Consider the following 57,671-nt stretch of genomic DNA (forward strand, 5'->3'; position numbering starts at 1 on the left):
TGAGACTCCGCTCGACTTGCATGTATTAGGCATGCCGCCAGCGTTCGTCCTGAGCCAGGATCAAACTCTCCAATAAAGTATTGAAAAGAGCGATTAGCTCATTTTGAATCTGACGAGATTATAAATCTCATTGTTGTTCCAGTTTTCATACAGCCAGATGGCTTGCACCAAAACCTTCACGTTCATTCTGCAAGCAGAATGATTACTCACTCGTTGTTCAGTTTTCAAAGATCAAACTTTTCTCTGTTACCAAAACCAGTTCGTTTCAGCAACTTTTATATCTTATCATGTCCGAACCAACTTTGCAAGCTCTTTTTTCAAGCTTCTTTGGAAGCTCTTTTGTAAGTTGCTTGCCGCACCGTGTAAACCGTGTTTTCTTGGCCGGAATTAGAATATATCACAAATCACTCCCACTTGTAAAGCACTAAATATTAAAAAGAATTATATATAATATAGGTTTTATATTGCAGGCATACAAGACACGTCCCAATACCAGATACTTTATCAGTTGCTAACCAAAATTAAAATTAAACATCTCATTATATATTTACCTCTTTATATAGAAGTAACCTGCCTAAAGTTTATCATCTTTTACATAAACAAAAAAACAACAGTTTTCACAGATGTGCTTACCATCTCCAAAAACTGCTGCTTCTCTAACAAAATCCAACTCTGCTTCTCCATTGCCTGTTTACTTCGACTTATCAGCAGCAGATTCAGAACTTTCCTTGTTTTTAGTGCCTTTGCTTTTATAAGGCTTTGGGGCACTCTTGGCTCGATTGGCGCTGGCTTGCCAGCGGTTCCAGCCCTTTTTGCCTGTACCACGACCCGTGCCGCCCTTGCCTTTTGCTTTACTCATTTTATCACTCCAATAGTTCTGTCTATGTCTAAAAATGATCTTCCTTGGTCCTGTCCACCGTAAACCGACTCATATGACTCACTTCCAGCAACTCTTATTATACCAGAATTGAAGTATCCACGTTTTCCCCTACAGATTGATATTGATATGATCCAGCTACTAAACTTGAGCCTTTGGCTCTTGTACTGTCTCGACCCTTCTTAGCACACGTAAAGATAAGAGGAAACAAATTCCGAGCACCACGGCAGCTGAAACATATGGGTAGTTAATGTTAACATCAAATAATGCACCTGCTACGATCGGTCCGGCAATATTGCCCAGACTGGTGTAAGCCGAATTCAAGCCGGCAACGAAGCCTTGCTGCTCCTCGGCAAGTTTGGACATCTGTGTACTAATGGCAGGACGCAAAATATCCATTCCCAAAAACACGGTAAACGTTACAACAACGATAAGCCAGTACGTATGCACAAACAGAGTCAGCAGTACAAATACAGAAACAAACAGCAAGCATACCGAAATGACCTTTTTCTCACCGAATGTATTCAGCAGCCAGCCGATCAGAGATACCTGTACTACGGCTCCGGCAATTGAACCAAATGTAATAATAAATGCAATATCCTTCGTCGTGAAACCGAACTTATGATCCACAAACAGTGAGAATACCGTTTCATAGTTAGCCAAGCCAAAAGCCATAACAAATACGATGATCAAGCTGAAAAAGTAAGGCTCCCGATAAGAGTTTAACAATTGAGCGACCATACCTGGTGCTTTTTCCTTCACTCCAACGGTTTCAACTGACGACTGCTCACTCGCACTCCGTTCGGGTTCCGGCAAAATAATCAATGTGATAATCGCAGCCAGCAAACCTGCAAACCCCGCAGCATAAAAAGGAACCCTAATGCCGAACTCCGCAATGTAACCGCCAATGCCCGGCCCGATAATAAAGCCTGTCGTAATGGCCGCATTAATTAATCCCATGCCTTTACCGCGCTCTTCCTCCGTCGTAATATCCGCAGTGTACGCCATAACAGCCGGGAAAATCATCGCTGCACCAACCCCGCCCAGCATCCGGGCTGCGAAGAGCAGATAAGGTGCATTTACGGCGCCAAACATAAATTCAGATACGGCAAAGATCAGCATGCCGATGACAATAATCTTTTTACGTCCCCATTGATCTGACCATCGTCCTGCGGCCGGAGAAAACAGAAATTGAGTAAACGAGAAGGCTGCAAACAGCAGGCCCATCGTAAAGCCTGTAATGTGGAGCAAATTCATATATGCAGGCATGATTGGAACAACCAGACCTATGCCCATAAATACCAGGAAAATATTAAACATTAACAGCAGCAGCGCGCCCCTGTTGCGTGTCAGCAAAGCCATGATTCCACCCTCCAGTGTTGTTGTCTAATTATGCTGTTTATCCTTCGCAATCCCGTAAAGAAATACACTGGCAGCCTGACGATACAGTGCAAGAGCCTCGTCGGGCTCCAGCTTTCTTGACATTTGACTGAGACCAATAATGGTGCTTTCCAGAATAAGTGCAAGATGCTCCACATTGTTCGGGTTGAACTCACCGTTATTTATTCCTTCCTGAATTAGCTGTTTGTTGAATTCAATGTGACGCTCGAACATGACAGCGATCCGTTCCTGGATATCATTCTCTTTTTTCTCTCCTGTGAAAAATTCATCAGCTGCCTTCGTTAAAGGATGATTCAAATCATCCATAATTAGCTGTTCTGCCAGTCCGTAGATTTTCTCGGTGGAAGTGCGATATAGATGTTCTTTCGCGTTCCAGCTCGCTTCCCACTCCCGATCCCATTCATCAATGAGATAGAGAAAGAGCCCTTCTTTGCTTTTAAAATGATAATAGATATTCCCTTTACTGCTGCCTGTAGCGGCAACAATATCCTCAATCGAAGTTGCTTTATACCCTTTTTGTACAAAAAGGGCTTTGGAAGCATCAGCGAGTTTCTTCTTTGTCTGCTCGGACTGGAGCTGCTTTTTATTCATACTCACTCACTTCACTCCATTCACATATACATACTGAACGTTCGTTCTGTATTTTATCAAAACTGCATTTAATTCGCAATACAAAAGAAAGAACCCGCAGATAACTGCGCGCTCTCACCTATGGTTATAAATTTGCCTGTATAGGTTCTATTAAATGACTTCATCCATATAAACTGCTGATCCATATCATGCTATTTTATCTTTTGACCTTATCATGTTACTTTATCTTCTTGCCTTGACCGTGCAAAATCTTCATCTGGCCATTCTCGTATCCAACCTGATAAGTGACATTATATCGTGATGTGATGTATTCCCCATCCTTGCGTTCTTCTGCAGCAATTATACCGCTTACTTCCAGCTCATCCTCAGCGGTACGCATGGAAGATATCTTCTCCAGGGTCACATCACTTGTATACGTATAGCCTTCACGAAATTTGGCGTAACTTGTACTGCTCTGCCAGTCACTTCCGAGCAGCGCATAAGCAGATACATAATCACTCATGCTCAGATAACTGTAAAAGTCAGCAACCACGCCCTCCGCTTCCGATAAGTCCGCTGAGGATGTTTGTGAAGAGTTGTCCCGAGCCGTCTGAACGGACTTGGCATTAGAGGAACGCTCGGACCACTGCTGCACCTGTTTCAGCACACTGGTGATCGGAATGCTGAATCCGATACCACCTTCCTGTTTCACCACCGTTGAGTTGATGCCCAGCACTTCTCCTGTCTCGGCATTAATTAGCGGGCCTCCGCTGTTACCGTTAGTAATCGGAGCAGAGATCTGATACAAGTTGGTATAGATATACGGTTCAATCTCAAAACTGCGGTCAAGTCCGCTAATAATGCCAGTGGTGACGGTATTTTCAAAGCCCAGCGGGCTGCCCAATGCAAGAATCTCATCGCCCACCTCTGCTTTGGTAGAAGAGATGGGCAGCGGTTCTATTTTCACAAGATCCGGGACTCTGACGACAGCTATATCTGTTTCTTCCCCGATGCCGATGACTATCCCCTGATACTCCTGATGATCCAGAGTACGAACGGTCACTTCTTTGGAGCCTTCTACCACATGTGCATTGGTGATTACATCACCCTTATTATTGTATAAAAAGCCGGAGCCCAGACCTTCGCCGCTCTCGATCGTGACCACTTTCTTCTGACTATCCTCAATAATCTGCTTGCGTGTTTTTTTAATTGAAGCGTTAGAAGTCGTACTGGCTTCAGGCTTTTCCGTTCCTTTAGAAGAGGCAACTGCCAGTTTGGGTGCAATCGCCAGCTCGTCGGCTACCTGCTCGTGAATCCAGAATACGCCTCCAGCCCCGGCTCCAATGATTATTGCACTGGAAACTATCGTGCCCCATATCCGTTTGCTCATTTGATCCCCTCCTACTCCACATACCATGATGCATTCGTAACCGTCACATTGGTTGCTTCATATACCCCGTAATAGTAGGTTTCAAAATAACCCTCTTCTCCTACATCTAAAATCGTCGGGTATACGTATGCATCCGTTTCACCGATATAATCACCATTTGAAGCATTGATATTGACGATAAGAGCCACCGACGAAATTGGACGTGTGCCCTGATTAACGATTGATCCGCTGATATACAAATCTCCGTACTCATCCAGTTCAGCAGACAAATCTGTAACATATACAGCCCCTGTGCGATTTCGAAGCTCCTCCTCAGCCGCCTGCTGCTCGGCAAGTCGAATACGTTCTTCCTCCGCTTTCTCAAACGCCTTTTTCTCACGCAGCACTTCATCCCGATATTTGGTCAGCTTTTGATCATCTGGTGCATAGGATAAGCCGTTGTCCACGGTCTGCAGCGCTGCTGTAAAATTACGTTTCTTCACCTGCTGCTCCGCTTGTTTATAACTGATGCCCGCCAGCTTGTCGATGATCTGCTTTCGTACCGCTTCCGCTTCCTTGCCGCTCAAGCCGGATATCGTTTTGAGTTTCCCCGCCAGTGCTTCTACGGTGGTTAACTGATCAATTTCTTTTTTGACCTTCAGAACAGCCAGCGTTACTTTTCGATTGTTCAGGGCTGCCCTTGCTTTGGCAAATACAGGCTCCTGCCGCTCGTTTAACGTTTTCGCTGCCGTTTGAATGATTTTGTCCGCTTCGGACAGCTTGCCTGTTTTGAGTAAATCCGCAGCTTCATCCATCTGATTGAATAGATTGTAGGCTTTTGCCGTAATCTGCCGATCCTGAACCAGCGCTTCTACATTCGGTCTATAGCCAAGTGCTTTATCCAGCAGCTTGATGGCCTCTGCATATTTCCCATTCAGTGCGGCTTGCTCTGCCTCATGATGCAGTGTCTTCACTTGAGCATTAACAGCGCTCTCCTGATTATAATAATACGTCAGCAGCGCACCCATAAATGCTGCAAGCAGCAGCGGAATAATCCATAGAAAAGGGCTATTTTTACGCTTGCTTACCTCTCCGGCAGCAGCGACATTGCGGGGAGAAAGTCCTTCCTGTTCCTTCCAGATCTGATCCTCCGTAGAGCTGACTTGTTTGAGCACAGTTCCACACTTCTGACACTGTGCCTGACCCGAGCTGTTTTTTGTCCCGCATACGTGACAGTACAACCTGATCCCTCCATCTAAAAAATATGTATGTTTCCATTGCTTATCTGTTTATTAAGCTGTTCTTCTACCCGTTATCAGAATATGTGTATCTGAATCTCGGGGTGAATCGACATATATCATATAGCAAAAAGGTAAAATGCACCATATCTTACTTCGATAAAATGCATTATTCACTATTGGCTGGGTGATGTCAGGCATTGTGATGATCCACCTTTTCCATAAAGAGAACCATCACAGGCAAGGAGACATCACAATTGTGGTTGGTTCAACAAAAAAAGCCCTCCTGTGATCAGGAAGGCTTGGTATATTGCTATGCATTGTATCTCTTATATGCTTTCTGAGCTTAGCACGAAGAGCCACCATCGATCACCTCGGATTGCTAGAATAGAATCCACTCCAAAATATCACCTCGCGTATGCGCCGTCAATTGCGTATAATGATGCTATTCCAACATGTGAGGTGAAAGGGATGTTGTTCCCGATCGTTCGAAGTAATTAGGTATCGGGCTGGATCAAAACGCGTACCAGCTGCCAAGGGGCAGGTCTGTCCATTTGAGCCTGTTCGATGCTTGACACTCGAATGATTGCATAGGCATACACATCCATAATTATAACATCACATATTGGAGGAAGATTAAAGTATGACAAAAAAATGGGATTACGAAGCATTCTATGAACGTGTCGGTCGGCAAAACGGTTGGGATTTCAGCACAATGAAGGTTGTATCTGATACCCCTGCTTGGGATTTCTACCAAGAGGTTATTCGCTGCACGCAAACATCAGACTTGCTGCTCGATATAGGCACTGGCGGAGGAGAAGCCGTGTTGTCCATTGCAGAACATGCTCATTTGCTTGTGGGCATTGATCTGGCTCAAGGCATGATTGATACTGCCCGGCGAAACCTGAAGAAAGCGGCAAGCAGCTCCGCCAACGGTTCCAAGGTCCGCTTCGTTCAGATGGATGCAGACCATCTTCAGTTCCCGAATGAGTTCTTCAACACCGCATCCTGCAGGCATTCTGTATTCTCTGCATCGGAGGTATACCGGGTGCTCGCGGAGGACGGCATATTTCTGACCCAGCAAGTCAGCGAGCATGACAAATTAAATATCGCGCAGGCCTTCGGGCGCGGGCAGCATTCCGGCATTAAACCTGGCGCGCTGCTGGAACGCTGCAGACAGGAGCTTGCACACGCCGGTTTCCGGCAGATCGAGGCTTGTGAATATAATGTAATGGAGTATTATGCTGCACCAGAGGATCTTCTGTTTTTGCTCATGCATACGCCGATTGTGCCTCATTTTGGAGAACATACTTCCGATCTGGAGACTTTCAAACAGTTTGTGCAGGACCACTGGCACGAGAAGGGGATTCGCACCAACTCGGCCCGTTTTATGATTACAGCAAGAAAATAATGTGAAATATATTTAAAAACGCGCTTTGGCGAATCCGGTTGGATTCAGCCAAAGCGCGTTTTGTTCATTATCCATGCCGCTCGCTGTTTATGAAAAAAATATTACGGAGTCAAATTACTGATCAAGCTGCAGTTTCTCCAGGAACGGCTTTAACCGATCCACTACATAGTGGCTGCCCCCACGCCCGTTAACTTCTTCGATCACAGCAGCCAGAAGGAACGATGGCGATTCCGTGTCAAACGTAACGAAAAAGCCATTTTCCTGACCCTGCTCGCCCTTCTTCGCTTTCAGCTCTGCCGTACCGGTCTTGCCTGCGAGACCACCAGCAATCGAACTGAGGGCATGTGCTGTTCCTCCTTGACGAGAAACAACCTCTTTCAAAGCATTTTTGACGGTGTTGGCCACATCGGGTGTAATAATTGCAACAGGGTCAGAGGTTTCTTTGCCAACAATGAGCACAGGCTTTACAAGCTTGCCTTCATTCACAAACGGCGTAAAAGCAGAAGCAAGATGAATCGGCGACATTAACATCTCCCCCTGTCCGTACGACGTGTCGGCAAGCAGCACTTCGGAGGATAAGTCCTTATGTGCTTCATTGGCATACTGACTCGGCTTCAGGTACAGCTCATCCATTCCGAAGTTATCGCCAAACCCGAACTTCTGGATGCCTTCGATGAACTTGGCACTGCCCATTTCGGTCGCTTCCATCGCAAAATAAATATTGTCGGAATACACAAGCGCATCCACCATATTAACCGGGCTCAGGCTTTTCACCCGCTTGACGTAATATCCACCCCAGCTGTCATCTTTCCTCCACTGCAAACCGGAAATGTCATGGGTTTTATCCGCGGTTGTTACGTTCTCCATCAATCCAGCTGCCGCAGTAATTGCTTTGAAGGTCGAGCCAGGGGCATACCGTGTTGTTACTCGATTGATAAAAGGAAGCTTCTCATTCGCAGAATAGGCGTCCCATTCTGCCTGCGTCAGACCCGTCACCATTTTGTTTGGATCGTACGACGGTGCACTTACCAGAGCCATCAGGTTGCCATCCTTCGGATTCATCATCACCATTGCTCCGGCATCACCGCCGCCAGCCAGCGTTTGATACAGCTTTTTCTGCTGCGCCGAGCTGATCGTAAGCTGCACATCCTTGCCATCCACCGCATCCTTGCGAATTAATTCGGAAAGGGTATTCCCCGCTTCATCGGTGATCTCAATCAAAGCACCTCGCTCTCCGCGCAGCTGTTTCTCCATGGATTGCTCCAGTCCCGCTTTGCCGATCCAGTCCTCCGCGCGGTAGTAACCCTCGGTGTCTTTGTCCAGGTCCTCCTTGGTCGCTTTACGAACATAGCCAATCAGATGAGCGGCTGCTTCTCCAAGGGGATAATAACGGACCTCCTTGCTCTGCAATGCAACACCACGCAGTGAATCTGGAACATCGAACTCCTCTGTAGAACCGATCGGGACAAAAAATCCGGGCTTGACCCACGTTTGATTCAGTGCCTTCTGAATGCCTTCTACGGTTACATTGTAATAATCTGCGATGCGAGCAATCATCTGATCGGGTTGATCTCCCAGCTTCTCAGGCACAATTCCCCATTCATTCATGGTACCTTGGGTTGCGAGCGGTAATCCATCACGATCTACAATATCTCCTCGAGTCGGAAACAGAGTCTTCACTCGAACCTTGTTTCCTTTCACCATGTCACTGAGAATCAGGGATGGCTGCCAGTTAATTTGCCAGATCTTGCTCCCGTCCTCCAGCTCCTGTCTAACTAACTTTAACGTATGGGTCTCACTGATATCTCCCAGAAAAGTAGTCAGGTGAAGATTGTAATTTGCCTCGTAGAGGTCCGGATTACCTTCATTCTGCTGTGTCTTACCGTCATCCTGCTGTGTCTTACCATCATTCTCCTGACCCGTCTTCGCCTCTGAAACCGATTCCTGATCTGTATTCGCTCCGGCATCTGCTCCAGCTTCAGTCTCTGCTCCCTGCATTTGCTGCAGCTCAGCCTTGATGTCGGAAACCTGCATACCCGTATATATGGCATTGTATTTCTCGACAAACTGCTCCTTTGTCATGCCTGCCTCGGTCAGCGAAGCAGGTGACATCAACGAATACAGCTGGTCGAACTCTTTCTTTTGCAGATGCTCTATGTACTGATTTACGGTAGTCTGGGGTTTCGCTTCCTCGGGTTTGTTGTTCTGCATGTATAAATACATTCCGATGCCGCCTGCAAACAGGATGGGCAGAAGTCCATATAATAATTTTCGTTTTGATCTCATGTCAGTTCACCTCTACTCTATACTATAGATTTCCAGCACGGATTACACAATGTAACAAATCTGATGAATTTGTCATTAAAAATAGCCTTCGGCTCACATAATATGTTTAAATAAGAATAGTGAATTACATACTAAAGCTTTTTTGCTGTGAAGCAAAAGGCTGAAAAGGAGCCCGATGATGGAAATCAGCTATTTTTTACTCCCCAAAGCCGAAGTGGCCTATATCGAGTCTACCGCTTCCATGAAAGATGCTATCGAGCAGCTGGAATCGCACCACTACACCGCCATTCCCGTAATTGACGCGGATGGAAAATATGTTGCTACTCTGTCCGAAGGCGATCTGTTATGGAAAATGCGGGGCACTCCCGGTTTGACATTTGACAATATGGATCAAGTGCAGGTGCATGAGATCAGCAATCGCGTTTATAATGAATGCGTGTACATCGAAGCAGAGATGGAAGATATGCTGACCCTTGCAGCAGATCAGAACTTTGTACCCGTGGTCGATATAGATCGTGTCTTTCTCGGCATCATTCGTCGTAAAGATATCATTGAATATTACACCCGCAACATTTCGGATTAACATGAATCTAAAGGAGCAACAGATACACAGGTGTGTCTGCAAAAGATACTACGAAGAAGGCGAGCTTACGGGCTCGTCTTTTTGGTGTCTGTACAGAAAAACTTCAAAACATATTCCATATCGTGGATTTATAATAAAAATGTTGCTAATTATCGCTGAAATAAATACAATATTCATCATAATTCGACATTTATCCCCATGAACATACCAGCCTATGTTCAGAATCTGTTCAGAACCACATTGTATGATAGACATATCTTAAGACTTGATAAACGCTAACTATTTTACCACGCATAGAGAGAGGTATGCACCTTGAATCGTTTAAGCACACGCAACAAAATACTGGTCACCGCAACAGTCATTATGTCCTGTATTTACGTCATCTGGCGTACATTCTTCACCATTCCTTTCGGCCATGGCCCTCTTGCTGTGACCGCTGGTCTTGCCCTCCTGATTGTTGAACTCATCGGTATGTTTGAACTGGCTGTGCATTTCTATAATATGACCCGGCTTGAATATCCTGAGCTCCCCGTTGTGGACGAGGCTTTATATCCGGATGTCGATGTCTTTATTGCAACCTACAATGAACCGGCATCCCTGCTCTTCAAAACGATAAACGGCTGTCTCAACATGGATTATCCTGACCGCTCCAAAGTACATATTTATCTATGTGACGACTCCAATCGTCCCGAGATGCGTGAACTTGCCGCTCATATGGGTATCCACTACCTGACCCGAACCGAGCATATCCACGCCAAGGCTGGAAACCTGAACAACGCCATGAAGCATACTTCCTCACCTCTAATCGCCACGTTTGATGCCGATATGATTCCGAAGCATGATTTTCTGACGTCCTGTGTGCCGTATTTTCTGACAGGAGAGAAAATTGGCTTCGTTCAGACTCCGCAGAGCTTCTATAATCCCGATCAGTTTCAGTACAACCTGTATTCAGAAGCACGAATCCCGAACGAACAGGACTACTTCTACCGTGATGTGCAGGTTGGACGTAACAAGTCCAACTCCGTCATTTATGGTGGAACCAATACGGTGCTGTCCAGACAAGCCCTTGAGGATGTTGGCGGTTTCTATACCGGGTCGATTACAGAAGATTTTGCAACCGGCATTGAAATGCAGAGCAAAGGGTATCGCTGTTATGCCACCAATAAGGTGCTGGCTTCAGGACTTGCTCCCGGTGATCTGAAAAGCCTGATCAAGCAGCGTCAGCGCTGGGCACGCGGATGTATCCAGACGGGCAGAAAATTGAACATTCTCTTCAAGAGAGGTCTTACTTTTGCCCAGAGACTGAATTATATCTCATCCATCACCTACTGGTATGCCGGCTTAAAAAGGCTGCTGTACATTATGTCGCCTATTCTGTTTGCTGTGTTTGGTGTGCTGGTGGTGAAATGCACCATTCTGGAAATTCTGGTGTTCTGGCTGCCGATGTATCTGCTGACCAATACATGTCTGCGTATGCTGTCAGGCAATATTCGAACGACCAAATGGACCAATGTATATGAAACGATATTGTTTCCGTCGCTGCTGCCTGCGGTTATTCTGGAAACACTCGGCATCACCATGAACAAATTTGCAGTCACTCGCAAAGATGGAGCACATAATGATCGCAGCTACCAGATCAAACAGATCATTCCCCATCTCATTCTGGCGGTGCTGTCCGTAATTGGTATCGTGAATTGTATCCATTGGACCTTTAGTCAAGGCACGATTGGTTTTCTTGTCGTTCTATACTGGTTGCTGATTAACTTCTACAACATTATGATGTCCATCTTTTTCCTCAGCGGACGCAAGGTGTTCCGTAACCATGAGCGTGTGCTCGCTGCTGTGGAGTGTACGCTGACCACAGAGGGGGAAACCCTCTCGTCTGTTACTTATGATATCTCGGAAGGCGGCATTTCCATTCTGCTGGATACACCAAGATACATTCCGAGTGATGCTGAATTTGGCGTGCAGCTGGTATCGAGTCCTTATTCGAGCGAGTTCAAAGCCAAGGTCACACACGTCACTACATTTGGAACCAAGTGGAAGTATGCATTTAAAGTGCATGAGATTAACGAAGCAGAGCAGCGCCAGCTGCTGCACATTGTGTATGATCGCGAGCCAACGCTTCCTCAGAAGCTGGACAAGGATATCAGTACATTTGAAGACATTCGTCTGAACTTTGTACGCCGTGGACAGATCGGCATGATGTCGAACCGCAAGCTGGCCCGTATTTCGCTGAACCACGAGCTTGAAACATTCGAGTATGGCACAGTGACCCTGCTGGATTTTAACTACGATTTTATACTCTTGCAGATGTCTCACCCGGAAATGGCCTACGAAGTTCGTCTGCCTCTTGCGGAAAATCTGATTCTCGACTGTGAATGGGTAAAATCAATGCGAAGCAAACACGGCATTTTGTATCGGGTTCGAAACATTCGCGACATCGCCCGCAGTGGTCAAATGCCAGAGCTGGAGGCCCTTTTGAAGCAGTGGAATGTAGCGTATATCGAGTCTCGCAAACCAAAGGGCACATCCTCTTACAAAAACTTCGTCTCCGATGATGAACTGAACGAGATGGCTTATTTATAAATAATGGAGGCAAAAAAAGCATGCGTACGAAATGGCAGCAGTGGCTGCTTATCGCAATTGTCGCGGGTTTATGGAGTGCATGCTCCAATTCCACCGCTAATGCAGCTGCTTCGGCTCAGCCTGAACAGCTTCACTGGAGCGAACGCTCTATACATAAGTGGAACAACGGCGCTAAGGTGCAGTCCCATGTGGACCGTAATGGCAGCTTGCAGATCAGCACCGACACACAGGGGCTAGACAAAGGATTTTATTCTGCCTATCTATATGAACTGCAGAACAGGGACTGGTCGGGCAGCGGTGAACTAAGGTTCTCTGTACGCAATGACTCGGATCAGGTGCTGCCACTAAACGTTGTGATCACCCGAGCTGACCGGGCCGCACTCACTGTATCGAACGAACGTCAGGTCATCCTGATTCCAAAAGCAACCAAAGAACCCAAATTGGTTCGCCCGGTGGATGGGTTGATTGAACTTGCGCCAGAGTTTGAAGGCGAGGTTCGTGTTCCCTTTTCCAGTCTCATGATTCAATATAAACCCGCTACCGCTGGACAAGTCACTCCGGGGAAAATTCTGAGCTGGGGCATCACCATGACGACATCGGAAAATGCACAGCTGCGCTATCGCGTAGGAAACGTCAAGCTGGTGCCAGCTAAAGAAGCAGCTGTGGAGAACAGCTTGTCCACTGTGCACATCCGCGGAGATGAACGCGTAGTCCTACCGGTTGCGGGTCAATCCGTGGCTCAATATACGGTAAGTGGTTCGCCAGAGAGCTCGGACGTCCAATTCCAGCTTGCACATCCTGTACAGGGCGTGTCCATCACATCAGATGGACTGCTGACCCTTGAGACAGAAGCCGCCGGAATCAAATCGGTTGTAATTCAGGCTGTGATTGATCAGCGGTGGACCAGCAGCTTCATCGTTGCGCTTGATCCTTCCACGGCCATGCAGGTCAAGGAAGCCGACGGAACCCCCCGTTTCATCCCTGCACCTGACCAGGTGTCCAAAGTGCTGGAGCCTTCTGCCATATTGTTAAAGCCCTGGATGGAATGGATGATTCGCATCGGCCTGCTCTTCATCGGGCTTCTGGTTGTGATCCCTTACTGGCTGTGGAGAAGAGAGCAGCGCGCCTTCCAATCTGGTAAAGCCCATTCCATGAATCATCGCCGGTCCAAACGATTGTTCCGCATGTAAGTTGTTTATTTCATCTCCAAGGAGGAAAGGCAGTGCTCTTTTCCAGTGTCGTTTTTTTATTTTATTTTTTGCCGCTTGTATTAGGGCTCTATTATGTACTGCGATTTTCGGTAACGTTGAAAAACATGCTGCTGCTTGCAGCCAGTCTATTCTTCTATGCGTGGGGTGAGCCTCGCTTCGTACTGGTCATGCTGGTATCGATTGCACTGAATTATGTGTTCGCCCTGCTTGTAGACAAGTATCGCGATCGGCGTAATGCCGCATACACCATTATTACTGTGATGCTTGCTGCCAATCTGGGCATGCTGTTTGTTTATAAGTATTTGGCGTTTGCCCTGCGCATTGTGAATGAAAGCACAGGTTTTGGTCTGAGCATTCCACATATTGCGCTGCCGCTCGGTATTTCTTTTTTCACCTTCCATGCGATCTCTTATGTTATTGATGTGTACCGCGGACATGGCAGTGTGCAGAAAAACCCGTTTTATGTCGCTCTGTATATTTCCTTTTTCCCTCAGCTGGTTGCGGGGCCTATTCTGCGTTACAACATGATTGCGGATCAGATGATGCATCGCAAGGAGAGCTGGGACAAGTTCGCGGTAGGCTGCTGCCGCTTCATTGTCGGTTTGAGCAAAAAGGTGCTGTTATCCAACAGCATGGCCATTGTTGCCGATCACGCCTTCAGCGTGGGAGGAACGTCCGATATGGCATCAAGTCTGGCGTGGTTGGGCGCTATTGCCTATACGCTGCAAATTTATTTCGACTTCTCCGGTTATTCCGATATGGCGATTGGACTTGCGTTAATGTTTGGCTTCAAGTTTGAAGAAAACTTCAAGTATCCGTACATTTCCCGATCTATCACTGAATTCTGGCGCCGCTGGCATATCTCGCTTGGAACCTGGTTCAAGGAATATGTCTACTTCCCGCTCGGAGGCTCACGAGTCAGCAACAAGGATAAAATGATCCGCAACCTGCTTGTCGTCTGGGGACTTACAGGTGTCTGGCATGGCGCGGAATGGACATTTGTTATCTGGGGTTTAATCAACTTTGCCTTCATTGCTTTAGAGAAAATTTTCAATCTGGACAAAGGCATTCGTTTTGCTCCGCTCAGACATGTCTATGCCATGTTTGTAGTTGTCATTGGCTGGGTCATTTTCCGTTCACCCGATCTGCTGCAGGCAGGCAACTATCTTGGCAACATGTTCGGCTTGTACGGCAACGGGTTCTGGAGTGATACAACCGGGATGTTCATGAAGGAATATGCACTCTTCTTCATACTCGGCATTCTCTTCTCCACACCGATTGCCTTGCGTATGAACAAATGGATGGTGGATGGCGTTCGCTTCGGCAAACCGCTGGAGCTGATCTACCCGGTAAGCATCATCGCTTTGTTCCTCGTATGTGTATCCTATCTGGTCAAAGGAACGTATAATCCGTTTATTTATTTCAATTTCTGAGAGAAGGATGTTATATGCATAACTTTTTTGCCAAAAAGAGACTCACCGCCTTCCTCTTCATTATGGTGCTGGCTGCGTTCTCCATCCTCAATATGATTCAGTCTTTCGAGCCGTTAAAAAAGACGCTGGCATCGGCAGACTATCGTTTCTCCAATGCCAAGGGCATCATTAACAAGCTGGATGCAGACATCAATGAGCATGTTTTTGAAAAGTTCGGGTTCGTGGAGGCCTACGGTTACTTGCAGGCACTGATGTGGAAAAACGAGGAGAATAACTTCGAGGTGGTCAAAGATACCGAAGGCAAGCTGCATTATACCTACTTCGCTACCGGGCCGACCGATACGAAGCAGCTTTCTGACCGGGTTGCCGAGCTCGGGGCACAATTGGATGCCAAAACCAAGTTGACCTATGTTATGACACCCGACAAATATGTACGTGGACATACAACGTTCCCGGAAGGCATTCCTTATAATTATAATAACGAAACCGCCGATGGCTTTCTGAATCATCTGAAGCAGGCCGGAATCGACACACTCGACTTGCGCGAGGGACTGCTGGAGAGCGGCATACCTGCGAAGGACCTTTTTTTCACAACCGATCATCACTGGAAAATCAGAACGGCCTTCTGGGCGTTCGGTCAGCTGGTTCATCATCTGGATGGCGTGTATAACAAGCCACTGGACCCGGAGCATTATTTTACGGATATCAACAACTACAACATCATTCCATACAAGGATTTCTTTATTGGCTCACAAGGGCGCAAGACGGGGAAATTGTATGCAGGCGACGATGATTTTGATCTCATCTATCCAAAATTCAAAACGAACTACTCGTTCTACTTCCAGACAGGCGACACCAAGGCAACATTAAACGGACGCTTCGAGGATGCCCTGCTGACAACGTATCCACTGAATGTGAAGGGTACTGCCTATGATCTCACTGCTGATAAATATTTTACGTATCTATATGGCAATCAAGGGATCGTACATGTGACCAATAAAGACAATCCGAACGGACTCAAGGTGATGTTTATTAAAGACTCGCTGGCTGTGCCGATGATATCTTTCCTCTCGACCGTAGTATCTGATGTGTATCTGGTTGATCCACGATATTATACCGGGGACATTATTGATTTTGCGAAAAAGACCGACCTTGATCACGTCTTTGTGTCCATCTCGCCTCAGGATCTCGTGGATGAGTTTTTCCCTTACGGGAAAAACGAGAAGACAGATGATCATTACGCAGCTCCAAATAAAGGAGCTATATAAGTTGAACTTAAAGTTGGATTATACGGACACTTCGATGACAGAATAACCTTCCAATCGCTGTTATCCCCAGATTTTCTCGGAATCCCTTTTTCAAAGGGAAAAATCCGGTGATAAGCGTATGCTTCCGATGTAGCTTTCTTTCAGAAAGCTTTCAGGCGACCGCTCCGCTTTTTCAGGTTTTTTCTGTCCTCTTCGTTTTTGTATAATCAATAGTTCAACTTATATCGCTAACACCTGAAAAAAGGTACTTCTACGACATTTGCAGCCAGTAGAGTACCCTTTTGCTATCAGGGATATGTCTAGCACTTTCCCCACTTACATATTGGTTTTTTACAGTGTGGTCACTTCGGCCAATTCGAAATACCACTCCAGGAATGCATTAAAATCTGCCCATTGCGGCTTGCTCTCACCACTCAAAAAGCGTTCAATCGACTCGCCTAGCTCAACCAGCACAACTTCGTCTGTCTGGCGGTTATAGAAAAATCCACCCTCGCCCTCAAAGCTGTCCAGCGGAATATATGCTTCTGGCAGTCCGAGTGTAAGCTGAGCCACATTCATATCGTCCAGATATACGGTATTTTCGATTATCCAACAGATTTGATACAGCTCCTGATGCCGACTGTAAAATGTCGGTCCATCCTCTGCATGCAAGTAAAACTGTGCGAAATCCGAGTTTAGATCCACATTCAGCTTACGCAGCGCTGCCTCGTATTCGACAGGCACATCTTCATGCCACCAGCCGTTTACGCGGCAGTGTTCAATGACTTTGGTGGATAACATTACAAGCCCTCCTGTTCATGAAGCCGTCCCTCACGGTTAAGTATGGTTATAATCAAATACCTTCTCACTATATCGTCTGCGCTGTCCCGGTTCAAGTCAGGTCAATATGCAACTTTATCTTTACATCTCCGTCTAACTAGAGGACCACACCTCAAAGGAGATGACTATGCGAATAAGCTGCAGCCCCGGTTTTCCCGGAAGTATGATCGGTTCCATTGAATTGAGACCCGCTGAACCTGGCCCTACCCTTTCTACGAAAAGTCAGATCACAGCACACGTTAATCCCGAACTCGTTGCGATTCCCTATACCATCGATCCTGATTTTGGATCACACTTCGATACAATGAAGATCATGAAAGGTACATATCAGCAAGAGTTTCACCAAAGCTATGATGTCGAGTTTACGATTGATGTCGATCAACAAGGTTATATTACGCAGTTTGAGCACACCTTCACGCTGGAGCGTTATTTGGATTTGATCCGAACACAGTCATACCAGGTCATTCAGACGAACTGGCGCGGACAGTCCTTTCATGTCATGACCTACAGTTATATGAAAGAGGTGCTTAACCCAAACAATGTGATTTTCCGATGCGCGGATGTGGAAGATGTGTTTGTTGTCGCTGAGCTCATTCCTTTTCGCGTGGGGGGAGTTGTGGAGCAGCTTAACCATCGGTTCCTTCACTTTCGCGCTCTGATCTCCGCCCGGGATGACCTCTATCCCATTGATTATATGTGTCAACCGGATTTCGATCTAAATCTGGAATAAACACTAAGTCATAAAGTCGTAACCCCTGTAGCCATTAAAAAAGCACCTCACCGAATCAGCACAAGATAACCATACTGATGCTGGATATCCATGCATATCGGGGGTGCTTCGTTTAATAGAATCACAATTGCTCACATACCTGTTCCGGTTCCAGTACCCGAACGAGCAGATTCCGCGCGCGGAGTGAAGCTGAAATATCCTTCATTGAGATGCTCTGTTTTGGGAAGACTGCGTGACACGCGGTCTACCATCCAGAACACACCCACCAGAACGACAATACAACCACTCAAAGTAATCACACCAGCAGTGGGCATCCACACCCCCAGCGTACCACCAATCAGGCTGCCTACAGGCATCGCGATCCCGCTCAATGCCATCGTGGCAGCGAAAACCAAGCCAAGATATTTCTGAGGAATACCTTTCTGAACAACCGTGTTAATGATGACATTTACCGCGCCACCAGGAAGCCAGGCTAGGCCATAGACCAGAATGCTAAGCCATCCCCAAGGAGCAAATACACAGGCGATCCATGCAATTCCTGATGTGATATACGCAACGGAATATAACAAACCCAGACGAACCTGTTCCAGTCTGAGATAAGGTGCACATGTGGCTCCAATAACACTTCCGAACGCCTGTGCCATTAACATCAGCCCGTACATGCCTGCCCCGCCAAGTTGATCACTATATATCGGAAGAACACTGAAGGTTGCTCCGCCAGCAGCATTAATAACCATAATGCCAAAGAGCAGCTTGGCTAAAGAAGTGCGGGTAAGAAGCTGTATCCCACTAACCAGATCGTCCATGTAATTCCTGAAAAACAACCGGATTCCGGCGTGTTTCCTGTTACCCGTTGACTCTTCATCCGCCGATGCAGAAGCAGTATCCGGCTGTTTTGCCGCTTCCTGTTTTGCAGATGACGATGAAGGGAAAGGAGCGATTCGCAGCTGGGAAAACAGCATAGCGCCAATAAAGAAACCAATCGCATTCCAGAAGTACATCGAAACTGCACCCAATGCCACAATGAGCACCCCTGATATTGCATTACAGGCCACATCAATTCCTTGATACGCTATGGAAAACAAGGAGTTGCCCTGGGTTAGCTGATGTTTGTGGACTACCCTCGGCAGCGCTGACATCTGAACAGGATACACCCAGGTGTTGCAAATATTAAGAATCGGGGTGATCACCAGAACCAGACCTACACTCAAAAAATCATAATATGCCGCAACAGGTACAATTAATAACAAGAAAGCCTGGATGAGCTGACTATATACGAGAATGCCTCGAACCGGTAAACGATCGATAATCGGGCCGGAGAAAATCTGAATAATTTTAGGCAAAATCGACAGGAAACCTGCCAGTCCCGTATAAAATGATGAGCCGCCCAGATTATATACCAGCCACATCGCTGATACAGCATACAAGCTGTCCCCTATGTTAGTCAGAATACGTCCAAAAAACATCAGGCTAAAATTTTTGTTTCTGAAAATGTCCACGTCTCCACCTCCATCAGCCTCGCCAGTTCCCTGAATTTGTACCCGTACACCACGCAAGGAGGTTGGATGCTCTGCTCAGAAATCCTTGGACGCCTCCTTCACCAATTGATTCACATATTGAGCGACATTCACCGCGTGTGTGGTATCAATCAGATTTTCATGATGACCAGGGATGGGAGTAGCGGCACAGCTGCCTGTTGTTTTGGCATGCCATGATGGTGCATCCGTTAATGGAACCGGACTTGTTTCATCCTGATTGACAGCGTACAACAGATGGATATCCGACTGAATAGGCTCAGAGGAATAATAGTTATCAAAAGCGACCTCGTTCGCGATGCGCACTTTCAAATTGCCCACAGAAGTCTTGTCGGGAAAATAACTCAGCAGCTCGGCAAGCTGCTCTTCATAGGTGTCATCCGTCTTCAATTCGTACCCGTTATTCCGGGCAAGCTCGTTCAAAGCCTGCACTCGATTCATAGGACGTACAACCTGTTGATGGCTTCTTGCCGGAGCATCCAGAATAATCAGCCACTCCAGTTCTTGTCCCGCCTCTTCAATCAACCGTGCCAGTTCAAAGGCTACATTACCGCCGAAGGACCAGCCGAGCACTCGATACGGCCCTTGCGGCTTCCACTTGGTAAGAACAGAGTAATAATAGCGCGCGATGGACTGCACCGAATATAAAGGCTCCTCATGACTGTCATACCCTTTAGGTATAAATCCGCATATCGTTAAATTCTCAATTTGACTTACCAATTCATAATAGTTGATGAGATTGCCACCACCTGTCGGAACAAGGAACAGAGGGTTATCCTGCTTGCGTGCGCTTTCCTTCAACACAACAATGGACTGATGTTTATCTGACATACCTTCGCGAATCAAACGGGCAATTTCAACTACGGTAGAGTGATCAAACAAAGTCAGTACAGATAATTGAGTCTGGAAAGTGCTGTTCAGCATATCCACTAAACGGATCGCTTTAATCGAATGTCCCCCTTGATCAAAAAAGCTCTCATGAAGCTGCACGGATCGCATATCCAGTATTTCCATGAAAATCTGCATGATTTTCTCCTCCAGCTCATCCTGAGGAGCTACAGTCCCATCCTGGAGCAGGCTGCTGTCCAGCTGCTTCAATGCAGACTTGTCCACCTTACCGTTACTGTTCAGGGGAATCTCATCAATGGTGAAAAAACGTGATGGAATCATATGGTTTGGCAGCAGCGTTCGGCAATAACTACGTAAATCCGTGCTGGTCATGGCTGAAGACGAAGTCAACTGAATATAGGCGCTTAATGACAGTTCCTCATCATCGCCCCATTTCTCTGCGAGTACCGCACATTCCTGAATATCAGCGTGTCTGGAGATGACATCCGATATCTCTCCGAGTTCCACACGCATACCTCTGATCTTCAGCTGATTGTCAATCCGGCCAACAATGTACAGTTTCCCTGAAGCATCGTAATAAGCCATATCTCCTGTTTTATACATTCGTCCTTCTGTAAAAGGGTTGGTGAAAAAAGCCTGCTCTGTCTTGACAGGGTCTCTGTAGTACCCCCTCGCCAGCCCCACTCCCCCAATATACAGATGCCCTTGAACACCAATGGGCACAGGCTGCTGCATTTCGTCCAGAACATAGATAAAGTTGTTCCCGATTGGACGGCCGATCGATACATTTCGTGAAGCCAGCCCCGGATCGGATTGCACATTGATATTAACCGTGGAATCAATGGACACTTCCGTTACTCCATAGCTGTTATGAAGACGAATGCCGGGAAGATGACGATGAAACGCTTGCACCATCTCAGGCTTTAACGCCTCTCCGCTGGAGAATACCTCTCTCAATGCATGCAGCTGCTCCAGGTCCGAACGCCCCACTCGCTGGATGAGCATTTTGAGCATGCTTGGAACAAAAAACACGATACCCACCTTATATTTCTTCAGAGCTTCAATGATAGCGTAAGGGTCCCGATGAAATCCCGGCTCCAGAAGCGCCACTCGGGCACCAGCCATCCAGGTCCAGAAATATTCGAGCCCCACATCGTCAAACGTAAGCGTTGTTTTCTGAAGCACGGTTTCATCATGCCGCAGCTTGAACTGCTGCTGCATCCACCAGATTCGGCTTACCCAGCCCTGGTGCCGTACGGACACCCCTTTTGGTTTACCCGTAGTTCCTGACGTGTAATAGATAGCAATCAGATGATCCGGCCCTACTTGAGACGGGGGAGCATCGACTGGTTTATTGTGAACGAGTTCAGGCCGGGAAACATCGATCAGTACTGCTGCATCATTCGGAATAGGAAGTGTATGCGTATTGATCAGACAGATGGATGCTTCCGAATCCAGAATCATGTGGCGGTTCCGTTCGATAGGTGCATCCAGATCCAGGGGCACGATCGCTCCTCCTGCTTTTAACACCGCAAGCAGTGCTACAGGTAAATATAAGGAACGTTCAATGCCAATAGCAACGGCCTTGTCCGGCCCGATTCCGTGTTCAATCAGAACATGAGCCAGTTGATTCGCTCTGCGATCCAGTTCCTCATAAGTTAAACTCACTGTTCCATATACAACTGCGGCATAATCAGGATAACGGGAAACCGATGCTTCAAACAGATGATGTACACATCGATCATCGGGGTAGTCCATGCAGGTATTGTTCCATTCATACAGAAGCTGCTGCCGCTCCTCGGCACTTACCACGCTTAACGTGGAGATAGGCTGTTCAGGGCGCTCGGCAATATCCTGAAGCAAGGTAAGAAAGTTACCAATCCAACGTTCGATGGTGCTCACATCAAATAGATCGGCTCGACATTCGAATGTACCTCTGATGACCTCCTCTTCCTCCGTCAAGTCCAGGGACATATCAAATTTGGATGTACTCACTGGCTTGAACTGCATCCCTTTGAATTCAGTCTGGCCATCCTGCTGCTGGACATGAGCTGCCCTTCCCAGACTAAACATCACTTGAAAGAGTGGGGAGTAGCCGACATTTCTGGTTTGTATCAGATCATCAAATAACAGATCAATCGGCACGTCCTGATGATCAAAAGCATCCAGAATCGTGTCTCTGGATTGCTTCAGCTGATCCAGATACGACTGCTGATCATGAATTCGACTCCGCAGCACCAGTGTGTTCACGAAAAAACCAACAACCTTCTCCAAATCCGGCTGCTGCCGATTCGAAACAGGTGTGCCTATCAGCAGGTCCGTCTCGCCTGAATACTTGCGCAGCAGAATAGCAAAGCAAGTGTACATTACCATAAAAAGAGTAGAATGATGTGTCTGTGAAATACTCTTCAACTTGTGTGTGATTGCAGCGGGCACTGTAAAATGTACGGATATGCCCTCTTCACTTGGCTTTGCCGGACGTTCGCGATCACAAGGAAGATTCAGAGTGTAGGAATGACCTTTCAACTGTTCAATCCAGTACTGCTTCTGTTTCACAAACGATGAACGGTCCAGCATCTGATTCTGCCATACGGAATAATCTATATATTGGGCCGCGAAAGCATCGAACGTCTGTAACGGCCCAGCCCCGCGGAAATATTCATAATAGGATAATAAATCACGCTGAATGATCTCTATGGATTGACCATCCGAAATAATATGGTGCATCATTAGAACAAAAATATAACGCTGCTGATCCAGCCTGAACAGTCTGAACTTGCACAAAGGATCATGTGTAAAATCAAAAGGGCCATTGGCCCTTTCGATCAGTTGTGCAATATGCTGCTCTGCCAGAGCATTCGAATACATGGAGACATCCACAAATTGATAATCCGGCTTGTCATGTTCAATACATTGATAAGGTATACCTGCTTCGGCATCAATTCGAATCTGGAGCGCCTCTTGTCTCTGCACCAGCAAATGGATCGCTTTCTCAAATGCTTCCGGTTCAAATGGCCCCCGAATGTCATTCGCAAACATCATATTATAAGCCGTACTGGTTGGGTCAATCTGCTGTTGAAGCCACAATCTTTTTTGGGCAAAAGATAACGGAAAGCGATTGTCTTCACGAGATATACGCTCTATAGCTTCGGACACATTCATTTGGCTCAAAATTTGATCAACTAATTGCCTTTTATTCAGGATTGCACCGTTTTTTTTCAATTAATTGTCCTCCACACGATATCCATTCGCTTCCAACAGAACATTTTCAATGACTTCCGACAACTCCTGAATGGTTGGTGCATCAAAAATTTTGCGCAGTGGCAGATTAATACCCATCTGTTGTCTAATGCCAGAAATAACCTGGGTGGCGATTAGAGAGTGCCCGCCTAGCGCAAAGAAATTTTCGTTAATACTGATCTTCTCGCGCTTTAACACCGTTCTCCAGATTTGTGCAACAATGTGCTCCACGGAAGTCGATGGTTCTACATAATCATCTGTTGCGTCGATCAGAGCATCCGGCAAGGAATGATAATCGATCTTTCCGTTATGCAGGAGCGGCAACTGATCCAGCTTTTGAATGAAGCCAGGAACCATATATTCAGGCAGCGCCGAAGCAATCCATTGTCTAACCTCTTGGATATCTCCCTGTGCATCCATTTCTACATAACCAGCCAGCAAAGGCTCTGTTTTCTCCAGCACCTTCACCGCTGCAAGCCGCACATGAGGATGAGTGTTCAGCGTCTTTTCAATCTCGCCGAGTTCAATCCGGTACCCTCTCAGTTTTACCTGCCGGTCAACCCTCCCGATATATTCCAATTTCCCGTCCGCAAAATAACGGACCCGGTCTCCCGTTCTGTACATGCGCTGCTCCGGTTCATACGTATTTGCCATAAATGCTTCCGCATTCAGAGTCTCGTCCACATAACCGTCGGCCAGCCCTTTTCCACTAATGTATAATTCTCCGGCGACCCCTGGCGGTACCAGCCTGAGCTCCGAATCCAGAACCAGCAAACGAGTATTATGAATGGGTGAACCGATCGTTTCATACACCTGTTGCCTGTCACAGATATGAAAGGTGGTATCCACAGCAGCTTCAGTAGGACCATAAAGATTAATTAACTGTGCATTGCTTGCATCAAAGAAAGCCTGCTGTAGAGGAACACCCAGTCTTTCTCCACCGCTAAATACTCTGGTCAACGGAGAAGAAGCAAGCTTTTCCTTCTCCACCAAAGCCTGAAGCATCGTAGGCACAACCTGGAGCGTTGTAATGTTCTCCTTGTGGATCATGTCAAGCAAGTAGTCCGGGTCCGCATGTTTCTCCGGTTCAGCCATCACAAGTCTCGCACCCGTAGTCAGCGGTGCATAGAACTCCCAGACAGAAGCATCGAAGTTCATGGACGTTTTCTGCAATACAGCATCTGCCCCGCTCATCGGAAACTCATGATTCATCCAGTGCATATGATTGGTAATTGCCTCATGGGAAATTTTCACACCTTTAGGCCTGCCCGTGGAGCCAGATGTATACAGAATATAAGCCGTGTCTTTACCGTTCACTGTAACGGCTGGAGCATCACTCGACTCGGCAGTGATCTGTTCTCCCTCTTCCTCCAGATATACAGGTTGTGCAAACAATGAGTTAAGTCGGTTATTGTTTTTATTTTGCAGCAGTACCGTCTGGATTCTCGCATTATCACAAATGTAGGTTAAACGCTCATTCGGATAATCCGGGGCAAGAGGTACATACGCAGCACCAGCCCGAAGAACAGCTAACAAAGCAATCACCAGTTCCGACGATCTCTCTATGCATACCCCGATGACATCACCATGCTTGACGTTTCTGGTTCGATGCAGGTAATTGGCAAGCTGTCTGGACGTTTCCTGTACCTCCCGATAAGTCAGCAGCGTTTGACCAAAAACAACCGCAATCTGATCCGGTGTCTTCGAGGCCTGCTCGTCAATCAATTCTACAAGTGTGGAAGCCTGATAGTCCCGAGTCTCTCCTTGAAGTAATTCACGTAACGTTTGCGTCAGTTGATCCGGCATGGAGATGGAAGCAACGCTTTTCTCCGGATTCAAATACACAAGATTACAAAGATGTGCCAAAATATCCGCCACATAATTGGCTTCTGTGCTCGTATATACCTCGCTATTGTAGTTTAATGTGATATCTTTGCGGTCCTCATAATGATTTACTTTCAGTCCCAGATGTACCGGCTCAATCTCTTCAGATTGATATGCGATTCGAAACGTATTACCTTCCGACTCTATAAGGCATGATGCATCACAGCTCTCAAATCCGTAGGAAAATATCTGTTGCCCCTGATCTGCTGCTCCTGAATGTTTAAAATCGAAGTAATCTGCGTATTCTGCGCTATCCTTGACCTCATTCCTTGTTCTTTGCAAAAATTCAAGGAACGTATCCTCCCCTTTTATGCCGGAGTATACAGGTACATATCTATTCAATGGTCCGACAACGTTCTCCAGATCTTCATCTTGCCGGCCGCGGGTATGTACGCCCACCGTCATTTCTGTTGCTTCGCCCAGCCAATGTATCGTCAGGTTCCAGCAGGCAAGCAGCACCTGATCTATTGTGCTTTCAGCTTGTACAGCTATTTTGTGCAACTGCTGCCATAGCTCTGAAGACCACGATACCGATATGCTAGCCATGCTCAGCTTACTTGCGTCCCGATTCGAAGCAAGCGCGAGCCGCTTGTCATAATGGGTATATCGTTTGTGATTCCAGAAGCTTCGCTCCTCCGAATGCTCCTCACTGGTTAACAGATCATTCAGCCATTCGGATACTGCGTAATAGGGAACCTCCTCTTCCAGCAGTGATGAATCTATCTCGCCTCTGGTGAATTGGGATAAATCCTTCAGAATAATCGCGGATTCCACGTCCGAAAAGTAAGGGTGGAGAGCAAGAATCAACATACTCGAACGGTCTGGACCATTAACCAACACGCTATCCAGGGTGTATTCTCCTGTCCAATTACCCAGCTCCTGCTGTACTAGAGACGGAATATGTTCTTCCTGAATTCGTTGATCTGAAAATGCAGTGCGGAATTGATAATTCGGCTTTTCTCCCACCTTTTGCAGGTATACTCCATAGTTGGGATCGGCTTCAATGGAAGTCCTGAATGTACTGTATTTCTCGGCTATTCTCTTCACAGCTGCTTCAATCTGAGGATTCGTGCATTCACCTTCAATGCTTATGGCGATTACATTAGGGACAGACGATTTTAGACCGCTAAGCTGCAATTCATGCAGCCGCTTCTGTTGTGGTGAAAGGGGATAACCCAGCATTACATTTTCCATGTTTCATCCTCCTGCAGTTTTAGTGGTTTGCTGCCGTTCCAATGCGAATCTGCTCTCCAACCTTGCCTGAATTTGTTAACGACTCACCGGCTCACCCATGGCTACCAGCACTTTGCGATCACCTTGATACGGATTACGTGCATGCGCGACCAGCATATTGTCCAGCATCAGGATGTCACCCTCCTGCCATGGAAAAGCAATCGTTGCATCTTCATACGCCTGACGAATATGTGCTGCCACAGACGGATCAATCGGACTGCCATCCCCATAATAAGTCTGGTAGGGCAGCCCCTCTTCTCCGAATTCCTCCAGCATCAGGTTGCGCACTTCCTCATTCAAGCTGCTGCTGTGCCAAAAGGCGATATGGTTGAACCACAGGTTTTCATTCGTGTCCGGATGGATGGTAATTGCGGGTCTTACCTGTTTTGTTGTCAGCGTACCATCCTCGTTCCAGTGAAAGGACATGTTATTCTCCTGGCAGTACTGCTCGACTTCCTCCTTGGATTCGGTATGAAAAACGTACTGCCACGTTTGTCCAAATCCGCTGCCATAATTGCGGACCAGCATCCAGCCCTTTTCAGCAAATACATCCCGAATATCGGGATCAATAAGGTTATACACTTTCCGCACATCGACGATTGGCGTTTCTCCCCCCTCATCCGCCACAATCATGCTGGCAAACCAGATTTTTTTGGGCCAGGTCATCACATAGGACAGCTCATTGTGCGGTGCAATCGTTTCTTCATTCGGAAATTCCGTTGACGTATACACCTTTCCCTGGACTTGTGTTCTCGGTGTTGCTCCCTCCTTATAGCTGAGCGGCTCCGGGCAGCTCACATCGATAAAACGGTAAAAGCTCTCCGGTGTCTTCGTTTCAAATCCTCTGAACAGGATACCTCCATGCTTCAGTATCTTCTCTTCAACCAGCTCTTTATTGTTTACGTACCACTGATTCAGATCAAGTCCCGCAATATTCGGTTTGATAACCAAAGGCAACTCTTGCCCCTCCGTCAGCAGCGATTGTTTTACAAGTTCCTTTTGCATGACCATCTGAGCACCTTTATCAAACTTCTTTTTCATGTTCATTCCTCCTATGATTTGATTTTGCTGAATTTCTTTTTGTTTTTACTGCTGTTCAGCAGCTCCATCTTGTAGGCGTGGGACATCACCTCCCATTCCTCCCTGATCTCCTGAAGACTGCGTGAGGAGTCTTCCGCAATCAGCTGCACAAGCGCAACATAATCATGCAAAAATCTTTTCATCGTCGATTTGTTAAACAGCTCGGTTTTGTATTCAACGACCACATTCATCATCTGATCGGCCTCAATCAGATTCAAGGTCAGATCCCACTTGCTCTTACCGCTGTGACCCCACAAAACTTCATTCTGGGATATATCGAGTCCCTTGATGCCGTAGGTGGTTTTCACGTCAAGAACAAACCAGGATTGAAAAAACGGAGTTAGCCCTGTCGTACGATCCGGGTTCAGAAGCTCAATCAGTTTACCGAAGGGCATCTCTTGGTGGTCAAACGCCTCAAATACGGTATTTCGCACCATGATAATCTGTGCATCCATCGATTGCTCAGGATCAATCTCCGTCTTCAGCGCGAGACTGTTAGAGAAATATCCGATCAGCTTCTGGACCTCTGCCCGATTGCGATTCGCCACTGGTGTGCCAACGACAATCTCGGTTACATCCGAGTAAAAATAGAGCAGCACCTTATACGCTGTTAACATCGTAATGTACAGACTGGCATTGCTTTTCATCCCGGCCTGTTTGGCCCGTTCAATCATATCGATTGCAATCTCCGAAAATAAAACTTCTCCCGCATCACCCGTATCAACCTCTGGTTCCCGATCATAGGGCAGTACCTTTATGGAACGACTTGCCCCGTCTTTCAGCTGATTGCTCCAGTAATCTAGTAAAATTGGAAACTCGGACGTTAGCCATACCCCTTTTTGCCAATGTGAATAGTCAGAATATTGGATGGCGAGTTCCTCCAAATTCACATTGTCCTCTGTCAGATAAGCATTGTAGAACGTATCCATCTCACTCATAAGCACCTGCTGTGACCAGCCATCAAATATAATGTGATGGAAATTGAAATAAGCAAAATGTTTATGCTCATCGATCTGGTATAAACGGAAATAATACATGGGCCCGGTTTCCAGATTGAACTGATGCCTGGATTCTTCTTCAATGACACGCTTCAGGCTGGCCTCTGAGTCGTCTCGCAGTGAATACTGGACCTCCAATTCAAAGGGCTCGTAAGGCCGGACTCGCTGCACGGGCATGTTCTGTTCCATAACAAAATACGTTCGAAGCACGTCATGTCTACGTACAATCTGGTTCAAAGCATACGTGAAAGCGTCTACGGAAAAAGCGCCTTTGAATATGACGTGTCCGGGGACGTTATATTTGGTGCTCTTTCCCTCAAGTTGCTCTACGAGCCATAGAGCCTCCTGGTTAAATGACATAGCCCCTTTCTGTTCTGGAGGAACACTTGCAATATCCTTCGAAAGCGCCACTGGCTTACCTATAATCTCGTTCAACAATTCATCCTTGGATGGTCTTGCTGCGGTATGTTTCATATCCACCCTGCCTTCCCTTCCTTCTACAAGTTGATCCAGATGTGTACATAAGGAACGAATTGTAGGGAATTTAAACATATCGTTAATGGAAAAGTCATAACCTGTCTGGGTCAATCTGGTGTAAATCTGTATCAGCTTCAGTGAATCCCCGCCGCGCTCGTAGAAATGATCCGTGACTCCGACCGTGTCCAGCTCCAGAATCTCACACCAGATCGCCGCTAACTGCTGCTCTGCCTCAGAGACCGGAGCAACTCGGAGGTCGCTCTCCTCCTGCATCGAGTTCTCCATGGGCAGTGCGGAATAATCAATCTTGCCATTGATTGTGAGCGGTATCGTTGACACTTGAATCAAATGTGTCGGAATCATATATTCGGGCAAATGGGAAGCCAAGTGCTCACGGATACTCCGCTGGGCAACGTCTCTTTCACTCACATAGTGAGCACATAATTGTTTCGCTTGCTGCTCACCCCTGACACTGACAACAGCATCACGGATTCCTTTTATTTTCAAAAGGGCCGCCTTAATCTCACCAAGTTCAATGCGATATCCACGAACCTTCACCTGATCGTCCGTTCGTCCGAAATATTCCATCTGTCCATCTTCTCTCAGCCTGCATACATCCCCGGTTCGATATAATCGTCTGCCAGGAAAGTCCGGGTGCTCGATATATTTGGCGGCTGTCAGATCAGGTCTGTTCAAATAGCCCCTCGTCACACCGTCTCCTCCGACAAATAACTCACCTTGAACACCCACGGGAACGAACTGAAGCGACCGATCAAGTACATATAACGCTGTGTTCTGAATAGGTTTTCCGATAGGTACATTTTCCGTCTGGTCCAATTCAGGATCAAACTTATAGATCATACAGCCAACTACCGTTTCCGTTGGGCCATATTCATTAAATATGGTCACTTCATGGCTGCTTTGCTGTGTAATGGTTCGAGCGAGTGAGGTGCTCAGATTATCCCCACCAACAATAAACGTGGTGACATTGGAATGCTGCATCAGCTTCATATCCTGAATCAGCTGCAGATGGGCAGGCGTCAGCTTGACCAAATCTACCCGCGGGTCAGACACAACCTCTGCAACCAGAGCCTTGTTCTGCAGCGAGTGGTATATTACCACAGCGTTGCCTGTTATCAGAGGCGTGAAAATGGACGTAACGGTCAGGTCAAATGAAATGGACGAATACAAGGAAAAAGTGGTTTTCTTTTCTTTGACATACGTATCACTTGCCCAGCAAATATAATTGGTTAATCCTCTGTGTTCGACCAGAACTCCTTTCGGAGCTCCTGTTGAGCCCGAGGTATAGATCACATATGCAAGATCGCTGATATGAATGTCCAGATTCAGATTATCTGTCGGATCAACAGGCCCATTTATTTCCTGTAAATCTATCGTCTGAATGCTTTGCGGCAGAGCAGCCGACTGATTGACCAGTACAAATCTCGTCTGTGAGTCCTTCAAAATATGCTGAATTCGCTCTTCCGGATATTCAGGGTCAATCGGAATATAAGCACAGCCTGCTTTCATCACAGCCATAATGGCAACAACCAGCTCCATACTGTGGGAAGCCATAATACCAACCAGATCACGCTGCCGAATGCCTCTGCTGATTAGCAGAGCAGCCATGCTATTAGCCCGGTCGTTAAGCTCTCTGTAGCTCATCTCCTGCTCACCGAGAATGAGCGCTGTTGCCAAAGGTTTGTTAACAGCCTGCTCTTCAAACAGCTGAATGACCGTGCGATTATTTGGATACGCTTTCATCGTATTGTTATATTCATTCAGCATCCAGTTTCTCTCAGCCTCACTGACGAGGTTGATCTGATGAATGCTCTGATCCGCATCCTTCAGAATGGTTTCCGCCATGTACAGAAAGCGATCAAACAGCTGGTCTGCCTCAGGTTCAGTAAACAGCTGCGTGCGATACTCGAACTGGAATACAATCTGATGTTGATTGACTTTTTCAATAATATTGATCAGCAGGTCATTCGTTTCATGTCCGTTGAATTTGTTCTCAAACTGAATCTCATGACCCAGCATTTTCTCAAATCGCTCAGGTCTGTAGACCAAGGAGATGCCAAATAATCTATTGAGTTCCATTAAGGAAAGCGACTCTCTTAATTCACGAATGATTTGGTGATAGGGATACTTCTGATGGCGCAGTACCTCCTTCTGTTCGTTGGAGATCATTTGAATGGATTCGAGCGCTGTCTGATCCGGATCAATTCCGATTCGAACAGGCACCGTTGTGACAAACATGCCTATCGTTTCCTTGTCTGTTCTGCTCGTGCGGTTAGCGTAATTGGTTCCGACAACCATGTCGGTACAATGAGTGAGTTTGTGTATAAGGATCGCCATAGTTGAGAGAAAAAAGGTAAATATGCTGACATTGTTCAAATGACAGAACTCTTGCAAACGTACATACATCGAGTGGTCCATATAACGTATTTTTCTGTTGGCTGCGGTATTGGTAAGAAGGGGATTATGCGGCTTGAGCTCTGTCCATTCAGGCATGGTTCGAAATTTCTCTTTCCAGAAAATCCGGTCTTTCGCATAACGCCTGGAAGCGAGATATTGTCGTTCACTCTCCAAATAGCTGGTATAGTCATCAAATGGTGGCGAGCTGCATGTTCTGTCTGATCGGCCCGGTTGCAACTGAGCATGATAAATTGCCGTAATTTCATTAATCAACTGAATAAAGCTGAGACCATCACATATAATGTGGTGGGCTTGAACTATGTATCCATACTCACCTTCTCCTTCATAGGCATAGAACTGAATCAGATGCTCACTATGAAGATGAATGGGATGTTTGTCCACATAATCAGTCCACGTCTCGTTATCACGAAGAGAGAAGGGATCGATTCTAGGGATCGTTCTGAATTCGTACGGTGGTATATATTGCTTATTCTCGCCTTGATCCAGCACAATTCGAGTTCTCAGCAGCTGCCTTTGCTCAAGTATGAGGTTGATCGAACGTTCCAGCAAGGTAAAATCTAAAGGTTCGGGTATGCTTATCTTAGCTGTAATCATCCATACATCTGAATTCGGATATAACATTTCCATATACCATATTCTTTGCTGATGCTCTGTTAAAGGATGCAGATCGAAGCATACATTTGCCATTTAATTCTCCTTTTTTATATAATTTATAACAAAATAAGTTAATAACAACTTATCATTCCACAAAGATTTTATCAATCATTATTTTCCAACATTTTCACGTATATTCCGACATCTAAAACACTTCGTTCAACCAATGTACCTTGGATCAATGCCCTTCTCGATAGACAAAAAAAACAGCCGGATTCACTAAGTATCCTGCTGTTGAATGGAAGTATGATGTCATGCCTCATATTCAAGGCTTTAACGCAGAATCCAACGCAACATTTTCCATAAACTCATCTGTATACACAACCTCAACACATCCCGACCAGTTCAGAATTGAACCGATAAAATCAGGAATATCCAGCCCCTTCATCTCGTATGTATCCTCCGTATTTACTGTGCCCGCCGCATCCTCAATCAAGGTTACCTGAAACCCCTCATGTTCAGCGGTAATCGCTGTAAACAAGCAACAATATTCCATATTAAAACCGACAATACACACATGCTCAACCTGTTGATCGAGTAGCCACTTTTTCAGTTCACTGTTGCTAAAGGCACTCGGCTTGCTTTTCTCAAAAACAGGATGCTCCTTGGTATCCAGAACAATCTCAATATTCTCCGTCTTCTGGCGGTAAAGTGAGGATTGCTCGTCCTGCTCATCTACATGTTTGATAAATACGATCGGCCAATTCATACGTTCAAAAACTGTAATGATTGATTCAATCTTTTCAACCGTCGCAGACACATCTCCCAGACTCGTCAGACCACGCTGCACATCAAGCACGATCAAGGCTTTATTCATTTCTGACTCCTCTCCATATTCTCCTTCACCCTGAATTCAACAATCTGGCGTATCAAATCCTCTGGCAGCGGCTCATCGAGCGGAAACTGCACAGACCCCTTCGCTCCCTTGAATCTGGAGAGCTGTTCCTTGAATGCCAGTATACCGCTAGCTGCAGGATAAAACCCGATATGATTCTTATATGCGGCAAAATGAACCAGATTCCCATGCTGCGCATATGTCGGCATCTTGTAACTGATCTTTTCTTCGGCAAGCGGAGCTGCCTCCCGAATCATCTGCCGCAGCCTCTGCAATTTTAACTGCACATCTGCCGGAAATGCGGCGATATATTCGTCCACCAGCGCCGAATGCTGCCCATTTTGATTCATCTTGTTCTCCTTTCACTTACAACCATATTATTTGTTGAATCATGCATTCAATATGAAGAGCCATAGTAATCACTTGGTTAATTTACAGCGTCATCGCTCGTCCATTACGCATCAGATAATCCTCTTTTTCCTTGTAATCCGGCATTATACTACCTACCCGCCGCCAGAACGAGCGGTCATGATTCATATGATGAATATGGCATAGCTCATGGATTATAACGTAATCCATGACCTCTGGCGGTGCCATGGCAAGGCGGTAATTAAACGTCAGTTTTTTGTCCCAGCTGCAGCTGCCCCATTTCGTGGGAGAGTCTACGATCTCAATGGACTTCGGCTTCACCTTCAGCTCCTGCTGATAACGTGTAATTCGCTGCCCGATCATGCGTTTACATTCGGCAAAATAAAACTTTTTCAGATTCGCACGCAGCTCTTCTTCAGTAAGTCCCTCTACCGGAATTAGTTCATGCAGCGCATGAGCCTTGCCAAATAGCAAAAATGTCCCTCTGCCCTCTTGCTCGTATTCCTTGGCTTGAGGACCATCCAGCACCTGTTGCATTCGGGCCGATTTCTCTATAATCTCTGGACCATGCTGCATGACCAGCTGCCGAAGCACCTCCTCATCCGTACCGTTTGGTGCTTTAATCGTGACCATATAAGGCAAATCCATCGTGATGGATGCCTTTTTTCGTTTGCCAAATTCGATATGACACTTCACCGTTTGTCCCTGAATGTAGATCGTAATCATGTTGTACTCCATTTCTATGAATTGAGCTGCTCTGTTCTACAGACTGTATACCATGATGCTAACCAGGATAAGAATACTGCTCTATCATTTTAGTTGAATTTTTATACATATATTTGTATTATTATAAATTATATTATACGAAGGAGGCCAAAGCGCGTGCAGATGACGGAATCCACATATCGCCAGATTGAAGAATTAACGCTTAATCACTGGCAGCCTTTAACCACATCATTATATGACGGGTGGGTGCTGCGTTTTGCCAACGGGTATTCAAAACGCGCTAACTCCGTGCAGCCGATCTACACTTCTACACTGGATGTGCATGAGAAAATTATAACATGTGAGAACATCTATAACTCCAATCAGTTAAGCACTATTTTTAAAATCACACCCTTTGTCCAGCCTGAGAATATAGACGAGCTGCTGCAGCATCGAGGTTATACGGTCGTTGATCCTACGATTGTACAGCTGCGAAATCTGGATGACCTGGAAACTCCCGAGCCTGTGGACATCCACTTCGCTGAGCGGCTGACAGACGAATGGCTGCATCACTTGTGTCGCATGAGTTCGGTAAACGATGAATCGCGGAAAACGATGACACAGATGCTACAGAATGTCCGTGCACATACGTGCTTTATTAGCTTGTCCATTGAGGATCAGGTGGTCGCTTGTGGTCTCGGCGTACTCGAACGTGGAGTCATTGGACTGCATGATATCATCACAGATAAAGCGTACCGCAACCGTGGCCTGGCAGAACAGATGATTCTGCATCTGCTGCATTGGGGTAAACAGCGCGGTGCACAGTCAAGCTATTTGCAAGTGGTCGCAGATAATGCTCCTGCACGCAGATTATATGAAAAATTGGGATACACCGATGCCTATACATACTGGTACCGGGTCCAGAAATATACGAAGTAAAGCTCACTCTAACAGTTGATGCAACACCCCGAATTAAAACGGCCCTCTCTTATAACATAAGAAAGGACCGTTTTTGATTCCAATATCACTATAGTCACAAGTCATATTTTATCCATTCAGGTTGCGCTCCAATTGTCTCTCGATGCCCAGGCGATCAATCTGAATCCAATACTCTTCAATTTGTTCATTCTCCACCCGATAGACCGCACTCGCAATCTCGACCACCGGGAGTCCCGTTGGGCTGTAGTGATCCACCTGTCCCGTATGAGTACCTGTTTGCTTCCAGCGCACATATACTTTGCTGCCTTGTGTGATCATCTCCTGTATCTCCAGCGTAAACGCCCCGTATGCTTCGATCATCTCGCGCACATGCTCCGCATAATCGGAAGGTGTTCGTTTGACCGTGACTTCTTCCTCGGATATCACTTGATGAGCCAGCACCTGTTCTGCCATCACCTGACTTGCATAATCCGGATTCCTGCCTGATCGGACTTCTTCAAAAAATGCTCTCACAATCTGCTCTGCAGTCATGCATGGCTCCCCCTCCAACCTTATTCTCCATTGATGAACGCATCAACGATGATTGAACTATTTTAGCATAGGTTTAACATGAAAACGTTGATCTTTTCTACCTATCTATAGGTCTTAAAGCCCCTTATATTCCCTTGACAATAAGCCTGTATGACCATACACTAGCAATGAATATCAGGAAATTAATAGGAGGTTTAAGAGGTAAGAGGATTGAAATCGAGTTTTAACCTGAAAAATAGAAAGTGGTGTACCATTTGAAACGATTATTAGCAATAATGTTTGCACTAACATTGCTGCTGGCCGGATGCCAGAGCAGTGAGCAGGAGAGCAGTAATCCCGAAAGCAATCCGACGGAACCGAAGCAGGGCTCCAGCATTCTAAGTCTGAAAGAAAAGTATGGCACAGCTTCCGAAAAATCAATCATGCCCATGTACAATGTGGCACAGGATGAAGAATTTACGTTTAAGTTTAAAGGCGATCTGAGTAAAATAGATTATAATTCCAATGAAATCATTTCAGTACATACCGATATTAAAGGCCGATGAAAAAGCTGCTCCAGAGCCAGCTGTCGAGGAGAACCTGATAGATGAGCAAAAATCCAATACCGAGCAGCAGGTGGAGCAGGGGAATCAGGAGACTGTGCCTGAACCGGCTACAGGGGATGCATTCATTAACGCAGATTCAGCTCTGGAAGAGGTTTTAGCTAAAAATATGATTGCCGCTCAGGACGGTATCTCGCTGAAGGCTTTTCCTGAAGCACAGAATTTCACCACACTCTCGGACGTTGTCTTGAAGGTAATGTACCAGAATCCGCTCATTCTTGGCGTAGAAGGATTCGAATACAACTATGGCACACTCACCCTGTCCATCCATTACAAAGAATCGGCTGCCGATATTCAGCGTAAACAGAATGAGATTATTGCCAAAGGCAAAGAAGTTGTCGCTTCAATCATCAAACAAGGCATGAGCGATGATGAGAAACGCAAAGCTATCTACGATTATTTGAACGACAATGCAAAATACGATGACGCTGCTCTGGAAAACGCAGAGCAAAACAACTTTAAACATGTCGATGCACAGTTCAACGATTCCTTCACAACATACGGCATTCTCGTTAAGGGTGTAGGCGTTTGTGCGAGTTATGCTTCGGTGTACAAGCTGCTCTCGGACCTGTCCGGGCTGGAAAGCATCGTCGTTACGGGAACCTCCAGCGGTGTACCGCATGCATGGAACAAGGTGAAAATCGGAAACGAGTGGTTACATGTGGATGCAACCAATAACCTGACGAACTCCGGCATTCCTTATTTCCTGTACAATGCCAACGATGAGACAGCTGTAAGCCAGAAGACGGTAGCAGACAAGGACTACTGGCTCGATTCCGAGCTGGATCAGTTTAAGGGCGATAGTGATGCCAACGATTATTATGTACAGAATGATCTTGAAGTCGATTCCATTATCGAATACAAGAGCAAAGCCGAGACACATCTGAAAAAAGGCGAGACCTCTGTCATTCTTCGTTTTGCCTCACCGGTTGACTCCGATGAATTGATGACCGCAGCGGGTGAAGCATTGACTGCTGTGAATGAAGCCCTGCTGGATAACGCGCAGCTTGCCACCTTGGGCAGCTATGTATTATTGGAAACGAAGTCAGAGCAGAAATAAAGAACACACTCAATCTTCATAAATATCGTAATGTCTAGAGCATACCTCGGACATACAAAAGGGACAAAGCAGCGCAACAACTGCTTTGTCCCTTTTTTTCTTAACAATAACAATATAACGTAACATATCAGAAAGCTAGTGGGGCTGCCAACATCCAACAGCCAACCCCATCCATAACCCCATGAATGTATCGATTATGGACTAACCGTGCCTCCATTGGCATTCAGGGTCTCTCCACTCACATAGCTGGATTCCTGACTTGCCAGAAATACATATGCCGGAGCCATCTCGGCAGGCTGTCCTGCCCGGCCCAGCGGAGTATTGCTGCCGAAATCAGCCAGCTTCTCCACAGGCTGTCCACCTACAATCTGCAAAGGGGTCCAGACGGGTCCCGGCGCAACAACATTCACCCGAATGCCTTTGCTGCCCACCTGCTGAGCGAGCGCTTTGCTGAAGGTATTGATCGAAGCCTTGGTCGTGGCATAATCCAGCAGAATCGGGGATGGCTTATACGCTTGAATCGACGATGTATTGATAATCGAACCGCCTGCCTTCATATGTTTCACCGCTGCTTTGCAGAGCCAGAACATGGAATACACATTGGTTTTGAACGTGGCATCAAATTGCTCTGTGGTCAGATCTCCGATCTGCTCCACAAACTGCTGCTTGCCTGCAACGTTAGCAAGAATGTCGATACCGCCCAGCTCTTTTACCGCAGTTTCAATCAGCTGCTCACAGTATTTCTCGTCCTTCAGATCACCCGGAACAGCAACCGCTTTGCGGCCAGCTTCCTCGATCAGCTGCACAACCTCTTTCGCATCTGCTTCCTCTTCCGGCAGGTAGGAGAGCACCACATCGGCCCCTTCACGTGCATAGGCAATAGCCGCCGCCCGGCCGATGCCGCTATCTGCCCCGGTCACTACGGCTTTACGGCCTGTTAGCCGGCCGCTGCCCTGGTAACTTTTTTCGCCGCAATCGGGTACTGGTGTCATATCACGCTGCAATCCTGGCTCCTCCTGCTGCTGTTTCCATGCTGAAGTAGCCTTCGGATATTGTGTCGTTGGATCTTGAATGGTGTGCTGGTCCTGTTTTGCCATATTCAATTCCTCCTCGGTTTCTGGTTATGTGTTAGGCATTCCATCTGTTCATCTGTGTTAAGGTTCTCTCTTTCCTTTGTAACCGAGATGCCCGTGATTTAAACTGCACAAAAAAACACTCCAGGAACGCATTGGACTTTGGACAGGTCCTTCAATACGATTCCAGGAGTGTATCTTGGCCGCAGTACAGGGGCTTTTATTATATTAGCAAACGGTTCTATATAAGTTGAACTAAAGAATGTACACAATCCACTCCAATATACTCATCAATCCAGGCACATTAGTCCAATATCGTCCATCGCTCATGGCAAGTGCAAGTCTTCCACCCTCTACTGCGAGCGCTAACGATCAGGAGAAGCCTTATTCCGGCATATTTGGGCTTTGGAAAATTCTAACGATCCCCAGAGACGCTATTCTGCTGAAACCAGCTTGATCAGGCTCATTTTTCAGAATTTCGAATGGAATAAGCTTCCTGAGGATCGTTAGATTTCAAATGTCCACGATTCAGGGAAAATAAGCTCTATGGGGATCGTTAGCCTTCCCTCTTCGACTTAAACAGCCTATCAAGGCTGGTATCTTGCCCCATTACAGCGATCTTTGGCGATCATGGATCGTTAAGCGGCATAATGTCGTTTCTTTAGTTCAATTTATATAGTTAAATTGTTACCTTCTCATGCTGTAACCTGGCCTATCATTATTAGTTGGGATCATTCCCCTTCGATTGCCGGCTTCCGATGCCAAATACATAATAACCAATAACCACAAGGGCCATGAACGATGCACCGACTATCAGCGGCAGGCGTGTATCCGGGTTAAAGGCCATACCGAAAATAACCAGAACCAGGTACACAATAATAATATAGTTGCTGATCGGGAACCATTTGGATCTGAAATTGTGCTCCGCCAGCTCCTTTCCCCAGCGCTTTCTGAATTTAAACTGGCTGAATGCCAGTGCAAACCAGGGCACCATCCCCGGCAGCACACTTGCACTGTAAATATACAGGAACAGCTTCGAATCCGGCATCAGATAGTTAAGAATAACCCCGATCAGAAGCAGCGAGATGGTTACAACAATACTGTTGCGGGGAACCCCGCCTTTGGACAGCTTTTTGAAAAAGGCAGGTGCCTGCCCATTCTCCGCAAGGGTATATAACATTCTGCCCGCACTGTAGATTCCGCTGTTGCACCCCGACATCGCCGCTGTCAGTACCACGAAGTTAATAATGCCCGCAGCAGCTACAATGCCCACTTTGGCAAATGTAAGCACGAATGGACTTCCAGTCTCACCGACCTCGTTCCATGGATACAGCGTAACGATGACAAAAATCGCGCCAACATAGAAAATGAGAATACGCCATACGATGTTTTTAATCGCTTTGCGCAGGGTGTGTTTCGGGTTTTCCGCTTCACCTGCTGTGATCCCGACCATCTCAACCCCTTGATACGCCGCGGTCACAATACATAAAGCAAACAGAAAACCCTTGATTCCACCCGGGAAAAAGCCCCCGTGATTCACAAGATTGGACAAGCCGATCGGCTGTCCTCCGTTGCCCCATCCGAAGAAGATCAGTCCCGTACCGATCACAATCATCACCACAATGGCCGTTACCTTAATCAAAGCAAACCAGAACTCGAATTCCCCGTAAAACTTTACCGCTGCCAGATTCGCGGCTGCAATGATCAGTACCCCCGCAAGCGCCGGGAGCCACTGGGGAATATCCGGGAACCAGTACCCAACGTATATCCCGATTGCCGTGACTTCGGCCATGCCTACCGTAACCCATAGAAACCAGTAACTCCAGGCCGTGAGGAACCCGGCAAGCGGGCTGATATATTTGTGGGCAAATGTCGCAAATGAACCCGTGACCGGCTCCTGAATCAACATTTCCCCCATAATACGCATAATAAAAAAGATAATGATACCGGCCATTAAATAGGCCAGCAATACGGATGGACCTGCCCATTTGATCGTGCTTGCCGATCCCATGAACAACCCGACACCGATCGTACCGCCAAGTGCAATCAGCTCAACGTGACGAGGCTTTAACCCGCGTGATAATTCTTTCGATTCCAAGTGATTCTCCCCTTTTCTGAAATACAGCTTACTGTCTCCAACCCGTTTCAATTTCATTCACATTAACGCAATGCAGAATTGCTTCACCAAATTGTACGAGATGTACGCCGGAAATACAATATGGAATGTGAGGAAGAGAAATTCGGTCTCCTTACTGGAAACTTTCCAACTGGAGTGACGTATTGATATTCAATGCCCTTAGAGATTTAATGGGAGGTTTGCCTTATGCACATCGAACAAGTTGAATTATTCGTTTCCAACACTGAAACGATCAAGAAAGCATTCAAATGGCAGCATACTGCGATGCATCGCATGGCTGCTCTCCTCTACGCTACGGAGAATAGAACCGCAGATTTGGAAGCGATTCGCCAAAGCAATGAGCTGATCAAACAGGAAACCAAACGATTCTCCGCATTCCGAGGTCACTCTGCCTTTATCATCGCGGCCATGCTTTCTCTGACTAGCGATGGACCTGCCAAACTGCAGGATACTTTTCGTGTTTATGATCTCATGAAAGAAATGAAGTTTCGCACTTCTGATTATTTAGTGATAGCTGCTTATCAGATTGCTACTCAGGCCGAGCCAGAGCAATTCCAGCCTGTGGTGGAACGGGCAAAATCGTTCTATGACCGGATGAAAGCGGAGCATCCCTTCCTGACGGGACGTGATGATTACATTTTCACAGCCATGTTAGCCTTATCCGGTCTGGAGCTGGATTCCACGGTGACACGTATGGAGCAGCTGTATCAGGACTTAAAACCATACTTCTCCGCCGGAAACGGCCTGCAATCCTTAACACAGATCCTGGTTATGGGAGAGGATCACCCTGAGGTCAGTGTGCGTGTATTGGCCTTGAGTGATGCCTTCCGCGCAAGAAAGCTTCGGATGGATAAACTGTACACCCTGCCTTCTCTCGGACTCCTGTCGCTATTATCTGCTAATCCAGAAGCACTGGCAGATGATGTAGTGAACACGTATGAATGGTTGCGAGATCAGAAGGGGTTCGGGGCGTGGTCCATCACCAAACAGGAGCTGCTACTCTTCTCGTCTGCTCTGACTATGCTTGAACATGTGGAGCATCTGCGCAAGGATGTGCTTACAACGTCGATGTCAACAACGATTACACATATGATCATTGCGCAGCAAGCAGCCATGACCGCAGCCATTGCAGCCTCAGCAGCTTCCACGGCTTCCCAGTCATCCAACTGACCGCCTGCGATAACAACCGAAGCATGGCTCTGTAAAGCTGTTATATACCAAAACGAGTACGCAGACTAAGGTTTGCGTACTCGTTCTTTACCATTATTAAACTCGCTATTTCACAATCCCCGTCTCCCGAAACTCTTCGACGAAGTCATTCAACCAATCGGCACCATAATCCAGTGCTCCCATATCACTCTCGATAAAGGCGACATCCAGCCCCATAACCCAGAAGCGGCGAGCAATGACAAACAAATCAACCGCCTGCTCATCTGTGTCTGTGAAGCTCCGAACGGAGCGATATCCTTTCATGAGCGCCTCCCACAGCTGCTGTTTTTGTTCTGGATTACCGGATTGACGCTTGCGAATTTTCACTTGGGCCAGATCATATGCACGCCAGCCCGGCGCTGCCCACTCGAAGTCATAATGGATGAACCGCTCCTGCTGTTGAAACACATTGTTGTTTCCGTGCATATCGCCATGGCATAAACCGTAGTCCAATCCACTGCCCGAGGCGGTCTGAATTTGGTCTTTTAACGTATTTGCAAATGCCCGTAAAAAAGCTGCTTCTTCATGGCTTTCTCCGATGTAACGAATAATCCGCTCCAAAGGCTCATCGATGAGGAACTTCGTATCCAGCTCAAATCGGGAATGATCCGGCCCGGAATCAAGCTTGATCTGGTCCATTGCCCGGTGTAATTCAGCAGCAGATTGACCAAAGGCATAACAGGAAGCCTCGTCCTCCAGATTTTTTTCCACACCCTCAATATAATGGAACATAACCGCCGCACGTTTGCCTTCAGCTGCGTCAATCATGATGCAGCCACTCTGATCTTTTGTTTGGATATAATCACCGATTCCCGTATGAACGCTAGTCTTCAGATGATCCTGCAGCACGGTCAGCATATTCAATTCATAGTGAACATCCGTTTCCATTACCTGGGTGCGATAGATACGTAATATAAACGTTCCCTCACTCGTCCGAACCCGGTATGTGTCATTTAATCCTCTTAGCCAAAATGTACATTCTTCCCACGTTCCAATATCATAGTGTCCCTGTAATGCCCACCTCAGGTAGGCTGGACTCAATACTGAACGCACAGCAGTCGGTTGATTAAACATCGTTAAACCCCTTCCTGTCTGATTCATGTGTAATATACTAAATATATACCAGACAGGAATATATTGGAACATTAATTATGAGCTTACTTTAGCAGCAGCATGCTTCCACTTCGGCTGCTGGTCCGGCTCCGTGCCAGCGCTCGACAAGGCCGCACATTCCCGAAATGCAAAATGCCTGCAGCCCTTGCATTTCTCTTGATTCAGATGCTGTAACGCATAATTGATTGCTTCCCCGGTATGCTCGAATCGATGAGCTGGATTAATCCGCTCCAGCAAACCTGTGCGTTTGAGCATTTCAAGCGGCTGCTCTTGAATGCCTGACAACAGCACAATACCGCCTGATCGTTCGAAATGCTTGATCAAACTCGCCAGATTCGCCTCGCCTGTCGTATCCATAAACGGAACCTTTCCCATACGCAGCAGCAGCATGCCCGGGCGCTCCGAGAGCGAATCCATCACCGATTTTTCGAACATATCCGCCGCGCCAAAAAATAACGGGCCTTCAATCGTGTACAAACTGATTTGTGGACAATCATGCCCTTCCTGTACCATGTGAGCCATCACCTTCTCATGTTTGTGATCGGGATCAGGCAGCACCTTGGCCACCTTCAGCATCTCGCTCATACGTTTGACAAACAGAATGACGGCCATAATCAAACCAATCTCAACCGCTGTCGTCAGGCTCGTGAATACAGTAAGCAGGAAGGTCAGAAGCAGCACGAGTGAATCGCCTGTTCTGGTTCGCAGTACATGGGCAAAAGATTTACGTTCACTCATATTCCATGCCACCAGCATAAGTACAGGTGCCATACTCGCTAACGGAATGTGGGAAGCATACGGAGCGAACAGAATCAGGACAAGCAGCACAACCAGCCCGTGAATCACACCCGATAATGGAGATACCGCGCCGGATTTAATATTTGTTGCAGTACGTGCAATAGCTCCCGTGGCGGGAATACCACCGAACAGCGGAGTAACAAGGTTGGCTACCCCCTGACCAATTAACTCCCGGTTGCTGTTATGACGGCTGCCTGTCATACCATCGGCAACCACTGCGGATAACAGGGATTCAATTCCGCCAAGCATCGCAATGACAAAAGCAGGCTGCAGCAGATTGATAATTCGCTCCCATGTGATCTCTGGCAGGTGGAACCCCGGCAATGTACCCGGAATCATACCAAAGGATGAACCAATCGTAGCGACCTGACCTTTAAAGAAGATGGCCGCGACGACTGTAGACAAAATCAGGCCAAGCAGCGAAGCAGGAACTTTGGGCGCAAATTTCGGCACAAGCAGAAGAACAGCCAGGCACACCCCCGCTGTCAGCAAACTATATATATTCATTGTACCGATGTGAATTCCGATCTCTTTCATATTGGAGTAAAAGTCCTCATGTTTCGTAACCCCGGTAAGCCCCAGCACGTTAACAATCTGACCGCTAAAGATCAGAACAGCGATGCCCGCTGTAAATCCAATGGTCACGGGTCTAGGAATAAATTTGATCAGAGCTCCCAGCCGGAACACACCCATAACAATAAGCATCAGCCCGGCCATCATACCTGCAATAAGCAAATTCTCATAACCATACTGCATCACAATGGCAAAAAGGATAGGAATAAATGCCCCTGTCGGACCGCCAATCTGGAATTTAGAGCCGCCCAGCAGTGAAATCAAAATACCTGCAATAATGGTGGTATACAATCCATATTCCGGCTTCACTCCCGAGGCGATAGCAAAAGCCATGCCAAGCGGAATCGCTATAATCCCTACAATCAGCCCCGATATTAGATCCTTGCGAAGATCGGCTATTCGATAACCCGCATATCTTCCGATGCCTTTCATTTTTCATAACCTTCTTTTCTTCATATATTTGAATATTTGAATATATAATGAACACTACTCCCTGATATATGCCCTGTCAACCGGAAATATCACGCATTTCACATCATACGGCTTTCCTTTAATCAAACAAAAAAACAAGAGACTCCGGTCCAGGCCAGCAGTTGCTCTTGTTTTATGTGTCAGCTGTCTTTGCGCATATCCTCCAGCATCGATATGGCATCGACCAGATGATTGTCAAAAATTTGTTTGGCAACCACCAGCAGGTCTTTAATCAGCGGATCACGCAAGGAGTAAGTGACCGTTGTGCCCTCCTTCGTGCCTTGAACCACATTTTTACTGCGCAGCACTGCCAGCTGCTGAGAGACAGCCGAACCTTCTGATCCGAGAATGCTCTGCAGCTCATTAACGTTTTTATCCCCTTCACTCAGCAGCTCCAGAATGCGGATACGCATCGGATGTGCCAGCGCCTTGAAAAAATCAGCTTTGAACTGCTGTACGCTCTGATTCATACCCTTTGCTCCTTCGATCGCTCTATCACGCTGTCCATATCATAACATATCCCGTGCACCAGCTTCACTCCAGACTGAACAAGAACTCTGTTCCATTCAACAGGATCGTCATCACAAACAGGGTTGACCTTGAAGTGTACTTCAAGCTTTATACTTTATTTAATCCCCTCCATCTCATATATTCTAATTTAATCAGGAAGGAACGTGAACCAGACATGAGCCTTTATATTCATAACAAAAAACGCTCTGTTACGAGCTACATATTTGAGAAATATATCGCAACGTTAGATACCAAAAAAAATCTGTCTACAAGAGAACTAACCCGGAAACACCTGGAGCATATGGGCATGGAAAATACCAAACCTTATCAGATGGAAAAAGTAAAATTGGCCTCCCCCATAACAGAGCATATCTATGAAGACATTCAAGTATTTACATTAAACGACCAGCACTCCCGCGCACAAAAGGTCATTCTATATATCCATGGAGGAGCTCATACACATCAGCCATTATCTCTGCACTGGAAGTTCATGGACCGTATGGCGCAGGCTCTGCATGCCAAAGTGATTGCTCCAATCTATCCGAAAGTGCCACATTATAATTACCAGCATACGTATCCCAAACTGCTTCAACTATATCGCGACATTCTGGGTTCCGTAGACCATCCGGCACAGATAACCATTATGGGTGATTCCGCTGGCGGCAACATCTCTCTTGGCTTGGCCCATTATGTAAACATGCATGATCTGCCTCAGCCTAAAGATATCATTCTGTTATCGCCTTGTGTAGATATGGTGCTGGACAACCCGGTGATCTTTGATTATGAAACTCGCGACCCGATGCTGGCTGTAGAAGGTTACGATGTCATTCGCCGAATCTGGGCAGCCGATAAACCGCTGCATGATCCGTTAATCAGCCCCATCTATGGAAATTTTAACGGTTTGGGCAAGATCAGTATCTTTATTGGCACGCATGAAGGTTTGTTTCCTGACAATATGAGACTGGACAAGCTGCTTACAGATCAAAGGATTGAGCATCATACGTATGTTTATCCCAAAATGAACCATGTATTCGTTTTATATCCTATCCCTGAGGCACGAGATGCCCAGCGCAAAATAATCAACATCATTAATACTACAGCACCTGAATACGAAACATACTCGAAACAGTCGTAATCAGCAAACTAAACGGAAAAATGACCGTTACTGCTGCTGAACATGCCTATAACATCCGACCAAATCCTCCCGCTGCTTCTGTGCTCGATATGATATGATGAAAAGGACAATATACCATTTTGTGTAAAGGGAGAGGTAGGCATGTGCAATTCATCTGATTTTTCGCCCGCTGGCGTTCCTATTCTTCGTCACAAGCAGCAAGAACGTGAGTGGCAATCTACTTCTTATGTAGAAGAAGAATGGCTGAAACGGATAGAACAACACGCTGACAAATATCTCGGTGAAGCCGAATCCGTATTCCATGAACTGGTGTCAGACAAGGTGCACATCGATGTTCATGTGGTTCGTCCAACGCCGGAACGCAATTATTATACGTTGTATACAACCGGTATGAGTGCTTTGCCGATGAACACACCTGAAGATGCACAGGAATACGAGTATGCAGAGCTGATGATCTGTTTGCCGCCAGATTGGCCGCTATTACAGGAGGAACTGGAGAACTCGGAAAACTACTGGCCAATACGCTGGTTGAAAACGATGGCTCGTCTGCCGCATGACTACGATACCTGGCTGAGCTGGGGGCATACTGTACCGAATGGTGATCCCGCGCTACCGCTCTCCGGCAACACAGACATGTGTGCCTTTATCGTGCTCCCCCCGCTTGAGGTGCATGAAGATTTTCTGACGCTGGATATGGAGGATGGACAAACCGTACACTTTTATGCGATCCTCCCCATCTATCTGGAAGAGCTTGAGCATAAGCTGGAGCATGGCTTGGATGCTCTGCTTGACCAATTCGAAACACATCACGTGAATGAAATACTGGATTTAAACAGGATCAATACCTGTGAGGATGTTTAACCTACAAAACTTGAATATTCTTCGCAGGAGAATTCCTCGCAATATACATTCTGGTTGATAACCTCTCGCTGAAGCCTTGAACGTTTACAATCAAAATAAAGCGGCCTTTCTCCATTAATTCAAGAGCAAGGCCGCTTCAATTCTTTGTCGATAATGTTTAATGATGACTGTATATATGTGTCCAGCTTAACTTAAATATATGAACCATATTCGAACCAGTCAAAGTCCGCTGCCTGATCGGAGGACTGACCGTTACTGCTGCTGAACATACCGATACAGCATCCGACAAAACCACCAGCCACTTCCGTGCTCAGACTGGTTGTATCCACTTGTCCTGCAACCAGATGGTACTCACGTCCATCTGTGCTGTAATAGAAGCTGAGCTGCTGCCCAAGCGCAGCCATTTTGAGGTAGACTCGCGGAGTCTCTCCATCCAGCACAACGCTTCCAGCTTGTGATTCCACACCTCCAAGCCAGGTCATGACTCGCAGTACCTGGTGTCCTGCTTCGATCGCCCGCTCTATCCGCACATGATACTGGTCGTTCTGAATAACGACCAGACCGGCTGTTTCATACTCATGCTGCGGTACAAATTCCATGGCCGCTGCTGCCACGTAATCCATATGTCTTTGCCGCACACAGACAAAGCTGGAGTTTTCAAGTTCCTTCAATGTTTGCGGTTTCAGCTTCAAGCGCAGATATCCTTTACGTTCCGTCAAGGAATACAGGTCCTCCTGCGGATTACGCAGGAACATCCACTGCAAGCCCAGACGATCATGGTCGAAATGTTCACAGCGCAAATCCGGTGCCACAGGCGCAGCAGGCAGTTGAAGCACTCCCTTATCCTCCAGCTTGCCAAGCCCTCGATTGACAACTGGCCAGCCATCCTCCCATTCCACCGAAGCAATGAACGTTTCGCGGCCAAGGTTGCTGTAAGCTCCGCCGTACGGTCTGGAGGCCAGCATTACCATAAACCATTGTCCATTAGGCGCCTGCACCAGGTCAGCATGTCCAACATTGATTACCGGATAGTGCTTGCCCATATGACGATGCGTAATGATCGGATTATTCGGATTGCCGACATAACCCCCGGTTAAACTGCTGCTGCGTGCAATTGTGACCGCATGGTTCAAGCCTGTGCCACCTTCTGCAATCATCAGGTAGTAATAATCTCCGATTTTGTATAAATGCGGACCTTCCGGCCAGATTACATCCACCATCGCCCCGCGCCACAGCACATAGCTGTCACCCACCAGACTCATGCTGCCCAGATCAAGCTCCTGCAGCCACACTTCCCAGTTCCCGTTATAACGAACACCCTCGGAGCAAGGCCGTGTCCCCAGATAATACGCTTTACCATCCTCATCGAAGAAAATCGTTGGATCGATACCTTCCGCTCCTTCAATAAAATAAGGATCTGACCATGGCCCTGCCGGGTCTGTAGCGGTCACCACGAAATTTTTGCCATGGGACAACACATTGGTGGTGATCATGTAGAAAAGCCCATCATGATACCGAAGCGTCGGAGCAAAAATCCCCTGTGAATGACCTGCTCCCTTCAGATTGAGCTGTGAAGCACGGTCCAGCACATTGCCAATCTGCTTCCAGTGAACCAGATCGCGGCTGTGAAAAATCGGCACGCCCGGAAAATATGCAAACGTAGAAGTGACCAGATAAAAATCATCTCCCACCCGGCATACGGACGGATCAGGATAGAATCCTGGCATGATTGGATTGTTAAATGTACATAACTCGCCTTGATTTGCATTGTTCATTCTTTTACCCCTCCAATGGTGAGTCCAGTGACAAAGTATTTTTGCAAGAACGGATACAGCAAAACGATGGGCATTGCCGTCACAATGGTAATCGCTGCCCGAATGGATACAGGGGTGACCATGTTTGTCACATTTTTATATTGATCCACATTGACGGTTCCCCCTTGTGACGTTGACGAGGATAACAGCTTCATTAACTCATACTGCAGTGTTGTCAGGTTGCGGTTGCCTGCCGTATAGAGCATGGAGTCAAACCATGAATTCCATTGACCAACAGCTATAAATAAAGCAACTGTAGCCAGCACCGGCTTGGACAGCGGAAGCACAATACGCATGAAGATGCGGAAATCTCCGGCTCCGTCCATCTTCGCCGATTCAATCAGTCCCTCCGACAATCCCTGAATATAGGTACGAATGACAATCATGTTAAATACACCGATCAGGCCCGGAATAATGTATACCCAGAAGCTGTTCAGGAGTCCAACCTGTTTGATCAGCATGTACCCGGGGATCAAGCCGCCGCTGAAATACATCGTAATCACAAAGAGTGTTGTGACAAGCTTGTTAAACATGTATTCCTTGCGGCTCAGCACGTATGCCAGCATAGCGGTACAGAAGAGCTGCACCACCGTTCCGACGACGGTTCTCGCAACCGAGATAAATGCCGCTTGGGTCAGATGGGGATTCTGGAACACGGACACATAATTTTGAAGCGTCCACTCCCTCGGCCAGAGATAGATTCCCCCGCGAATCGTATCCAGACCGTTATTGAAAGATACGGCAATGGTGTTTAAAAAAGGATATAACGTAACAACCATAACAAGCAACATAAATATGCCATTGGTAATCGAGAAAATAGAGTCACCCAGGCTTCGTTTTCCACTAATTCGATTCACAGCGCTTCCCCCTTATCATATCAACCGCTCTTCACCAAGAGATTTGGCAATCCCGTTGGCGATAAAGATGAGCACCAGACTGACCACACTTTTGAAAATCCCGGCTGCGGTAGCAAGGGAGTAGTTTCCAAGATTAATCCCGTATTTCAGCACAAAAATATCAATGGTCTCGGATACATCCTGCACCAGTCCGTTCCCCAGCAAATATTGGATCTCAAAGCCTGCATTCAGCACGTTACCCACGTTGATAATCAGCAGGATAATGATGGTTGGCTTGATGCTCGGAAGGGTGACATTCCACATTTTGCGGAAGCGACCCGCTCCATCAATGGAAGCTGCCTCGTACAGACTCGGATTAATGGAAGCCATCGAAGCGAGATAAATAATCGTGCCCCAGCCAATCTCCTTCCACATGCTGGACAGACCCACGATGCCCCAGAAGTATTTCGGTTCGGCAAAAAAATTGATCGGCGTGTCGATAAGCCCCAGCTTGGTCATCAGCACATTTACAATCCCGTTTTCCGTTGATAGGACATTCGCAACGATGCCTGTCACGATAATCCACGACAGAAAGTGGGGAAGATAGGACACCGTTTGCACAACACGTTTAAATAAAACCATCCGCAGTTCGTTGAGCAATAGCGCCAGCCCGATCGAACCGACAAACCCGAGAAACAGACTGATGAGACTCATCGCCAGTGTGTTGCGAATGACACGCAAAAAGGTAGGGTCTGTAAACAAGGTGCGGAAATGATCCAGCCCTACCCACTCCTGCTCCATCAGGCCCAAGCCTGGTCTGTAATTCTGGAAAGCCATCAGCCAGCCCCATAAAGGTCCGTAGGCAAAAATAGCAATAAACGCAATGAAGGGGAAGGACATCCACATCAATTGACGCTGACTTTTCATTCTGGACAAGTTATATCCGATCCAGCTTTTCCCCGAAGGAATATGGCTGGTATTTAACGAGGGCTGCAGCTCCTTTTTGGCCATACGTTCTCTCTCCTTGATTACAAGTTTTATCTATATCATCCAACCCGGATGATTCGAATCCATTCCAGTCCAATAAACCCACGTCTATGTGTTGAATAAGAAAGGCTATAGGGATGCCCCATAGCCTCTGACTTGCTCACAACTTTACTTGCGTATACCGCTCGTCGTATTGCTTATCATTTCTCTTGTCGTATTCCTTGCCGAATTTCTTGTCGTATGACTTCATAATATTTCTTGTCGTATGACTTCTTCATCTTGCTTGTCACATAACTGGACGTATTGCTTGTCATGCTACCTGTAGCGTCTGTCAGTCATTAACCCCAAAGCTCTACACGTCTGCGAACCTCTTCGGTCAGCGCATCCTCATAAGCTTTAATATCCGCGCTCTCTTTCAGGGTCGATTGATATTCTTCCCATGTCTTATCGAACTCGGCCGGAGAAGTCATGATGACTTTCGGCAGCCATTTCCGTTTCACATCATCCATCTTCTGTCTGGCAATTGTCTCTGGTTTGTTTGGCTCGAAGTTGTACGTATAGATCGGGAACCATGGTTCGTTATCTTCTGCCGGCTCCAGGAAATCGGTAAATTTGGTGTATCCGTAAGCCTTGAGCACTTTTTTGTCGATATCATTCAAGGTTGCGAGGTACTCTTCCGGCTGTTCTTTCGGGTCCATTGCATTTTTTCCGTCTGCTGTCATGCCTTCATGATGCGGGAAGTACACCAGCGGGCTTCCTGTGTTCGCAAGCACCCAGTCCGGGTCTTTGGAATTAGCGCGCTGCTCCTCATTACGGGAAAATACTCCTTTGTCATCCACCTGATAATCGACATCTTTCTGTCCCCACGTTCTCAGAACCTCAATCTCTGGATCAAGCAGGTCATTAATGTATTGCAATGCTCCTTCAACATCTTCACAGCTCTTCGTGATCGCCAGTCCGCCGTTAACATTCAGGATTGGCTTATGCTGATAACGCCCCTTTACATCCTCGGACAATGTAATGGACAGCGGCACGTAGGTTCTTTCATACAGCTTCTGTTTGACAAGGGAAGCCTCTGCATCAAGGAACTGCCATCCCTGATCGACCATGCCCAGTACACGTCCTGTTGAAATTTTGGAAATGTACTGATCGTAGTTGGCTGTGAACGTTTCGTTGTCTACGAGTCCTTTGTTGTAAACCTCATTGATCTTTTTAAAATAAGCCTTCGCTTCCGGAATCGTATTGTAGTTTTTCGCGGTTAATGTAGCCTTGTCGATAATAGCGGCCCCTTCGTTCGGATAACCAGCCAGGAACAGTGGTGGGTTCTCCAGCGCGAAGTAACGCCAGTCGTATGAGATAATCTCAAAGCCAATCGTTGGCTGACCGTTAATCGTTGGATTGGCTGCTTTGTACTTTTCGATCAGATCGAAATATTGATCCAGCGTTTTGATCGTTGGGTAATTTGCCCACTCCAGCACCGCTTTTTGAATCCAGAATGCTTCCCCATCATGGGATACCTTCATGGAATCACCCTGCACGTTTCCGAATTGCGGAATGAAGTAGATGTGACCGTCGGTTGAATTTTTCATCTTTTTCCAATCGTCGCCGAGATAGTTTTTGATATTTGGATATTTGTCGATATAGTCCTCCAGCGGAACAAGTGCACCGGCAGACACCAGCTGCTGTGTACCATCACTGCCATCAATAAAGTCCGGATACTCTCCACCTGCAATCATGACCCCGATTCGTTCTTTGGCCGTCTGGCCTGTAAGCCAATCCATCGTTACTCTTACACCCGTCTTTTCCTCAATGGCCTTCATCACACGATTATCGTCAGGTGCAATCTTGCCAGGTACGGCAAAAAATGCGGAAAATTGCTTCAGTTCCTTGCCGTCTGCGGTCTTCTCATCCGTTTTTGATGCTCCTGGCGAACATCCAGCCAGCACTACCGTCAGCATCAACGTCAGTAAAACGAACTGCCTGAATCTTTTTCTGACATCCTTTTTCATCATGACCCCTCCAGCCAAGTATGTTGAGAACCGCTCTTTGGAAAGCGCTTTCCAAAGGCTGACTTAAAATTATCATTGTTACCTGTGCCGCTCAACGGGACAAATTATAGACCTCATCCCAATAATTCCAGATATGCAAAAAATCCTGCTCCCCTATCAAGGGGGACAGGATGATTAATCCGAAGTATGCATCATGTGTGCCCTTTTTCGATATTGAGCTGGTGTCTCTCCCCTGATTTTCTCAAAACGGTTAATAAAATAATCCGAATCCCGATATCCCACCATCACTGCAATCTCATACACCCTGTAATCCGTTCTGCGCAGCAGCCGGGTGGCCTCTTCAATTCGAATCTGATTCAGATAATCACTGAAGCTGACGCCGTAATGTTTTTTGAAAATCTGTCCAAGATATGCACTGTTCATATAAAACTGCTCCCCAAGCAGCTTCAGGCTGATATTATCCATATAGTGCTCATGAATGTATGCTTCGACCCGGGCCAGCACACCCATTGCATTCCATTTCTGCCGCTCCTTCAGCTTCTCCGCACATTTGTATGAGAACTCACACAGATTCTCGATATTCTCTTCCATCGACAGCATGGCATAGTTCTCCTGCAGAAACGTCGATTGCGTCCATTCCCCGTCCAGATTCAGATCGCTATCGTCTCTGTTAACCAGTCCGAGCAGGGTATACGCCAGATAATGCAGATGGATACCTACGATGCCTGGCTCAATGCGCTCCTCCAGAAAAAATTGAAAAACAGCCTGTGCATGACCGCGTATATCCTCGGTGCGATGCTCCTCTATAGCCCGAATGAGTCCGTCAAAAAGCTGTTTTTCCCGTCCGGCGGGCTGATTGTTAAATACACCTGTATCCATATGCTCAAAATAATAGATCGGACCGTATGCGCTAAAGAAACGCAAGCTTTTAATTTTACCACAGGAGTAATAGGACTCATGCAGCTCCTCCAGCTTGTTAACCTCCTTGCCCGCATAAATGGCAATCGCTGCACACTGTATGTGGCTCAATTCGGTATACAGCCGCGTGACGTATTGTTCGAGTGATACCGCCTCCTGCTTCAGCAGCAGATCGGTTACAATATGGAGCACCCTGTTTTTCTCGCCTGTAAAGGACTTCAGGACATACCCCGCATACTTGTGGTTGAGAGCAGCTTCCACATGCAGACACCCTTCTGTCTGCTGCTGTTCCTGCTCCGACTCTGTTTCAATCATCAAACATCGATATCTGGTAGCTGTCCCGTAAAGGCTTTGCACGTGATCAACCGTATCCTCATCAGCCGTTCCAAGCAAGATCGATTGCACATGCTGAGCGAGAACGATCTGTTCCTGCTTTTCCTGATGCCGCTTTTCTTCTGTTCTCTCCCGAAAGAAATCTCGGAAGGCCTCCAGCACTTGCTGCAGCTCATCCTTGACAATCGGTTTGAGAATATAATCGTTCACCTGATACTTGATCGCTTGTTTGGCATACTCAAATTCATAGAATCCGCTGAGCAGCACCATTTTTATCTCGCCGCCATACTGTTCATATATGATTTTGGCAAGCTGCATCCCGTCCATTTCAGGCATCTTAATATCGGATATAACGAGATCGGGCTTCACAGCCCGAATACATTCGAGCGCCTGTACGCCGTTCGAAGCTTCCCCGCAAATCTGAAATCCCATTGCATTCCAATCCATCAGCAAAAGTAGTCCTTGGCGAATAAATGGCTCATCGTCCACAATCAGCACGTTGATCATATCCTCGCTCCTTATCCCTGAGATGCTTGTACAAGAGGAATTTCAATCCGAATCGTGGTTCCCTTGTACCTTTCACTGACAATGTGCACCTGTACACGTTCATCAAAGTACATTCGAAGCCGTATAAAAGCATTCATCACCCCGATGCTGCTAAGCTCGCTGAGCCGCTCCAGACTCGGATCAAGCATCATATTGCGCAGCATAGACAGCTTGTCTTCATCCATGCCAACACCCGTATCACGTATAACAATGTGCAGCTGCTCTTGCTGCTTCTGGAAGCTTACTTCTACCACACCATCACTTGAGCCGCCCTCGATGCCATGTATACAAGCATTTTCCACAAAAGTTAATACCGTCAACTTCGGAATTCTCATCTCCAGAATGTCCTCATCACCAGCATGGATCACGAACTGCAGCTTCTCGCCAAAGCGATACTGCTGGATAACCAGATAACTCTCGACAAAACGAATCTCATCCTGAACGGTAACCAGATCATTGCCCCAATTGATCGTCTGTCGCAACAGCAGCGCCAGCTTCTGAATAATGTCAGACGTTTCATGCTCATCCTTGATCAGACTTCGCATACGAATGGTTTCAAGGGTATTAAACATAAAGTGTGGGTTAACCTGGCTCTGCAGCGCCTTTAATTCGGCCTGTTTCTTCGAAAGCTCCAGCGCCTGCCGTTCAACCTGTCCTTTAAATACAATCTCGATCAGATTCCTGATTTTAACCACCATCATGTTATAGCTGTGGGTCAAGCTGCCGATCTCATCCTTGCCGGCGGGTTCCGTGATCACTTCGAATTTTTCCTGTTTAACCTGGTCCAGATGCCTCGCGATTCGTCCTACTCTGTCAACAAGCGATCTGGAGATTAGCCAGATCAGAAGTGTCGGCACCAGCAAATTCAGGATAATAAGCAGCAGCAGATTCGCTCTGGAGTCAATCATCTCCGTTAGAAAATCCAGCTTCTCTCCACGAACGATAATTTGCCAATTTTCCGATACAACAGGAATGGATTCCGTGGATTGCGAAGCATCTAGCTCCATGCTGGACATAAGGTTAAACGGCTTCCGCGCCTGATTCATCTGTGCATCATTGGAGAAAATAATGCGATCATCCGAAACGATATAGATTTTGCCGCCAGCGCCCTCGTTTTTGAAAGACTTATTGATGAAGGCATAATCGAGATCAACCTTTAACACCTTCTCCACCTGCTGCTTCCCGAAATAATTCAGTTTGCGAATAATGCTTACCTTCCGTCCACCTTGACTTTGCGACATCTCTGCCTGCTGCTTGTCAAAATACGAATAGATCATCATCTGGTCGTCCGTGTTCATCAGGGCCTGATACCATTCACTCTTCCTGATGTCATCGTTCAGCTTGATAAAGTTGCCTCCGTTTACGAAGGTATCATTGTCTACATAAAAGGTCACCTGGTTCACCTGCTGGTAGCTGTAATAGTACCGAACCAGATTGTTGCCGCTCAACATATCATAATATGCAAAATAATAATCTTCCTGATTACGGTATTTGGACTCCATAAACCGATTCAGCGTGGCATCCGTGTATAAAAAATTGGATACGTACAGGCTGTTGTCCAGACTGTTCCGCAGATTAAAACGAATCCTCTGCTGCATTTCGTTGATTCTGCTCTGCTCCTTCGCTTCGATCTGGCCCTTGATGCTCTGATAGAACACGGCATTGGTCGCCAGCACAGGAATCAGCACACAAAAAATAAACAATATGTATAACTTCGTTCTAAGACTCCAATCATCCAATACCTGAATACGCTTACAAGCTAATTTGGGTTTCATGATCGTTGTTGTCTCCCCCACCCGTGTCGTCCATTAAAACCATTATAACGAGCAATGGTGATAATGGAATACACGTTTCGGATTAACATCTTACATATTTGCGTTTAAATCCAAGCTGATTGCGTTCCATTGCCTTTTGAATATTATCGGAGGCACTGATCAGCTTGCTTTTTGGCTTGTCCTGACCGACTTGCACAGGTCCAACCTTCTTCGCCGTTTCTACGGCCAGATTATGCAGCGAAACATAAGATATGGCAACGGTGCAGATAAACAGATTCATGGCTATTTTCGCACGTTCGGGAGCGGTGTGAATGGTCTGCTCCACCTGTGCAAGCATCTGTCTCAGCTTATCTTCCTCAAACTCGGCATCCTTGCGGCTGCCCAAAAGCCAGCAGTAACAGCTCCACCCGCCGGACATTCGCAGCTCTTCTCCACTGGCAATCCAGGTATCTGCAACATCCTGTGCTATATCCGTCTCGGCCAGCGTCACAGCAACCACATAATCGGATAACATATAGAAATAGGCCGCATCCATCCAACGCTCAAAATCGGCAGGGCTCATCGCTTTGGGATCGGCAATAACACCAGCAAAATACATCGCATCATAATTGCCTGTCGCATACAGCTGTTCAGCCAACGGCTGATTTTTCTTGATCTGCTTTGCCATCGGTTTCATCGCTCCTGTCGCCACACCAAACAAGGGTTCATGCGCACCGTTGGAAAGATAGATTTTTTTCGTGCGTTCCTTGCCTAAAGCTTCAAGCTCCTGCATAACCTCATTTACATTCATGTGAGCAGCTCCCTTTGTAAGGATTAAGTTTACACGGACACTCCGATGACAGAACAACCTTCTAATCGCGTTATCCCCAGATTTTTTCGATTCCCTCTTTCAAGGGAAAAATCCGGTGATAAAGGCGACCGCTTCGCTTTTCCAGGTTTTTTCTGTCCTCTCCGTTAAAGTGTAAATGAATCGTTTAGTCTCATAGTAATTAAATGCAACTCGCGCTATACATAGCTTTCAAGTTTTGAAACTGTATAACTTTTATTAGTCTAGCACATCAGGCCGTATGTCCATACAGGCAACGTATGGCATTCAGCGATAAAATGCTCCATAGTCATAACAAAAAGCTCAAAGGCTTGCAACCTATGAGCTGCGAGCCTTGAGCTTTCTTGTGTCAAATCATTTTTACGGCCACTCCGATGACAGAACAACCTTCCGATTACTGATGTTAAACCGTCGCCTGCGCTCCAATCTGGATGATAATTGTATCATATGGAGCGACCTCCAACGTTTGCATTCCATACTCGGTGTCAATTGTTGTTGTCTGCGCCTGGTCACTGTTGTTGATCACAACCAG

Annotated in this window: 42 protein-coding genes and 1 rRNA gene (2 of these 43 cut by a window edge); 13 read left to right on the top strand and 30 right to left on the bottom strand. The window is 46.7% G+C overall.

Going from position 1 to position 57,671, the window contains the following annotated elements:
* The 6 genes from IEW26_RS25765 to IEW26_RS25790 all read right to left on the bottom strand — a co-directional run.
* Nucleotides 1-76, bottom strand: a 16S ribosomal RNA gene (locus IEW26_RS25765) (its annotated part extends 563 nt beyond the left edge of the window); the annotation flags it as partial.
* 615 nt (nt 77-691) lie between these two features.
* On the bottom strand, nt 692-859 hold the full coding sequence (locus IEW26_RS25770; protein WP_111269773.1) for a DUF3934 family protein: 168 nt from the start codon (nt 857-859) through the stop codon (nt 692-694).
* 159 nt (nt 860-1,018) lie between these two features.
* On the bottom strand, nt 1,019-2,239 hold the full coding sequence (locus IEW26_RS25775; RefSeq protein ID WP_188594449.1) for an MFS transporter: 1,221 nt from the start codon (nt 2,237-2,239) through the stop codon (nt 1,019-1,021).
* Between the two features lie 24 nt (nt 2,240-2,263).
* Nucleotides 2,264-2,869: a TetR/AcrR family transcriptional regulator gene (locus IEW26_RS25780; protein WP_145405567.1), complete on the bottom strand. Its 606-nt coding sequence runs from the start codon at nt 2,867-2,869 to the stop codon at nt 2,264-2,266.
* Between the two features lie 217 nt (nt 2,870-3,086).
* Nucleotides 3,087-4,238, bottom strand: coding sequence for a S1C family serine protease (locus tag IEW26_RS25785; RefSeq protein WP_188594450.1), 1,152 nt, complete (start codon nt 4,236-4,238; stop codon nt 3,087-3,089).
* A gap of 11 nt (nt 4,239-4,249) precedes the next feature.
* Nucleotides 4,250-5,458: a hypothetical protein gene (locus IEW26_RS25790; RefSeq protein WP_188594451.1), complete on the bottom strand. Its 1,209-nt coding sequence runs from the start codon at nt 5,456-5,458 to the stop codon at nt 4,250-4,252.
* A 640-nt stretch (nt 5,459-6,098) separates the two neighbouring features.
* Here IEW26_RS25790 and IEW26_RS25795 point away from each other — a divergent pair.
* The gene (locus tag IEW26_RS25795) at nt 6,099-6,866 is read left to right on the top strand and encodes a class I SAM-dependent methyltransferase (RefSeq protein ID WP_188594452.1); all 768 of its coding nucleotides are present in this window, start codon (nt 6,099-6,101) and stop codon (nt 6,864-6,866) included.
* A gap of 114 nt (nt 6,867-6,980) precedes the next feature.
* Here IEW26_RS25795 and IEW26_RS25800 read toward each other — a convergent pair whose 3' ends face one another.
* Entirely contained in the window at nt 6,981-9,152 is a 2,172-nt protein-coding gene (locus tag IEW26_RS25800) for a penicillin-binding transpeptidase domain-containing protein (protein ID WP_188594453.1), read from the bottom strand.
* 178 nt (nt 9,153-9,330) lie between these two features.
* Between IEW26_RS25800 and IEW26_RS25805 the strand changes: the two genes are divergently transcribed.
* The 5 genes from IEW26_RS25805 to IEW26_RS25825 all read left to right on the top strand — a co-directional run bounded on the left by IEW26_RS25805 (nt 9,331) and on the right by IEW26_RS25825 (nt 16,236).
* Nucleotides 9,331-9,735 carry a CBS domain-containing protein gene (locus IEW26_RS25805; protein WP_111269767.1) on the top strand — a complete coding sequence of 135 codons (405 nt, stop codon included), beginning with the start codon at nt 9,331-9,333 and terminating at the stop codon, nt 9,733-9,735.
* 312 nt (nt 9,736-10,047) lie between these two features.
* Nucleotides 10,048-12,324 (top strand): glycosyltransferase, encoded by a 2,277-nt coding sequence (locus IEW26_RS25810; protein ID WP_229730040.1) that lies wholly within the window; start codon nt 10,048-10,050, stop codon nt 12,322-12,324.
* A 20-nt stretch (nt 12,325-12,344) separates the two neighbouring features.
* Nucleotides 12,345-13,514 carry a hypothetical protein gene (locus IEW26_RS25815; RefSeq protein WP_188594454.1) on the top strand — a complete coding sequence of 390 codons (1,170 nt, stop codon included), beginning with the start codon at nt 12,345-12,347 and terminating at the stop codon, nt 13,512-13,514.
* A gap of 32 nt (nt 13,515-13,546) precedes the next feature.
* Nucleotides 13,547-14,968, top strand: a complete 1,422-nt coding sequence (locus IEW26_RS25820) for an MBOAT family O-acyltransferase (RefSeq protein WP_188594455.1) — start codon at nt 13,547-13,549, stop codon at nt 14,966-14,968.
* A 14-nt stretch (nt 14,969-14,982) separates the two neighbouring features.
* A complete protein-coding gene (locus tag IEW26_RS25825) occupies nt 14,983-16,236 on the top strand; it encodes an alginate O-acetyltransferase AlgX-related protein (protein WP_188594456.1) in 1,254 nt (417 codons plus the stop codon).
* A 330-nt stretch (nt 16,237-16,566) separates the two neighbouring features.
* Here the strand turns inward: IEW26_RS25825 and IEW26_RS25830 are convergent, their stop codons facing one another.
* Nucleotides 16,567-17,016, bottom strand: coding sequence for an SMI1/KNR4 family protein (locus IEW26_RS25830; RefSeq protein ID WP_188594457.1), 450 nt, complete (start codon nt 17,014-17,016; stop codon nt 16,567-16,569).
* Between the two features lie 166 nt (nt 17,017-17,182).
* Between IEW26_RS25830 and IEW26_RS25835 the strand changes: the two genes are divergently transcribed.
* Complete coding sequence (locus IEW26_RS25835; RefSeq protein ID WP_188594458.1) at nt 17,183-17,785, top strand: hypothetical protein; 603 nt, start codon at nt 17,183-17,185, stop codon at nt 17,783-17,785.
* 131 nt (nt 17,786-17,916) lie between these two features.
* On the opposite strand, the gene IEW26_RS25840 is transcribed toward IEW26_RS25835, so the two are convergent.
* The 8 genes from IEW26_RS25840 to IEW26_RS25875 form a co-directional block, all read right to left on the bottom strand.
* Entirely contained in the window at nt 17,917-19,284 is a 1,368-nt protein-coding gene (locus IEW26_RS25840; RefSeq protein WP_188594459.1) for an MFS transporter, read from the bottom strand.
* Between the two features lie 75 nt (nt 19,285-19,359).
* On the bottom strand, nt 19,360-23,391 hold the full coding sequence (locus tag IEW26_RS25845) for a non-ribosomal peptide synthetase (protein ID WP_188594460.1): 4,032 nt from the start codon (nt 23,389-23,391) through the stop codon (nt 19,360-19,362).
* The gene (locus IEW26_RS25850; protein ID WP_188594461.1) at nt 23,392-26,487 is read right to left on the bottom strand and encodes a non-ribosomal peptide synthetase; all 3,096 of its coding nucleotides are present in this window, start codon (nt 26,485-26,487) and stop codon (nt 23,392-23,394) included.
* A 75-nt stretch (nt 26,488-26,562) separates the two neighbouring features.
* A complete protein-coding gene (locus IEW26_RS25855; RefSeq protein WP_188594462.1) occupies nt 26,563-27,567 on the bottom strand; it encodes a TauD/TfdA family dioxygenase in 1,005 nt (334 codons plus the stop codon).
* An 11-nt stretch (nt 27,568-27,578) separates the two neighbouring features.
* Nucleotides 27,579-32,207: a non-ribosomal peptide synthetase gene (locus tag IEW26_RS25860; protein WP_188594463.1), complete on the bottom strand. Its 4,629-nt coding sequence runs from the start codon at nt 32,205-32,207 to the stop codon at nt 27,579-27,581.
* A gap of 232 nt (nt 32,208-32,439) precedes the next feature.
* The gene (locus IEW26_RS25865; RefSeq protein ID WP_188594464.1) at nt 32,440-32,991 is read right to left on the bottom strand and encodes an isochorismatase family protein; all 552 of its coding nucleotides are present in this window, start codon (nt 32,989-32,991) and stop codon (nt 32,440-32,442) included.
* Nucleotides 32,988-33,359 carry an iron chaperone gene (locus IEW26_RS25870; RefSeq protein WP_188594465.1) on the bottom strand — a complete coding sequence of 124 codons (372 nt, stop codon included), beginning with the start codon at nt 33,357-33,359 and terminating at the stop codon, nt 32,988-32,990. Before IEW26_RS25870 ends, IEW26_RS25865 begins: the two co-directional genes overlap by 4 nt.
* A gap of 82 nt (nt 33,360-33,441) precedes the next feature.
* Nucleotides 33,442-34,101, bottom strand: coding sequence for a M48 family metallopeptidase (locus IEW26_RS25875; RefSeq protein WP_373288577.1), 660 nt, complete (start codon nt 34,099-34,101; stop codon nt 33,442-33,444).
* A gap of 165 nt (nt 34,102-34,266) precedes the next feature.
* Between IEW26_RS25875 and IEW26_RS25880 the strand changes: the two genes are divergently transcribed.
* A complete protein-coding gene (locus IEW26_RS25880) occupies nt 34,267-35,022 on the top strand; it encodes a GNAT family N-acetyltransferase (protein ID WP_188594519.1) in 756 nt (251 codons plus the stop codon).
* A 108-nt stretch (nt 35,023-35,130) separates the two neighbouring features.
* Here IEW26_RS25880 and IEW26_RS25885 read toward each other — a convergent pair whose 3' ends face one another.
* Nucleotides 35,131-35,553 carry an ester cyclase gene (locus IEW26_RS25885; protein WP_188594466.1) on the bottom strand — a complete coding sequence of 141 codons (423 nt, stop codon included), beginning with the start codon at nt 35,551-35,553 and terminating at the stop codon, nt 35,131-35,133.
* Between the two features lie 254 nt (nt 35,554-35,807).
* Here IEW26_RS25885 and IEW26_RS25890 point away from each other — a divergent pair, with 254 nt between their 5' ends.
* Together IEW26_RS25890 and IEW26_RS25895 are read left to right on the top strand one after the other, a co-directional pair.
* Nucleotides 35,808-36,098, top strand: coding sequence for a YajG family lipoprotein (locus IEW26_RS25890; RefSeq protein WP_188594467.1), 291 nt, complete (start codon nt 35,808-35,810; stop codon nt 36,096-36,098).
* Nucleotides 36,058-37,215: a transglutaminase domain-containing protein gene (locus IEW26_RS25895; protein WP_188594468.1), complete on the top strand. Its 1,158-nt coding sequence runs from the start codon at nt 36,058-36,060 to the stop codon at nt 37,213-37,215. Before IEW26_RS25890 ends, IEW26_RS25895 begins: the two co-directional genes overlap by 41 nt.
* 194 nt (nt 37,216-37,409) lie before the next feature.
* Here IEW26_RS25895 and IEW26_RS25900 read toward each other — a convergent pair whose 3' ends face one another.
* Nucleotides 37,410-38,312, bottom strand: coding sequence for an SDR family oxidoreductase (locus IEW26_RS25900; RefSeq protein WP_188594469.1), 903 nt, complete (start codon nt 38,310-38,312; stop codon nt 37,410-37,412).
* A gap of 697 nt (nt 38,313-39,009) precedes the next feature.
* The gene (locus IEW26_RS25905; RefSeq protein WP_145405459.1) at nt 39,010-40,386 is read right to left on the bottom strand and encodes an amino acid permease; all 1,377 of its coding nucleotides are present in this window, start codon (nt 40,384-40,386) and stop codon (nt 39,010-39,012) included.
* Nucleotides 40,387-40,611: 225 nt separating this feature from the next.
* Between IEW26_RS25905 and IEW26_RS25910 the strand changes: the two genes are divergently transcribed.
* Entirely contained in the window at nt 40,612-41,595 is a 984-nt protein-coding gene (locus IEW26_RS25910) for a DUF4003 family protein (protein ID WP_188594470.1), read from the top strand.
* Between the two features lie 105 nt (nt 41,596-41,700).
* Here the strand turns inward: IEW26_RS25910 and IEW26_RS25915 are convergent, their stop codons facing one another.
* The 3 genes from IEW26_RS25915 to IEW26_RS25925 form a co-directional block, all read right to left on the bottom strand.
* Nucleotides 41,701-42,708 (bottom strand): phosphotransferase, encoded by a 1,008-nt coding sequence (locus IEW26_RS25915; protein WP_188594471.1) that lies wholly within the window; start codon nt 42,706-42,708, stop codon nt 41,701-41,703.
* A gap of 75 nt (nt 42,709-42,783) precedes the next feature.
* Nucleotides 42,784-44,550 (bottom strand): SulP family inorganic anion transporter, encoded by a 1,767-nt coding sequence (locus IEW26_RS25920; protein ID WP_188594472.1) that lies wholly within the window; start codon nt 44,548-44,550, stop codon nt 42,784-42,786.
* A gap of 179 nt (nt 44,551-44,729) precedes the next feature.
* Nucleotides 44,730-45,059, bottom strand: a complete 330-nt coding sequence (locus tag IEW26_RS25925; protein ID WP_111269748.1) for an ArsR/SmtB family transcription factor — start codon at nt 45,057-45,059, stop codon at nt 44,730-44,732.
* Between the two features lie 215 nt (nt 45,060-45,274).
* Between IEW26_RS25925 and IEW26_RS25930 the strand changes: the two genes are divergently transcribed.
* Entirely contained in the window at nt 45,275-46,234 is a 960-nt protein-coding gene (locus IEW26_RS25930; protein ID WP_188594473.1) for an alpha/beta hydrolase fold domain-containing protein, read from the top strand.
* A 141-nt stretch (nt 46,235-46,375) separates the two neighbouring features.
* Nucleotides 46,376-47,095, top strand: coding sequence for a suppressor of fused domain protein (locus tag IEW26_RS25935; RefSeq protein ID WP_188594474.1), 720 nt, complete (start codon nt 46,376-46,378; stop codon nt 47,093-47,095).
* A gap of 191 nt (nt 47,096-47,286) precedes the next feature.
* Here the strand turns inward: IEW26_RS25935 and IEW26_RS25940 are convergent, their stop codons facing one another.
* The 8 genes from IEW26_RS25940 to gnpA all read right to left on the bottom strand — a co-directional run.
* Nucleotides 47,287-48,870, bottom strand: coding sequence for a glycoside hydrolase family 43 protein (locus IEW26_RS25940; RefSeq protein ID WP_188594475.1), 1,584 nt, complete (start codon nt 48,868-48,870; stop codon nt 47,287-47,289).
* Nucleotides 48,867-49,766: a carbohydrate ABC transporter permease gene (locus IEW26_RS25945; protein WP_111269743.1), complete on the bottom strand. Its 900-nt coding sequence runs from the start codon at nt 49,764-49,766 to the stop codon at nt 48,867-48,869. The genes IEW26_RS25940 and IEW26_RS25945 overlap by 4 nt, the downstream gene beginning before the upstream one ends.
* A gap of 15 nt (nt 49,767-49,781) precedes the next feature.
* Entirely contained in the window at nt 49,782-50,756 is a 975-nt protein-coding gene (locus tag IEW26_RS25950) for an ABC transporter permease (protein ID WP_188594476.1), read from the bottom strand.
* 314 nt (nt 50,757-51,070) lie between these two features.
* Entirely contained in the window at nt 51,071-52,744 is a 1,674-nt protein-coding gene (locus IEW26_RS25955; RefSeq protein ID WP_229730042.1) for an extracellular solute-binding protein, read from the bottom strand.
* 171 nt (nt 52,745-52,915) lie between these two features.
* Nucleotides 52,916-54,499: a response regulator gene (locus IEW26_RS25960; protein WP_188594477.1), complete on the bottom strand. Its 1,584-nt coding sequence runs from the start codon at nt 54,497-54,499 to the stop codon at nt 52,916-52,918.
* An 11-nt stretch (nt 54,500-54,510) separates the two neighbouring features.
* On the bottom strand, nt 54,511-56,313 hold the full coding sequence (locus IEW26_RS25965; protein WP_188594478.1) for a sensor histidine kinase: 1,803 nt from the start codon (nt 56,311-56,313) through the stop codon (nt 54,511-54,513).
* An 82-nt stretch (nt 56,314-56,395) separates the two neighbouring features.
* Entirely contained in the window at nt 56,396-57,103 is a 708-nt protein-coding gene (locus IEW26_RS25970) for a DNA alkylation repair protein (RefSeq protein ID WP_188594479.1), read from the bottom strand.
* A gap of 439 nt (nt 57,104-57,542) precedes the next feature.
* Nucleotides 57,543-57,671, bottom strand: the end of a protein-coding gene (gene gnpA, locus IEW26_RS25975; protein WP_188594480.1) for a 1,3-beta-galactosyl-N-acetylhexosamine phosphorylase. Its footprint extends 2,046 nt past the window's final position; 129 of the gene's 2,175 nt are visible here — the last part of the coding sequence; its start codon lies off the right edge, out of view; the stop codon is at nt 57,543-57,545.

It is taken from the genome of Paenibacillus silvae, from assembly GCF_014639235.1.
GTDB lineage: Bacteria > Bacillota > Bacilli > Paenibacillales > Paenibacillaceae > Paenibacillus > Paenibacillus silvae.

Excerpts from the sequence above, each read along its gene's own strand:
- IEW26_RS25770 (WP_111269773.1), bottom strand. The coding sequence starts at position 859 with ATGAGTAAAGCAAAAGGCAAGGGCGGCACGGGTCGTGGTACAGGCAAA.
- IEW26_RS25775 (WP_188594449.1), bottom strand. The coding sequence starts at position 2,239 with ATGGCTTTGCTGACACGCAACAGGGGCGCGCTGCTGCTGTTAATGTTT.
- IEW26_RS25780 (WP_145405567.1), bottom strand. The coding sequence starts at position 2,869 with ATGAATAAAAAGCAGCTCCAGTCCGAGCAGACAAAGAAGAAACTCGCT.
- IEW26_RS25785 (WP_188594450.1), bottom strand. The coding sequence starts at position 4,238 with ATGAGCAAACGGATATGGGGCACGATAGTTTCCAGTGCAATAATCATT.
- IEW26_RS25795 (WP_188594452.1), top strand. The coding sequence starts at position 6,099 with ATGACAAAAAAATGGGATTACGAAGCATTCTATGAACGTGTCGGTCGG.
- IEW26_RS25800 (WP_188594453.1), bottom strand. The coding sequence starts at position 9,152 with ATGAGATCAAAACGAAAATTATTATATGGACTTCTGCCCATCCTGTTT.
- IEW26_RS25805 (WP_111269767.1), top strand. The coding sequence starts at position 9,331 with ATGGAAATCAGCTATTTTTTACTCCCCAAAGCCGAAGTGGCCTATATC.
- IEW26_RS25815 (WP_188594454.1), top strand. The coding sequence starts at position 12,345 with ATGCGTACGAAATGGCAGCAGTGGCTGCTTATCGCAATTGTCGCGGGT.
- IEW26_RS25825 (WP_188594456.1), top strand. The coding sequence starts at position 14,983 with ATGCATAACTTTTTTGCCAAAAAGAGACTCACCGCCTTCCTCTTCATT.
- IEW26_RS25830 (WP_188594457.1), bottom strand. The coding sequence starts at position 17,016 with ATGTTATCCACCAAAGTCATTGAACACTGCCGCGTAAACGGCTGGTGG.
- IEW26_RS25835 (WP_188594458.1), top strand. The coding sequence starts at position 17,183 with ATGCGAATAAGCTGCAGCCCCGGTTTTCCCGGAAGTATGATCGGTTCC.
- IEW26_RS25850 (WP_188594461.1), bottom strand. The coding sequence starts at position 26,487 with ATGGAAAATGTAATGCTGGGTTATCCCCTTTCACCACAACAGAAGCGG.
- IEW26_RS25855 (WP_188594462.1), bottom strand. The coding sequence starts at position 27,567 with ATGAAAAAGAAGTTTGATAAAGGTGCTCAGATGGTCATGCAAAAGGAA.
- IEW26_RS25860 (WP_188594463.1), bottom strand. The coding sequence starts at position 32,207 with ATGGCAAATGTATGCTTCGATCTGCATCCTTTAACAGAGCATCAGCAA.
- IEW26_RS25865 (WP_188594464.1), bottom strand. The coding sequence starts at position 32,991 with ATGAATAAAGCCTTGATCGTGCTTGATGTGCAGCGTGGTCTGACGAGT.
- IEW26_RS25870 (WP_188594465.1), bottom strand. The coding sequence starts at position 33,359 with ATGAATCAAAATGGGCAGCATTCGGCGCTGGTGGACGAATATATCGCC.
- IEW26_RS25880 (WP_188594519.1), top strand. The coding sequence starts at position 34,267 with ATGACGGAATCCACATATCGCCAGATTGAAGAATTAACGCTTAATCAC.
- IEW26_RS25885 (WP_188594466.1), bottom strand. The coding sequence starts at position 35,553 with ATGACTGCAGAGCAGATTGTGAGAGCATTTTTTGAAGAAGTCCGATCA.
- IEW26_RS25895 (WP_188594468.1), top strand. The coding sequence starts at position 36,058 with ATGAAATCATTTCAGTACATACCGATATTAAAGGCCGATGAAAAAGCT.
- IEW26_RS25900 (WP_188594469.1), bottom strand. The coding sequence starts at position 38,312 with ATGGCAAAACAGGACCAGCACACCATTCAAGATCCAACGACACAATAT.
- IEW26_RS25910 (WP_188594470.1), top strand. The coding sequence starts at position 40,612 with ATGCACATCGAACAAGTTGAATTATTCGTTTCCAACACTGAAACGATC.
- IEW26_RS25915 (WP_188594471.1), bottom strand. The coding sequence starts at position 42,708 with ATGTTTAATCAACCGACTGCTGTGCGTTCAGTATTGAGTCCAGCCTAC.
- IEW26_RS25920 (WP_188594472.1), bottom strand. The coding sequence starts at position 44,550 with ATGAAAGGCATCGGAAGATATGCGGGTTATCGAATAGCCGATCTTCGC.
- IEW26_RS25925 (WP_111269748.1), bottom strand. The coding sequence starts at position 45,059 with ATGAATCAGAGCGTACAGCAGTTCAAAGCTGATTTTTTCAAGGCGCTG.
- IEW26_RS25930 (WP_188594473.1), top strand. The coding sequence starts at position 45,275 with ATGAGCCTTTATATTCATAACAAAAAACGCTCTGTTACGAGCTACATA.
- IEW26_RS25935 (WP_188594474.1), top strand. The coding sequence starts at position 46,376 with ATGTGCAATTCATCTGATTTTTCGCCCGCTGGCGTTCCTATTCTTCGT.
- IEW26_RS25940 (WP_188594475.1), bottom strand. The coding sequence starts at position 48,870 with ATGAACAATGCAAATCAAGGCGAGTTATGTACATTTAACAATCCAATC.
- IEW26_RS25950 (WP_188594476.1), bottom strand. The coding sequence starts at position 50,756 with ATGGCCAAAAAGGAGCTGCAGCCCTCGTTAAATACCAGCCATATTCCT.
- IEW26_RS25955 (WP_229730042.1), bottom strand. The coding sequence starts at position 52,744 with ATGATGAAAAAGGATGTCAGAAAAAGATTCAGGCAGTTCGTTTTACTG.
- IEW26_RS25960 (WP_188594477.1), bottom strand. The coding sequence starts at position 54,499 with ATGATCAACGTGCTGATTGTGGACGATGAGCCATTTATTCGCCAAGGA.
- IEW26_RS25965 (WP_188594478.1), bottom strand. The coding sequence starts at position 56,313 with ATGAAACCCAAATTAGCTTGTAAGCGTATTCAGGTATTGGATGATTGG.
- IEW26_RS25970 (WP_188594479.1), bottom strand. The coding sequence starts at position 57,103 with ATGAATGTAAATGAGGTTATGCAGGAGCTTGAAGCTTTAGGCAAGGAA.